Source organism: Rhizobium azibense, assembly GCF_004342325.1.
GTDB lineage: Bacteria > Pseudomonadota > Alphaproteobacteria > Rhizobiales > Rhizobiaceae > Rhizobium > Rhizobium etli_B.
On record NZ_SMBJ01000008.1, the window covers coordinates 334,633 to 378,199 of the forward strand.

The following is a 43,567-nucleotide window of genomic DNA, read 5'->3' on the forward strand; positions in this document are numbered from 1 at the left end:
GCATAGGCCGCCACTGCTGCGGCGGTCGCTTTTGCAAGCCACGGAACGCGTGGATCGCGGGCGGCAAGCCACAATGCGGAAATGTCACGCCTCAGTGACTTCGCCCATGTTTTCGCTTTTGATATCAGTTCCATGCCGCAAGTTCCTCACGTGCTTTCAAACCTGCCTTATTCCTTCATGCTTCCGCCCTCTTTCCTTTCTAACGTCCAGCGCTACAACACTTTCTCAATACGAATTCAGAAGGGAATCCGATGCAAGGCCTGTTGAAACGCGCTTCCATTTCGCTCTTTGCGCTGGTCGTCGCTTTGCCGTTCGGCGCAGATGCGCAGGACGCGAAGATTGTGCCGCAAAGCCGGGCGGAGCTGCAGCTTTCCTTCGCGCCGCTTGTCAAGCAGACATCAGGCGCCGTGGTGAACGTCTATGCAGAGAAGTTCATCCAGCGCCAATCTCCTTTCGCAGGCGACCCTTTCTTCGAGCAGTTCTTTGGCCAGCAAATGCCGAATCGCACCGAGAAGCAATCCTCGCTCGGCTCCGGCGTCATCGTTGAAGCAAACGGCACAGTGGTGACGAATAACCACGTCATCGAGGGCGCGGACGACATCAAGGTGGCGCTGTCGGACGGCCGCGAGTTCCCGTGCAAGGTCGTGCTGCGTGACGATCGGCTCGATCTTGCGGTGCTGAAGATCGACGCCAAGGCGAGTTTTTCTACGCTGACGATCGGCAACTCGGATGCCGTCGAGGTCGGCGATCTCGTGCTTGCGATCGGCAATCCCTTCGGCGTCGGCCAGACGGTGACGAGCGGGATCGTTTCAGCGCTGGCGCGCAATCAGGTAGTCAAAAACGAGTTCGGCTTCTTCATCCAGACCGACGCGTCGATCAATCCCGGCAATTCGGGTGGTGCGCTGATGAACATGAAGGGTGAACTGATCGGCATCAATACGGCGATCTTCTCGCGCGGCGGCGGCTCGAACGGAATCGGTTTCGCTATCCCCGCCAACCTGGTAAAGGTGTTTCTGGCATCGGCCGACGCTGGCGTGAAGTCGTTCGAACGCCCCTATGTCGGCGCCACCTTTGACGCGGTCACCTCCGAGGTTGCCGAGGCGCTTGGTCTCGACAAGGCACGCGGCGCACTGATCGTGAAAGTGACGGATGGCGGTCCTGCATCCAAGGCGGGTCTGAAAGCCGGCGAGATCGTCACGGCGGTGAACGGCGTTCCGGTCGAGCATCCCGACGCACTTCTCTATCGCCTGACCACGGCAGGTCTCGGCAGCTCCGTGAACCTGACCGTGGCCGAGAATGGCGGCGAGCAGCAGGTGGCGCTGAAGCTCGACCGGGCGCCGGAAACCTCGCCGCGCGACCAGCGTACCATTGGCGGGCGCACGCCCTTCACCGGAACTGTCGTCGAGAACTTGTCGCCGCGCGTTGCCGACGATCTGCGCATGCCCACGGAATCGACCGGCGTCGTCGTTGCCGATGTGCAGGATGGCTCACCTGCAGCGCGTCTCGGTTTCGAGCCGAAGGATATCATCGTTTCGATCAATGGCGTACCGGTACAAACAACTGAGGAGCTGGAACAGATGGCCGACGCCGACCCGGGGTTCTGGCGCGTCGAGATCGAGCGCGACGGCCAGCGGATAAGGCAGTTCTTCCGATGAGTGACGATCTCTTCGCACCGCGTGTTCCTGAGGAGGTCGCCAACAGGCGGCCTCTTGCCGATCGGCTCCGGCCGCAGACGATTGGCGAAGTCACCGGCCAGGAACATCTGACGGGCGAAGACGGCGTGTTGCGCCGGATGATCGCGAGCGGTTCGCTTGGGTCCATGATCTTCTGGGGGCCGCCCGGCACCGGCAAGACGACAGTTGCCCGGCTGCTTTCGGGTGAAGCAGGCCTCGCCTTCGAACAGATCTCGGCGATCTTTTCCGGCGTCGCCGACCTCAAGAAGGTTTTCGACGCCGCGCGCCTGCGCCGCATGGACGGCCGGCAGACGCTGCTTTTCGTCGACGAAATTCATCGCTTCAATCGCGCCCAGCAGGATAGTTTCCTGCCGGTCATGGAAGACGGCACGATCATCCTTGTTGGTGCCACCACAGAGAACCCGTCCTTCGAGCTCAACGCTGCTCTCTTGTCTCGCGCTCGCGTGCTGACCTTCAAATCCCATGATGAAGAAAGCCTGGAAGAACTGCTGAAGCGCGCCGAGACGGCCGAAGGCAAGGTGCTGCCGCTGACGGCGGACGCACGCGCCAGCCTCTTGCGCATGGCAGACGGCGACGGCCGTGCGGTACTCACGCTTGCCGAGGAGGTCTGGCGCGCCGTCCGCGACGGTGAGACGTTCGACACCGAAGCACTGACGCGCATCGTGCAGCGCCGTGCTCCGGTCTACGACAAGGCACAGGACGGCCACTACAACCTCATTTCCGCGCTGCATAAGTCCGTGCGCGGCTCCGATCCGGATGCAGCGCTCTACTATCTCGCTCGCATGTTCGATGCCGGCGAGGACCCGCTCTATCTCGGGCGACGGCTGGTGCGCATGGCGGTAGAGGATATCGGACTTGCCGATCCACAGGCGCTGGTCATCTGCAACGCCGCCAAGGACGCCTATGATTACCTTGGGTCACCGGAAGGTGAATTGGCGCTCGCGCAGGCCTGCGTCTATCTGGCGACCGCCCCGAAATCCAATGCCGTCTACACGGCATTCAAGGCCGCCACGCAGGCGGCAAAAGCAAACGGCTCGCTGCTGCCGCCGAAGCATATCCTGAACGCGCCGACCAAGCTGATGAAGGGCGAAGGTTACAGCGAGGGCTATCGCTACGACCACGACGAGCCCGACGCCTTTTCGGGCCAGGATTATTTTCCGCAGAAGATGGGGCGCCAGACCTTCTACGATCCGCCGGAGCGCGGCTTCGAGCGCGATATCCGCAAGCGGCTGGAATATTGGGCAAAGCTCAGAAAAGAGCGCAATCCGCGCTAATTGCCGCCGGTGACTTCTATGACGCCTGCTTCTGGCCCGCCGGCGCGGCGATCACCTTCACTGCGGATTCGGAAAGCCCGTGATGGCCTTCCATGTCCACGACCAGGTGCCAGTTTCCGCTTTCGGGAATGGCGAGCCTGATGGGTGATTTCTTGGCAACTCCGCCGATATACTTGAAATCGAGAACCTCGGTGAATCGCTGGTAGTTCGGCGCCGTCATGAGCCGCACATTGTTCACCGCTTTCAGCGTCACCTCGATGACGGTTCCGGCGCGCTGTTCGTGAAGATCATAATGGGTAAAGCGGAAGTTCGGTTTCGGCATCGGTCTTTGCGGATTGAGATGTCTCTTGCCGCTAATGTAGGGGACGCCGGTTAAGGAAGAGTTGGGCTGCGCGTGGGTGTGAAGCGCCGGACGCTCCCGCTCTGAAACAGCGGGAGGTCAGCGCTTCGGGCATCTGAGCTCAAGACAACTGCCAGAGGTCTACGATGACGATGTAGAGTTCGACCAGGCCAGCACGAGGCCGAAGATCGCCAGGATTTGCGCCCTGGGACGTTCGCGCGTCTGGCGCACTCCGGTCTTGTGGCCAAATAAAAAGGGCGGAAACATCAGACGCAGCGCTCACCTTTGCATGATGACACAAAAGGTGGCGCCGATGCGGATAGGAAGTCCATTGTCGCTCACGGGTAATGGATATTGGAACGCTCCGGCGGGAGCCGCACAGTCTATCGCTGGTTTTCGCGATCGAGCTGCGAGACCAGCGCAAGTACCGTTTCGCACACCGGTGTCGGCACCGACACAAGCCGTCCCAGCGTGACGATCACGCCGGTCAGGGGCGCGATTTCGAGCGGCTTTCCGGCCAAAAGATCCTGCAGCATGGAGGTGCGCACTGCGCCTACGTGCCGGGATTGCTCGAGCCGCTCTTCGATGGTGGTGTCAAAGCGGGCACCAAGCGCGCGGCCGACGGTACGCACTTCGGTCATCACCTTGCCGACGGTTTCGGCAAGCGGCGGATTGGCCATGATGTCGGTCATCAGGGCTCGCGTCAGGGCGCTGATCGGATTGAAGGCGGCGTTGCCGGTGAGCTTGTTCCAGATTTCGTCGCGGATGGCTTGCGTGGCCGTAATACTGAGGCCGGCGCGGGAGAGAAGCGCAGCGATCGCTTCGAGGTCGGCGGATGGTTCGCCGGAGGGCTCGCCCAGGATGAAGCGGCCATTGTTCGAGAGTTTCACCTGACCGGGATTGATCACTTCCGCGCCCTGATAGGCAACGCAGCCGATCACGCGTTGCGGACCGATCAGGCGCCAGAGCCGGCCTCCCGGGTCGAGTTCCTCCAACTGAAGCTCGGCATACGGGCTTTGCCTGTCGCGGTGAAAATACCACCACGGAATGCCGTTCAAGATCATGACGACCCGCGTGCTGTCCTTCAGCAGGTTCGCGATGCCTTCGGCTGCCGCGCCAAGCTGGTGGCCCTTAAGACCCGTAACGATCAGATCCTGTGGTGGAAGCGCCGATGGATCATCCGTTGCGGTGATGTGGGCATTGATCGGCGTTTCGGAGCCGGCTTCGAAAAGATCAAGGCCGTTCTTCTTCATAGCGTCGAGATGGGCGCCTCGCGCCACCACGGAAATCCTCGCTCTGGTGCCGAGTCCGGCTGCAAGTTTCACCGCCATGGCACCGCCAAGCGCGCCGGCGCCATAGATACAGATGGTCGTAAAAGGCATTGGGTGGGCTCCGCGATCATTGCTGTCGCGCAAGACTTAGGACGCGCTCGCGCGATGGCGAGCGAAATTATCGCTTACTGAACCGCTATTTGACGCCTCTTAATGGGAGGTGACGTCCGCAACAAGCTCATTGCGGCGGAGCTCATCGATCGCGGTTACGGCATCCTCTGCCGACCATCCGGCGCGGATAGCAGCGGCGATGATTTTCACCTCAACTTCCTGCTCCAGAGCCAGAAAGAGCGGCTCCAGCGCTTCCTGGACTGTCAGAATATGCTCGCGCGGCGAGGCGATAGTCTGGCTTGCGGCTGACAAGGGCATCTCAGCAGTTCTCCTCCCGTCGAATTATGCATGAATCAAAACAACTATGCCACCAGGAAAAAAGTTCCATGGGGTCTTTCACAACGCATACGGCTTGTTCTTTCGCCCTGCCTCTGCCTTGTTGCTCGCTTAGCCTGACACTCGATTCGGTTTGCCGCAACGAGGGCGGGACGAGAGATGGCATCAAAGGAGAATATGATGACGGACGCCAAGAGCGGGATTTCGGGATTGCGGCCGCGGATCACGGTGATCGGCGTTGGCGGCGGCGGCGGCAATGCGATCAACAATATGATTTCCGAGAATCTGGAAGGTGTCGATTTCATCGCCGCCAATACGGATGCCCAGGTGCTGGCGACCTCCAAGGCGTCGCGCCGCATCCAGCTCGGCGCACACGTGACAGAAGGGCTCGGTGCCGGATCTCTGCCGGAAGTCGGCCGTGCAGCGGCCGAAGAATCGATCGACGAGATCATGGATCACCTTGCAGGCTCGCATATGTGCTTCGTCACCGCCGGCATGGGTGGCGGCACGGGCACGGGTGCTGCGCCGGTGATCGCGCATGCGGCACGCTCCGCCGGCATCCTGACGGTCGGCGTCGTCACCAAGCCCTTCACCTTCGAAGGCAACCGGCGTCTGAGGACGGCAGATATCGGCATCGAAGCGCTGCGACAGGCAGCCGACACCGTGATCGTTATTCCGAACCAGAATCTTTTCCGCATCGCCGATGCGAAGACCACCTTCGCCGACGCCTTCATGACCGCCGACCGCGTGCTCTTTGCCGGTGTCGGCTGCATCACCGACCTGATCGTCAAGGAAGGCCTGATCAATCTCGACTTCGCCGACGTCAAATCGGTGATGCGCGGCATGGGACGGGCGATGATGGGAACGGGTGAGTCATCCGGCGACGAGCGTGCGCTGAAGGCAGCCGAAGCGGCGATCGCCAATCCCTTGCTCGACGACATCTCGATGAAGGGCGCCAAGGGAGTGCTGATCTCGATTTCCGGCGGTTCGGACATGACGCTCTTCGAAGTGGACGAGGCCGCAAGCCGCATCCGCGACGAAGTCCAGGACGACGCCGACATCGTCGTCGGCGCCATCTTTGACCGCAATCTCGACGGTAAGTTCCGCGTGTCCGTCGTCGCAACGGGCCTCGACGCTGAGCTCGCCGCATCTGCACCGGATGCCGTTGCAAAGCAGATCCATACGCGCACGCTTCAATAAGACACGATTTCGCTCCGCCTCGGCTTTTCCGCAGGCGGAGCGAATTACTGGCACAGTCCGGTCAAGCGGCCGCGTCTGCTTGAAAATCCGTCGAGACGGCGAGTTCGCGCCATTCGGCAAGTTCCTTGGAAACGCTCGCGTTCTGCTCCTCGATCTTTGCGACAGTATCGCTGCCGAAGGGCATGCGCAGCGGCGGGTTTGCCGCGTTCGCAAGAGTGATTATGCCGGCTGCCAACCTTGTCGGATCGCCCGGCTGGGCATGGTTTGCATCGGCTGCGAAATCGCGCATCTTGCCAGCCGGCGTGTCGATATAGTCCGAAATCGAGGCCGGGCTTATCGCCAGCGAGTTGTCGGCGAGGAAATCGGTGCGGAAGAAGCCGGGCTCGACGATCGTCACCTTGATACCGAAGGGTTCGAGTTCGGCGGCCAGGGACTCCGACAGGCCTTCGACGGCGAACTTGGTCGAACCATAAACGCCCCAGCCTGGATAGCCGAAATAACCGCCGATCGACGAAAAGTTCAGGATGTGTCCCGAACGCTGCCGGCGCATATAGGGCAGGACGGCGCGGGTGACCTTCAGGAGGCCGAAGACGTTGGTGGCGTAAAGTCTTTCGACTTCCTCGGCGGTTGCTTCCTCCACGGCGCCGAGCAGGCCGTAACCCGCATTGTTAGCGAGTACGTCGATGCGGCCGAAGCGTTCGACGGCTTTTGCCGCGGCCTCCTCCGCTTGTCCCTCATTGGTGACGTCAAGGGCGGCGGCGACAAGGTTCGGGTGGTCGCCGAATGTGTCGGTGACGTTCTTTGGATTTCGGGCTGTGGCGACGACCGCATCGCCGGCTGCAAGTGCTTCCTTCGTCATCAGCGCGCCGAAGCCGCGGGATGCACCAGTGATGAACCAGACTTTCATGACACGTTCCTTTCAAGCTCTCAGATCCTTCGTGCCTGCATCTTTGTGCCGACGGGAGGAGTTTGACCGAAAACGCGCTACTGTATAAGATTCGTTATTATCGAAACTATGATGAGTGACATTCAGCAATGCACGCCACCCAGCTTTCCGAACTCGCAACTTTTGCCGCCGTTGCGCGGCACCGGAGCTTCAGAAAGGCGGGCGAGGAGAGGGGCGTGACGGCCTCCGCCGTTAGCCATGCGGTTCAAAACCTCGAGGACAGGATCGGCCTGCGGCTTTTGAACCGCACGACGCGCAGCGTCTCGCTGACGGAGGCGGGCGAACTGCTCAAGTCGCATCTCGATCCGGCCTTCGGTGAGATCACCGCAGCGCTCGATGCGCTCAATCGCTTTCGCGACACGCCCTTCGGCAAGGTCAGGATCAACGTTCCGAATTCGATCGCGCCTTTCGTGATCGGCCGGGTGATAGGCCCGCTGCTCGAAAAGAACCCGAACCTGCAGCTCGAAATCAGTGCCACGGACCGCCTGGTCGATATTGTCGAGGAGGGTTTCGACGGCGGGATAAGGTTTGGGGAGCGGGTGACGGAGGGCATGATCGCCTTGCGCATCAAGGCGCGGCTGCGCTTGGTGGTCGTCGGCTCGCGCGCTTATTTCGAGCGGCGGCCGAAGCCGGTGACACCGCACGACCTGAAGCGTCATCTCTGCATCCAGAACATGTTTCCCTCCGGTGCACGTTACCCATGGGTTTTCGAGAAAGACGGGCAGGCGGTGACCTTCCACCCGGCAGGACCGCTTTCGCTCGACGACCACGAGCTGATGACCCAGGCGGCCCTTGGCGGTGTGGCGCTCGCCTATGTCTGGGAAGACCGCGTGGAGAAGATGATTGCGGCCGGCGAACTCATTCAGGTGCTCGACGACTGGTGCCAGCCGGAAGAGCCGCTCTACCTCTACTACCCCAGCCGCCGCCACATGCCGGCAGGGTTCAGGGCACTGATCGAAGCGATGAAGGCGGAATAGCCCCGGCGTTCCGGGGCACGACCTGGACCTCGTCAAGTCAGCTGGCGAGCTTCGAAAGCGCCGTGGGCCAACCCTTACCGCACCAATGCCAGCTGTCCTTTTCCTTGGGTTTCCCTGATGCCATTTTCGTCCTTCCCTTATCGGGCAAGGAAGCTGGGAAAGATCACTCGCTGGCTCCAGCCAGATGAGTGGGATAAAGCGATAGCGCGATTTAAGGTTTCGTCAGGCGAGCCCCGTGACCGGGCGGCCCACGGTGAGAGCCTTGCGCAGACTGGGGTCGAGCCGTTCTGCATAGACGTGGTCCGGTGCCGCACCCAGCGCATCCAGCATCTTCGAGAAGAAGCAGCGGGCCGCCGCCGCCGCGGTGATGTCGAAGATCTCTGCGTCGGTGAGCTGGTGCTTTTTCAATCCGTCGACATCCTGCTGCGTCACCGAGGTCGCGTCGCGCACCACTTTGGCGGCAAAGGCCATGACGGCGCGCTCGACGGCATCAATCGGCGCCTTTTCCGTGTCGTTGGCAACGGCAGCCAGCCCGTCATTGGTAAAGCCCTCGCGCAACAGCACAGAACCGTGCGCCAGCATGCAATACGAGGATTTGAGCTCCTTTGCCGCCGCCAGCGTCACCAGTTCGTAGCGCCTGGGGCTCATGTGACTGCGGATGCTCGATAGCAGGGCACCCCAGTTCTCCATCACCTCGGGCCGGTGCCCGAAGGCGCGGTACATGTTTGGCAGATAGCCGTAGTTCGATTCGGCGGACGCGTACATGGACGCGGTCTTGTCGCTGGCGGACGCATCGGGGGTGTGGATGAAGGGCATGACGTAATCCTCCTCTATGATGCATCAAGGATAGGCGGAAAAATGCGGACGGCAATCTGCGGCACGGTCTTTGTGTGGGCCGGCGTGCCTTGCCGTTCGGCCGAGCTCCAAATTGCAGGGTCCGCCGCCCGCCTCATGAGGCCGGCCACTTCCAGTTTCTGACCTCGGGCATGTCCTCGCCATACTCCCGGACGTAGGCGTGGTGTTCGGCGAGTTTTCCATGCAGCCGGTCGAGAACATCCGGCACCTTTTCCTTCAATCCGGGCACGCGCTCGATGGCCTCGATGGCGAGATGGAAGCGGTCGAGCTCGTTCAGTACCGTCATGTCGAACGGCGTCGTCGTCGTTCCTTCCTCGATGAAGCCGCGCACGTGGATGTTTTCGTGGTTCGTGCGTTTGTAGGTGAGCCGGTGGATGAGATAGGGATAGCCGTGATAGGCGAAGATTACCGGTTTGTCCCTTGTGAAGATGCGGTCGAACTCGTCGTGCCCCAGCCCGTGCGGATGCTGCTCCTTGGCCTGCAGCGCCAGAAGGTCGACGACATTGACGACGCGCATTTTCAGATCTGGGATCAAGTCGCGAAGGAGGCTGACGGCGGCAAGCGTTTCCATCGTCGGAACGTCGCCGGCGCAGGCCATGACCACGTCGGGTGCGATCGTGTTGTCCTCGTTGCTGGCCCATTTCCAGATGCCGATGCCGGCCTTGCAGTGCTCGATCGCCTCATCCATCGGCAGATATTGCGGCTCCGGCTGCTTGCCAGCGACGATGACGTTGACGCGGTCGTACGTCTTCAGGCAATGGTCGCCGACCCAGAGCAGTGTGTTGGCATCCGGCGGCAGGTAGATGCGGACAGTATCGGCCTTCTTGTTGGCGACGAGATCGACGAAGCCCGGATCTTGATGGGAAAAGCCGTTGTGATCCTGCCGCCAGACATGCGAGGTGAGCAGGTAGTTGAGGGAGGATATCGGCTTTCGCCACTCAAGTTCGCGGGTGACCTTCAGCCATTTGGCGTGCTGGTTGAACATCGAGTCGATGATGTGGATGAAAGCTTCGTAGCACGAGAACAGGCCATGCCGGCCGGTCAGGAGGTAGCCTTCCAGCCAGCCCTGGCAAAGATGCTCGCTCAAGACCTCCATGACGCGGCCGTCGCGGGAAAGATGCAGGTCATAGGGCTCGATGTTCTCCATCCAGACGCGGTCCGTCGCCTCGAAGACGCTGCCGAGGCGGTTCGATTCCGTTTCGTCGGGGCCGAAGATGCGGAAATTCGCGTTCTTGGCGTTGAGCTTCAGCACATCGCGCAGGTACTGACCGAAAATCTCGGTCGACTGCACGGCCTGGCTGCCGCGGTCCTCGATACTGATCTCGTAGTCGTGGATATCGGGGACAGAGAGCTCCTTGCGCTGCAGGCCGCCATTGGCATGCGGATTGGCCCCCATCCGGCGGTTGCCCTCGGGCGCCAGCGCCTTCAGGTCGTCCTTCAGGCGTCCGTCCGCGTCGAACAGCTTTTCCGGCTCGTAACTGCGCATCCAGTCCTCGAGGATCTTCCGGTGGCCGTCGTCGCCGCGGCAGTTTGAGACCGGCACCTGATGGGCGCGCCAGAAGCCCTCGACCTTCTTGCCGTCGACTTCCTTCGGCCCCGTCCAGCCTTTCGGGCTGCGCAGCACGATCATCGGCCAGCGCGGCAGGCCCGTGCTGCCTGCGCGCGCGGTCGCCTGGATGTCCCTGATCTGGTCGAACACGGCGTCGAAGGCGGCCGCCATCTTGCCGTGCATGTCGGCCGGCTCGTGTCCCTCGACGAAGAAGGGCTGGTAACCATATCCCCGAAAGAGATCGCGGAGGTCCTCGTTGCTGGCGCGGGCGAGAATCGCGGGATTGGCGATCTTGTAGCCGTTGAGATGCAGGATCGGCAGCACCGCGCCGTCGCGGGCAGGGTTCAGGAACTTGTTCGAATGCCAGCTGGCGGCAAGCGGGCCGGTCTCGGCTTCGCCGTCGCCAACGACACAGGCGACGATCAACTCGGGATTGTCGAATGCGGCGCCATAGGCGTGGACGAGGGCATAGCCGAGCTCGCCGCCTTCATGGATCGAGCCGGGCGTTTCTGGTGCTGCATGGCTTGGAATACCGCCGGGAAAGGAGAACTGACGGAAGAGCTTGCGCATGCCGTCCGCATCCTCGGAAACATCCGGATAGATCTCGCTATAGGTGCCTTCGAGATAGGTGTTTGCGACCATGCCCGGCCCGCCATGACCGGGTCCGCACATGTAGATGATGTCGAGGTCGCGGGCTCGGATCATCCGGTTGAGGTGCGCATAGATGAAGTTCAGTCCCGACGTCGTGCCCCAGTGGCCAAGCAGGCGCGGCTTGATATGCTCGGGCTTCAGCGGTTGGCGCAAAAGCGGGTTGTCCAGGAGGTAGATCTGGCCGACGGAGAGATAGTTGGCGGCCCGCCAGTAGCGGTCGAGCAAGTCGACGTCGGGGCCGGAAAGCGTGGAAGGGGCAGTGTTCGAGGCGTGCTGTTCCATGGATTTCACCTGTTCGAAACGTGGTCAGGTTCAACTCTATCGGCTTGGGCCGGGTCGTTTCTTGATCTGGATCAGCGCACGGAGAATAGCGAGCGCCTCCCCGGCGATAATCTGCTCCCCGTCCGTGCGGAGTGAGCGTGGCGATCCTGCTGGCCGGCGCGCTGGTGACCGTCATGTTGGCACTGTTCCTGCCGTCGTCGAGATGAAGATCCATCCAAAAGAGGTGGGAGGCGACGCAGCGCCCGGTCTCGGGCAGGTTTCACCGATGCGCAAAAAACGCTCGCGTCCAGGCCGCCGAACGCCACCGACGCGCGGCCGATCTCGCCGGCGATGCGGAAGCAAAAAAAGGTGATGGCAGTCGAGCCAGCAGGTGATCCGGCGTGCCTTTCATGACCTCGGCAAGCCGCTCGCCACCGTCGCCCGAAAAAGGGCGCTCGAAGCTGTCGTCGCCTAGCGAATGACGAAGGACGAGCGCGCTGTCTTCGAAGTCGATCGTTCCCTTGCCGATCGGCCGGGAGGCGCCTGTGCCGGCATCGAAGATCATCACTCTCGATGATCCGGCATTGAAACTCAGGTGGACTGTCCCCGCATCCATGCTCGCATCTCCCCACCGAAGAGTGGCCGCAAGAACCGCCGCCGTTTTCGTGATCTAGGGCCTTTCACGCCCGCGTAAACCATGGCGGCTGCCGGAGTGCGAGACAACTGTGAACTGCCGTTGCGAGCCGGACAGCCGAGGCAAGAAGAAGCCCGCCGGAGCGGGCCAAGGTTGGGAGGTCTTCCCGAGGGAACTGGAGTCACAGCCTGATGTTAGGCTACCGCGGGCCCAAATTGAAGTACGTTCGGCAAGTTTCAGCGAATTTGGAAAGCCACGCCTTGCCCGACTGTGGCATCGCGTTGCTGTTGCTGCTGCTTCGAAGTATCGTCTGGTGCTCATCCATGTCGAGGTTCGGCAATGAAGCGCGGATGGATCTTCAGTTTGATTGCCGGCCTCGGCCTGTCGGCCGCAGCCGCACTTTACCTCATCAGCCCGTCGACTGTTTCGCCTGATCAGATCCGGGCCTCGGTCACCCAGGCGCCGGATCTGATCAACCGCGCCTGGGGACTCCCGGTCGCCGCCGCTTTCAAGTCGACAGTCACATGGCAATCGAACGGTTCGCGTTGTGGTCCGGCAAGCGTGGCGAACGTGCTCCGATCGATCGGCGAGGAGGAGACAACGGAAGCTGAAGTCCTCGACGGCACCGGAAAATGCTGGACAGGCATCTGCATCATGGGCCTGACACTTGATGAGCTCGCCGAAGTCGCAAAGGCACAGACTACAAGAAGCGTTTCGGTCCTTCGCGACCTTACGAGCGAGGCGTTTCATGATCATATGAGGCGAGCCAACGATGCCGACCGCCGCTATATCATCAATTTCAGCCGTGAGAGGATTTTTGGCGCCGGCGTCGGCCACCATTCGCCAATCGGCGGCTATCTGGAAGCCGAGGACATGGTGTTCGTTCTCGATGTGAACGAGAACTTCAAGCCCTGGCTGATCGAGCGCGAGCGCCTTTTTTCTGCGATGGACACCATGGACGGCGACAGAAAGCGAGGTCTGTTGCTGATCGATGAATAGCGTTTTCCAAGGCGTCATCATCTCGTCATCTTTAAGAGCGAGCGTTTGGCATGGACGAGCTTGAGAGGCTTCCGTGGATCACCGTCTCAACCACTACATAGAGATCACCAGCCGCATCAGATCGGGCAGGAGGTTCTGCGAGTTCATTGCATCCGGCGGAACGGTATGGGACCAGCCGGCCGGATCTCCATGGCGCAATGTGACGAGCGAGGTGATGGAGCGGGAGCGGCGGAACGTGGCGGAGCTGGAACGCATCAGGCTCAGACTCTATCCCGATCTGGCCGCCGAAGACGCGTCGCCGCCGCTCTACAACAGCCATTGACAGGTATGGCATTTCGCCTTGGGACCGAAGGCGCAACGATCGGCCCGAGTGGCCGGGATCCAATCGAAGAGCAAAGTGAGACCGAAGCTTGGCGGAGCCTCAAGCCCCGCCTCCTGCGGATGAGCGCTATGGGCGGCCGAAGGCGACGAGCGTCAGGGCAGGGAAGCGTCGCCAATAGGAGATATCATGGACCGTCTGTGGACAGTCCATGCGCCAGGCCACAGCGAGTGGCTAGCGCTTGAAGGCAAGATGGATGGTGCCGCTAGGTGCCGCTTCTGCCTTAACTGTATAGCCGATTTCGAGGCCACGCATATCGTCCCAGAGGCGGATGCCACGTCCGAGTAAAATCGGAGTGATGGCGACGTGGAGGCGATCGACAAGTCCTGCCTTGAGGAAGTCGCGAACGACGGTAGGACCACCCCCAACCCGCACATCCTTGCCGCCCGCGACATCAACTGCTCGCTGCAACGCATCAGCAGGCGTGGTGCCAAGGAAATGAAAAGTCGTCCCACCGGCCATCACTATGGAGGGCCTTGGCTTGTGGGTGAGGACGAAGACCGGAACCCGGAACGGTGGCTCATCGCCCCACCAGCCACGCCAGTTCGGATCGTCTGGAAAGTTGTGAAGCCCGAACATGCCAGCGCCCATTATCTCGGCACCCACGTTTTCGAAGTACTCCTTGGCGTAACTGTCATCGACGCCCATGGTCCCGGCCCCGCTGGTATCCTTGAGCACACGCTCACGGAACGTTCGGGTTGCGGCATATGCACCGACGAGACGCGGCCAGTCCTCGCCGAACGGGACTTCCGGAGTCTGATCCGTGGTTGTTGCGAAACCATCGAGCGAGATCATGAGATCGACACGAACTACCACTGTTGTTCTCCTTACGAGTGGTTGCAGCCTGGCGCCCCGATCTGCCGAGCCAGACACTAAGGCACTTGCCTTTGTATCAAAGCAAAATAGTAAGGCAAGTGCCTTTCTATTATTGACCCTGGGCCCGAGGTGTCTTAACAAGCCACGATGCCCTACCACTCGACTCCTCTCGATCTCGCCTTTCACGCTCTCAGCGACCCAACCCGCCGCGCGGTGGTATCGCGGCTGGCTGCGGGCGAGGTGCCTGTCAGGGTGCTGGCTGAGCCTTTCGACATGACGCTGCCCTCCTTCGCTCAGCATCTCAAGGTGCTGGAAGACTGCGGGCTGATAGCAAGCGAGAAGCGCGGGCGCAGCCGCTGGTGCCGTTTGGTCCAGGCGCGCTTCGACGAGGCGGCGGACTGGATGGCGTCAGAGCGCCTCCGCTGGACCCAGAGGCTGGATCGCCTGGAAGTGTACCTGGACAAGACGCAAGAGGATGTTTGAGACATGGCAGATCCGTTTCAGACCTGGTCGCTCGATCGCGAAATCGTGCTGGTCAAGTTGCTGAATCACCCGCGCGACAAGGTTTTTGCAGCTTGGATGGACCCGAAAGCGCTCGTCGAATGGTACGGTCCGGCAGGCCTGAAGATCGAAAGTCACGAGGCCGATATCCGTGAGGGTGGGGTCTGGCGGTTCGACATGGTGGGAGTGTTCGAAGGCAAGGAGCAGCGCTTCCCGAACCTCATGCGCTTTCTGGAGATCGTGCCGAATGAGCGGATCGTCATGGACTATGGCACCCCTGACCCTGAGGACCCTGACCGCTTCCGAGTTACGGTGACCTTCGATGAGCAGGCCGACGGCAAGACGGTGCTGACCATGCGCCAACTCCATCCCACCCGCGAGCGGCGTCAGTTCGTCATCGGCTTCGGGGCGGTCGAATATGGCCTGCAGACTTTGGATGGCCTCGCAGCGTGGCTTGACGGTTGACCGTTGCCACTCTCCGCGCGACATTCGATTGCGCAGTACGGCAGGAGTGAAAAGATGGGCGAACCGAACCGCTGGCGGCATATGCGAAGCGCACCGAGGGACGGGAGTCGCATCCTCGTTACGATCCGTGCGTCCGAACAGGGGCCAGGTACCGTTGACCTCGCCTATTGGTCGAATGGCGATCAGTTCGGCGGAGATGCCTGGCGGTCTTCGGATTCCGCGCCCGGCCGGATTATCGAATATGCAGAGACGGAACTGAAGTGCTGGATGCCAATGCCTTCAGCCAATCTCGATCGGTTGTCATTGCCCTCCGCCTGGGAGGGCAATGACGAGCAGGAACTCGACGGGTCAGGAATTTGAACTGTCTGCGGCTATTCGCATCGCGAAGATCCGAAACCTATCGGTTCTCGGTAGACGTCATGCTGCAAGAATTGACAAGTAGCATGACCGGTCTGGGCCGGCTGCGGGCATGATGCATCTGCTACACACGCGGGGTTCGGTGGATGACCGAACACCAAGGAAACGAAATGGCGCCGGGGAGTGCCAGGCTGTGTGAAATTTCCGCATTCTTGATTTGCGTCAAAGAAGGACGCAGCTGGCGAGTTCACTGTTGAATTGTCAACGTGGCGGCACAAACAGCCAGGCGAGGATCGTTCGATGGCGAACACAATCCTGCATGCTCATTCCGAAAGATCTTCGGCGGGTCCGGCGCATGTCTCCGTTCCGGTACTAGGCGCCACGATCGCCGCCTTCGCTGCAATTTCGTTCCTGCTATGCATGCTGCTTGGCCTCGTCGCTCCCGAATGGGGCCTGCATACACCATGGCTGCAGTTCTATCTCGGTCTGACCGGCTTCGATCCTCGAAGCCTGGCCCTTGGCCTCCTTCAAAGCGTCATCTTCGGCGGCTATACAGGAGCATTGATCGCTGCGATCTTCAACTTCATCAGCCGGCGCTTCGGCTGAGCAGGGGAACGGAGCCGCGCATATGGCCGCCGCCGACAGCCGCAGGTTCGCATTAGTGAACGCAGTGCTGACCTTCCTGGTCGCATTCGCGCTTCTCTTCGCGCCCGCGGCGCAGGCGATGCAGTGCCATGAACGTCCGGCCCACGGACACTCAGGGTTCGAGCATTCCTCTGTCGTGACAAAGGACGCCCACGCTTCACTTCTAGGCGGCCTTCACACTCCTGACCACAAAGGCTGCTGCACAGTCCAGTGCGGCTTCTGCATCGTCCTGACCGGCATGGTCAGGACACAAGCCCCCGCAACCACGGCTTCGTCCCTTCGCTTCGCATGGGGCGACCAGATCGGCAGCGGTCTGGCGCTTCCGCCGACGCTCGGTCCTCCTCGTCTTCCGGTCTGAGGATGCCGGAGGCCGCCTCGTCGCGGCATCCGGTTGCTTCGACGGGCTCCCTCCGGGCGCCCACGACCAATGGTCGGGAAAGCCGACCCGGAAATCAGGACCAACTGCAATGAAACGCCGTGAATTTCTCAACGATCTGATGGTTGGCGCAGCCTTGCTCGGCACATCGACCATCCTAACCCCCATGCGCGCCTTTGCTCAGCCCGCTACCCCCAAAGCGTCTGCGCCGCGCGCCTTGTCGGTCGGCTACAGGACCATCGACGTCAAGGGCAGATCCGCCCGAGTCTTCGGCCTCGTCCAGATGGACGGCAGACCGGGTCTGGCGCTGGACGCGGGAAGCGAATTCGACGTCGCTCTGTCGAGCGCCATCGACGAGCCGACGCTGATCCACTGGCATGGTCTGACGCCGCCCTGGGCGGCCGACGGTGTGCCGGCCAATCCGGCGGCACTGCTGCGGCCGTCCGAAACCCGCCGCTACACCTTTCCGGTCGGCGCCGGCGGTACGCACTGGATGCACGCCCACACGCTTCAGGAGCAGAACCTGCTGGCCGCCCCGCTGATCGTGCGGACCGCCGACGACCTGAAGCGGGACGAGCAGGACGTCATCGTCCTGCTGCACGACTTCTCTTTCCTGTCAGCGGAGGAACTGCTGGCGAAGCTGAAGGGGAATGCCGCGCCCGGCGTCATGCCGATGGATCACGGTTCGATGAATGGCATGGCCGGCATGCAGCACATGATGCCCGGCAACGGCATGACGGGCATGGCGATGCCGGGAATGGCGGCCATGGACATCAACGATATCGACTACGACGCCTATCTCGCCAACGACCGCGCGCTCGACGATCCCGAAATCGTCAGGGTCGACAAGGGCGGCCGCGTCCGCCTGCGCATCATCAACGGCGCGACGGCGACCGCTTTCACCATCGACACCGGCCGCCTTTCCGCAGAGCTGGTCGCCGTCGACGGGCAGAACGTGGAGGCTGTCGCCGGGACGACCTTCCCCGTCGCCATGGGCCAGCGTCTTGACATCCGCCTGAACCTGCCGAAGGAAGGTGGCGCCTTTCCCGTCCTTGCCCTCCGCGAGGGGGCGTTTCAACGCACCGGAATCGTCCTGGCCACCGCTGCGGCGGACGTCCGCAGGATTCCTGTTGCAGGCGAAGCGGAAGGGCCGGTCCTGGGGCTTGACCTCGAGCAGCGGCTGCGCCCTGTCAGGCCCCTGGCCGCCAGGCCGGTCGACCAACGCTTCGAACTCTCGCTGACGGGCGACATGGCCGCCTACACCTGGGGCGTCGACGGCGCGGACGGTCTCATCGTGAAGCGTGGCCAGCGGATCGAGGTAACGATCCGGAACATGTCGATGATGGCGCATCCGATGCACCTGCACGGACATCATTTCCAGGTGGTCGGCATCAACGGAGCGCCGGTCGTCGGCGCGGTGCGAGACACCGTCATGCTGCCGCCGATGGCGAGCGTCGTCCTGGCCTTCGACGCCGACAATCCCGGCCGCTGGCCGCTGCACTGCCACCACCTCTATCACATGGCGACCGGCATGATGGCCTATGTGACCTATCACGGCATCGGCTGATGCGTTCTCGAAGCCGCAAAGCCCTTTCTCCAACTTTAAGGAACCGAGGCAACCTCATGCATCAGAACCATTCATCTCCGTCGGCCTGGAGCACGTACAGCCGAACCGTCTTCGTCGCCTTCGCCGTCGTCGCGACAGGGCTCATCGCCTACGAGCACCGCGTACACGTCCTCGGCGTCCTGCCCTGGCTTCTCATCCTGGCCTGTCCCCTCATGCATCTGTTCATGCATCACGGACACGGCGCCCACTCCGGTCATGATCATTCGGACCAAGATGCGCGCATGACGCTGCACAAGCCGACGGAGAAAGAAGATGTCTGACACCCCCGCCTATGGACTCTGGAGCCTCGTGATCATCAATTCAGTGGTGTTCATCGCCTTCGCCGCGAGCTTCACCAGGCTCAAGACCAAGCGCGACTGGCGATCGCTCGGAGCGTTTTGCGCCTTCGTCGTGGCGTTCTTCACGGAGATGTACGGCTTCCCACTGACCATCTATCTGCTGTCCGGCTGGCTCGGCCGTCGGTTTCCAGGGGTCGACTTCTGGTCCCACGACGCCGGCCACCTGCTGGAAATGATGTTCGGCTGGCGCGTCAACCCGCATTTCGGGCCGTTCCATCTCCTGAGCAACATCCTGATTGTCGCCGGCTTCTGGCTGCTCGCGTCAAGCTGGCATGTCCTCTACGCCGCCCAGCGTGACCGCCGTCTGGCAACCACGGGAGCGTACGCGCAGATCCGGCACCCGCAATACGACGCCTTCGTCATCATCATGATAGGATTCCTGCTACAGTGGCCGACCGTGGTGACACTTGTCATGTTCCCGGTTCTGGTGTGGGTCTACGTGCGCCTTGCGAAACGGGAGGAGGAGGAGGCCGCGCGGGCGGAATTCGGAGCTGCGTGGGACGCCTACGCCAGTGCGGTCCCCCGCTTCCTTCCAAGGTTCGGCCGAGGAGCGGATGCCGCTGGAAGCCATCGCGGAGGAGCTGTCCATGACTGACCACAACGTCCATGAAGGCCATGCCCATGGCGGCCATCACCATCACCAAGAGGGGCGGCCGGCCACGCAAGCGGCCCCAGGGGAGGAGGCTCGGGAGGGCGTGATCTACACCTGCCCGATGCATCCGCAGATCCGGCAGATCGGCCCCGGCACCTGTCCGATATGCGGCATGACGCTCGAGCCGGAGGTCACCACGAGGCAGACCGGACCAAGTGCCGAACTTGTCGATATGACCCGGCGGTTCTGGATAGGACTGGCCTTGTCACTGCCCGTTCTCGCGCTCGAGATGGGCGGCCATCTGACGAACCTGCACATGGTGCTCGGTGCGCAGCTCTCGAACTGGATCCAGCTCGTGCTCGCGACACCCGTGGTTCTATGGGCCGGATGGCCGTTCTTCGAGCGGGCCTGGGCCTCGCTCGCCAACCGCAGCCTCAACATGTTCACGCTGATCGCCATGGGCACGGGCGTCGCCTGGATCTATAGCGTTGCCGCCACGGCGGCGCCGGACATCTTTCCTGCCACCTTCCGCGCCGCCGACGGTTCGGTCGCAATCTATTTCGAGGCGGCCTCCGTCATCACCGTCCTGGTGCTGCTGGGGCAGGTGCTGGAGCTCAGGGCGCGGGAGCAGACCGGCGGCGCCATCCGGGCGCTGCTTGACCTTGCGCCGAAGACGGCCCGCCGCATCCGGGAAGACGGTTCGGACGAGGATGTCGGACTGGACGCGGTCGCGGTCGGCGACCGCCTGCGCGTGCGGCCGGGCGAGAAGGTTCCCGTCGACGGGGAGTTGTTGGAGGGGCGCAGCTCCGTGGACGAATCCATGATCACCGGCGAATCCATGCCGGTGACCAAGGAGGTGGGCGCGAAGGTGATCGGCGGCACGATGAACCAGGGTGGCGGCTTCGTCATGCGGGCCGGTAAGGTGGGGCGCGACACGATGCTCTCGCAAATCGTCCGCATGGTCGCCGAGGCCCAGCGTTCCCGCGCGCCGATCCAGCGGCTCGCCGACCAGGTGTCCGGCTGGTTCGTCCCTACCGTTATCCTCATCGCGGTCGCCGCTTTCTTCGCCTGGGGCATCTGGGGGCCGGAGCCGCGCTTTGCCCACGGCCTCGTCGCCTCCGTCGCCGTGCTGATCATCGCCTGCCCCTGCGCTCTCGGACTGGCGACGCCGATGTCGATCATGGTGGGCGTAGGACGCGGTGCCAGAATGGGCGTTCTTATCAAGAATGCCGAGGCGTTGGAACGCTTCGAGAAGATCGACACGCTGGTCGTCGACAAGACGGGCACGCTGACGGAAGGCAGGCCGAAGGTGACCGCATTGAAGGCCGTCCAAGGTTTTGACGAACCAGAACTCCTGAGGCTGGCCGCCACACTCGAGCGAGGCAGCGAACATCCCCTGGCCGCGGCCATTGTGGCCGCAGCGCAGGAGAGGAACCTTGCCCTGAGCGAGGCCCGCGGGTTCGACAGCCCCGTCGGCAAGGGCGTGACCGGTACTGTCGATGGGAGGAAACTGATTATCGGCAGCCATCGGATCATGGCCGAGGCAGGCGTCGACCTTGCCGCTCTCATCGCCGACGCCGAGGCGCTTCGCGGTGAGGGCGCGACGGTGATCTTTGTCGCCGTCGACGGCAAAGTGGGTGGACTATTCGCCATCGCCGATCCGATCAAGGCGACGACGCCGGAGGCGCTGCGCTTGCTCAAGAAGGAGAATATCCGCGTGGTCATGCTGACCGGCGACAACAGGACGACGGCGGAGACGGTGGCACGGAGGCTCGGCATCGACGAGGTCGAGGCGGAGATCCTGCCGGAGGACAAGGGAAAGGTGGTCGCCAGGCTTCGAAGCGAAGGACGCATCGTCGCGATGGCCGGCGACGGGGTCAATGACGCCCCGGCGCTTGCCGCCGCCGACGTCGGCATCGCCATGGGCACAGGAACGGACGTCGCGATCGAGAGCGCCGGCGTGACGCTGCTCAAGGGCGACTTGCAGGGCATTGCCAGGGCGCGCAAGCTCAGCCACGCGACGATGAGCAACATCCGCCAGAACCTGTTTTTCGCCTTCATCTACAATGCAGCCGGGGTGCCGGTGGCGGCCGGCGTACTCTATCCGGCACTTGGGCTGCTGCTCTCGCCGATCATCGCGGCGGCCGCCATGGCGCTGTCCTCCGTCAGCGTCATCGGCAATTCCCTGCGCCTGCGCCGTTCGTCGTTGGACTAGGCGCCGACGCCGGTTGGAGCACGATGTGCGAATGCCTGTCCTGCGCAGGATGGAGGAGGCAGGTGAAAAGTGGATCACGCAAAAGGAGAATGGACATGACGACGACAAGATTTCTACAAGCGGCCACGCTGGCCGCGCTGACTGCTGTCGGCGGAGCTGGTCTGGCGCACGCGCAGACAAACGGTGGTGACCCGCATCATCCTGGCACATCAGCCCAGGCAGCTCCCCCGTCCGATGCGGACGACGGAATGACGGAAGAGGGCCAGAAAACCATGCCCGGCGGATCCGGCATGATGCCTGGCGGGATGGGGCGGAACATGATGATGCCGTCCGGCATGATGGGCGGCATGCCGATGATGGCCATGCGCGGGCATGTGATGAAGATCATGTTCGCGGTCGCCGACGCCGACGGAGACGGCGCGCTTTCCTTCGAGGAGGTGACGGCGATCCACAAGCGGATCTTCGACAGCGTGGACGCGAACAACGATGGCAAGGTCACGACCGAGGAGATGCAGGCGTTCATGCGGCCGTAGCGGGGGCAAGGTGAAAGCCTCCGAGACACCGCAAATAGTCGCGGAGTCTCCGAGGATATGATAAGCTCGAGGTGCATTGACCACGGGAGGGGGAGATGCGCCGAATCCTTCTGTCTCTGATCCTTTGCGCGCAGTCCGCATCGATCTCAGCGTCCGGACCTGCCGTCTTCCACACCGCTTCGTTCGGCGGCAGCCGGTCGGTCAGCCTCAGTCTTGCCGAGGGCAGGCCCGCCCGCGACCGGGCCTTCGATTTCGACGTCGTCATCACGCTGTCCGAATTCGACAGTGGCGGGACGGTGCTTTATCGGGACGGAGGAAGACACGAGGCGAGCGTTCGCTGCGTTTCTCCCGCCATGGTGCGGATCAATTCCGCCGACTATGCGATCGACGTATCGGCGCGGCCGGGAGCAGACTGGAAGCACGATCTGTGGGCTGCGCTCTGCTCTGCTCCGGTTTCGTGAGCGGCAGCTTGGCTGGGTTGATCGAGGCGCCAGTTCTTTCGGGGCAGTCTCGTTCACGATCCTGGCGTTCGTCGCCAAGACTGACCGCCACGTCGTTCTGACATCGGCCGCCTTACAGATTTTCAGCTGAGCTTTTCCGGCGCGGGAACACCATCCGGTCGACTGTGTCGTCGCGAAGGATGAGCGTGTGCCAGGCCGCCGCGGCGAGATGTAGCGCGGCCATCGCAAGGATGATCCTCGACCCGACGACGTGGTACGGCGCGATCGCGAACCAGAAGTAGCTTGCGACGAATCCCATGCAGGCCTGTCCGATGATCGCGGCGTAGAAAGCGCCATGAAGAGCAGTGGCGGCCCGCTTGGACCATGTTGCGCGCGCGGTGATCTCGGGAGGCTGGAGGAGACGAAGAACCAGCCGCGTGCCCATCAGCGCGCCGATGGCCATTCCCGCGTAGTTGTGAAGGTGGTGCTGGACGACGTCCCAGTACGACGGCGTCAGGCCCATATGGGCGGCGTGATGGGTTCTCTCGATGCTGCCGCCCGTCAGGTACTGGACCGGCACCAGGAGGGCCACCAGCCAGTGAAGTCCTATCTGGGCCAGCGAATAGCCACCGTTCATCGATCCTCTCCAAGCAAGAGGCGCAGACTAGCCGGTCGCAGTTAACGCTTCCTCATCGACCGTTGCCAAAACGCCGGGCTGCCACAGATCAATCGGGGACCTGGAACATTTTTGCTGCCGTACGCTTCTTCGGTGGAAGGGAAAATCAGCCAAATGAGGTCTGGGAGCATATACCGCTGTGCACAGGTGTTCGTCACCGCCTTACTGTTGGCGGTGAATTCCTTTGGCCTGGCCCAGGCGACCAGCTTTCAGAGCCAGTACTGCACCGTCGCTGCAGAGCATAGTCACCAAGGCGGGCATGCGTGCGGGCCGCAGACTGCGTGCTGTTCGGCGATGCACTGTTGTCCGATCCTCACGGAGCTCACCGCGGTTGCGGCTCCGCGCTTCCGATCGGAGCGGCATGAACGAATGTCGTGCGCATATCGGCCGCTGCTGCTGATCCGCGCGATCGATCCACCGCCCCGATCACCGGCAGGCTGAACCGAGCAACCACAACCTGATTTCGGAGATAGAAACATGAAGACGTTCACAAGCCTTTCCCTGTGCGCCGCGGCAGCCGCGGCTTCTCTAGCTTTCTCCGCCACGGCCCGGGCCCAGAGCACGATGGCCTACCCGGAAAAATGCAGGTCCCACAGCATGGACATGTCGAAGACGGACATGTCGTCGGGCGGCACGCAGATGGGCGAGATGACCGATTACCGGAAGGCGTCCATGGACGGGATGAAGGACATGAACATGAACATGATGCAGGGGATGATGAAGAAGGACGCCGACGTCTCCTTCGTGTGCGGCATGATCGCCCATCACATGGGCGCGATCAGCATGTCGGAGGTTGAGCTCAAGTACGGCGACAACGAAGAGGCCAAGCAGATGGCCCAGAAGATCATCGAAGCCCAGAAAAAGGAGATCGAAGAGATGTCCAAGTGGGTGGACAAGGAAGCCAAGTAGGAGATTGCGCCATGCATCACATGTCGACTGAAATGAAGGCCTGCATCGACAACTGCCTGGCCTGCTACGGCGAATGCCTGTCGATGGCCATGGGCCATTGCCTGGAACTGGGCGGGGAGCACACGAAACCCGCGCACTTCAAGTTGATGATGGCTTGTGCTGAGATCTGCCGGACCTCTGCGCATTTCATGCTGATCGGCTCGGAGCACCACAAGCACGTGTGCCCGGAATGCGCCGAAATCTGCGCCCAGTGCGCCGACGACTGCGAGCGGATTGGCGACATGCAGGGCTGCGTCGACGCCTGCCGCCGCTGTGCAGAGAGCTGCCGCAAGATGGCTGCGTGATCGAGGAGGGCGTTCGCCCTCTTCCTGCCCAGATGAGAAGGGATATCGGTTTCCAACGGATATCCGTTGCAAGCAACGTGGCATTTGATACTGACGGCGGGTCGATGAGGCAGCCTAAGTCCTGGAACAAGTTCGGACTGCCCTCCGTCGTGGGAGCCGTCCTGATGACGGCAATCCCGTCACCGGCCGCGGAAGATGTCGTGGGCCGCCGGCAGGCGGACATGAAAGCCATGGCCGCAGCGGCAAAGACCATCTCCGGCATGTTCAAGGATCCCGAAAGCTACAAGGCCGTCGAGTTCAGGTTGGCGGCCGACACCATCCGCGACAGGTCCGGGGGCATCCTTTCCGGACACTTCGCGTCCGAGGACGCCGACCCGCAGTCGAAGGCAAGGCCGAACATCCCCGAGGAGCGCGACCGGTTCGACCGCATCGCGAACGACCTGCGCGGCTACGCGGCCGCACTGGACGTCGCGGCGGAGCAAAACCCCGGACCGATGCCGGCCAGCATGCGCATGAAGCCTGGAGAGGCAATGGGCGGCGGGCCGCTCGGCACCCACATCCGTAACGAGCAGGAGCTGTCGGCGATGCCTGCGGAACACGTCTTCCACCTCATGATCCAGACCTGCACGACCTGCCACGCCAGGTTCAGGATGGAATGAGGACCGCTCGGCCGGCGATTGCTCGCCCTGTTCAAGCATTCGCGTAAACCTTCAACAAGGACGGCCCGGGCCGGGACATGTGAATGGTTGGTGGGCTATCGTCCGCCGAGGTCCGTCTTTAGCCCGTGGAGGCCGAAGCGGGCGTTGATCGCGGGCGGCGGCGCATCATCGTCCGGATTGGCAAACTCCTCGATGATCGGGCAGTCGGGCCGGTCGTTGCCCTGGCAGTGCTTGACCAGGTGCTTGAGCGTGGCCGTCATAGCGTGGATCGCCGCCGCCTTCCGCTCGAGTTCCTCGATGTGTTCTCGGGCAATGCTCTTCACGTCGGCGCTCGCTCTCGACCTGTCGCGCCACAAAGCCAGCAGCGTTTTCATCTGTTCTACCGAAAAGCCGAGGTCGCGCGCCCTGCGTATGAACCGCAAGGTGTGGATGTCGTTGTCGCCGTAGGTGCGATAGCTGGATTCCGTGCGATGTGCCGGCGAGATCAGCTTTATCTGCTCGTAGTACCGGATCATCTTGGCCGATACGCCACTGGCTTTGGCTGCATCTCCAATGTTCATTCTGTGCTCCTGTCGATACGGAAGTCGCGCCGATGGCATCGACGCCCACATCTGGTTTCAAGGTTGGGTTCGGCGAAGGCGAAGGGCGTTGGCGAGGACGAACACGCTCGACATGGCCATCGCGCCAGCGGCGAAGACCGGCGAAAGCAGCGTGCCGTTGACCGGGTAGAGAAGGCCGGCCGCGACCGGCACGAGGCCGGCGTTGTAGACGAACGCCCAGAACAGGTTCTGCTTGATGTTTCGGATTGTTGCGCGGCTGAGCCCGATTGCCGTGACGACCGCGGTAAGGTCTCCCGACATCAGGACGACGTCGGCGCTCTCGACGGCGACGTCGGTGCCGGTGCCGACGGCAAGCCCAACGTCGGCTTCCGTGAGGGCCGGGGCGTCGTTGATGCCGTCGCCGACAAAGGCGACCTTGCCATGCTCGCGGAGGCGTTTGACGGCCTCCACCTTGCCTTCCGGGCGCACCTGCGCGACCACGCGGTCAATGCCGAGCTCAGCGGCGACGGCCTCCGCGGTGCGACGGTTGTCTCCAGTGATCATCGCCACTTCGAGCCCGAAGGCGTGCAGGGCCCTAATCGCTCCGGGCGTCGTTTCCTTGATGGGATCCGAAACGGCGACGATCGCCGCGAGCCGACCGTCCACAGCAACATAGAGCGGCGATCTGCCCTTGCGGGAAAGTTCCTCGTCGACGAGGGCAAAGCCTTCTACGGAAATGCCCTCGCGCACCAGCGCCCGATCCGCACCCACGAGCAATGATCGACCTGCGACGGATCCTTTCACACCGTAGCCTGGGGACGCCTCGAAACCCTTCACATCGGCGAGCGCCAGCCCTTCGCTGTCGGCGGCCTTGACGATGGCTTCGGCGATCGGATGTTCTGACAGCGCCTCGATGCTTGCCACCCAGCCGAGGACGTCCTCGCGCAGGAAGCCATCAGCAACCTGGAAATCGGTGAGTTCCGGCTTGCCCTTCGTCAGCGTCCCGGTCTTGTCCAGAGCGACGATGCGGACCTCACGCAGGCTCTGCAGCGCTTCGCCCTTGCGGAACAGGATCCCTAGTTCGGCCCCGCGGCCCGTACCGACCATGATCGACGTCGGCGTGGCGAGGCCCATCGCGCACGGGCAGGCGATGATCAGGACGGCGACGGCGTTGACGAGGGCAAAGCTCAGCGCCGGTGAGGGGCCAAGGATCATCCACGCGCCGAAGGTCAGCAGCGCGACAACAATGACGGCGGGGACGAACCACCTGGTCACCCTGTCCACCAGAGCCTGGATCGGCAGCTTCGAACCCTGCGCTGCCTCGACCATGCGGACGATCTGGGCGAGAACGGTGTCGGCGCCGACTTTCGTCGCGCGGAATGTGAACGAACCCGTCTTGTTGATCGTGCCGCCCACTACCTCGCTTCCAATCGATTTCGAGCGAGGAAGGGGCTCGCCGGTGATCATGGCCTCGTCGACGTAGGACTCCCCGGAAACAACAGTGCCGTCGACCGGCACCTTTTCGCCGGGACGGATGCGGATCACGTCTCCAACCACGACGTCGTCGATCTCGGTCTCCACGAACCTCCCGGATCGCTCCACGAAGGCGGTCTTGGCCTGCAGGCCGAGGAGGCGCTTGATGGCCTGGCTCGTCTTGCCCTTCGCGCGGGCTTCCAGGTACCGGCCAAGCAGTATCAGGGTCACGATGACGGCCGCTGCCTCGTAATATACGTTGACGGTTCCGGCAGGCAGCGCGGCGGGGGCGAATGTCGCCACGACGGAGTATGTCCAGGCCGCCGAGGTTCCGAGCACCACGAGCGAGTTCATGTCGGGAGCCAGCCGCAGGAGATTGGGTAGGCCCTTCTGGAAGAAGACCAACCCAGGCCCGAACAGGACGACGGTCGCCATCATGAACTGCAGGTAGAGGCTCCCCCCCATCCCGAAAGTCTCCATCACGAACGCGTGGACGCCCGGTATGAAGTGGGAGCCCATTTCGATCAGGAACAGCGGCAGGGTGAGAATGACGGAGACGCCAAGGCGAAGCGCGAGCTTGTGTATTTCTACGTCGCGGCGGTCGTCCCCGTTGGCGTTCTCGGCTCGGCTTTCGGTTTTCGGCTGGTATCCAGCCGCGCGGATGGCGTCCTTCAATGCGCGTATGGACGCCGCACCAGCAGCGTAGCGGACGGTCGCCTTCTCGGTCGCGAGATTGACGGATGCGTCGACCACCCCTGGTAACGCCTTCAAAGCACGCTCGACGCGGGAGACGCACGAGGCGCACGTCATGCCGTCGACAAGCACCTCCAGCGTCTCGGTCCTGGCATGGTAGCCTGCGCCTTCGATGGCTTGCAGAACGGCAGCGGCGTCCGTTCTGTCCTTGAACGTCACGCTCGCACGTTCGGTCGCGAGGTTCACAGACGCCCCGACGACACCCGGAACGGCCTTGATCGCCCGTTCCACTCTGGCGCCGCATGAAACGCACGTCATGCCCTCGATCATGAACTCGGTCGGAATCGGCAATGCTGTCGACTTTTCAATCTTGGATATGGCAGTCATGGGAGGGGACCCTTGTTGAACTGCACACATAGGTAATCCTTCCGATGATGGGAAGGTCAAGTCCTTTTTCCAGCATGTCTTTCCGCATCCATCGACGACGTCGGACGAGGAGACCGCTAGGCTGCTGTACGGATCGGATCGAAGGCTATGTCGAGGATCGCATCGAGCTGCCGGTCCATGAAGTGCTGCGGGATGTTACTCACAAAGAAGTTGCGCAGTGGGACGACGAGCGGATTGTGCCATTGCGCCACACGCGCGTAGAGACGGGATTTGATCGTTATCAGGCGCGCACGGCCGACGCGGCGGGCATCGTATTCACGCAACGCCTTTTCAATTGGAAGACGCGCCATCAAAGCGCAAAGGACGGCGGCATCCTCGATGGCGAGACCGGCTCCCTGGCCGAGGTCCGGGGTCACCGCGTGGGCCGCATCCCCAAGCAGCACGATCTTGCCTCGTGTGAACGAACGCATCGGATCGAGGTCGAGGATGTCTGTCCGGATCAGCGAGGTCGGAGGTGTGCGCCCGAGCACTTCCGGGATCGGCTCGTGAAAATCTGCAAAGATGGCTTTCAAATCGTCAAGTTCGATCCCGGCCAATGCGGGATCATCTGTAATCTCGGCGCCGCGGCAGGCAAACCAGTAGATTCTGTCGCCTGGGATGGCGGCGAGGCCAAACCGCTTCCCCGCTCCCCAAGTCTCGGTAAGCTGGGCGCGATCCACTCCGCGAGGCAGGCCCGGCGAGATCGCCCGCCAGCACGTGTAGCGGGCAAAACTTTCATGTGACTGCGCAAACAGCGCCTTGCGCACCACAGAGTGGATGCCGTCACAGGCGAGGACGAAATCAGCCTCGACCGCATCGCCATTTGCAAAGTCGAGCACCACCCGATCGCCAGCCTCGCGCGCACCGACACACTTCATGCCCGTCCGGATCGTCCCCTCAGGAAGCTTCGAAAGAAGCGCCTGATGGAGATCGCCACGATGGAGCACCGCCATCGCGAGATGTCCGTAGCGGCGGCTGACCTGCTGCAAGTCGGTGGTTTGCAGCACCTTCCCCCACTGGTCCAGGAGGTCGAGCCTCCGCATCGGCTTAGCCTTGGCAACCACCCCATCGTAGAGTTGAAGCGCACGAAGGGCACGAAGCGCGTTCGCGCTGAGGCTGAGGCCGGCTCCGAGCGGCTCGAGCCTCACCGACTGTTCATAGACGTCGACATCCGAGCCGATGAGACGCAGGCCCTGCGCCGCCGCCAGTCCGGCAATGCCTGCGCCAACAATTACCGCGTGCATGCGTGACCGTCCCTTTTTTAAGTCTGGCCAACGTCCTGCATGAGCGAATGTTCCCGGCCGGCAACGCATGCCTGTCGACGGCTGGTAAAGGTCGGTGGAGCTTCGCACGAAGGTTTTCAGGCGCCACGCTCTTCTATCGGGAGCTTGAAATTGGTTGGAAAGCGCCGTTCCGGCGGCCTCAACAATCAGATCCGCGTGAAGCTGGAAGGGTAGCCGGCTGTTTCGATGGCGGCGTTGATAGCCGATGGATCCAGCCTTGTCGCGACCTTCGCGGTCTTCGAAGCAAGGTCGATGACGGTCGAGGCTTCCGGATCGGCAGTCTTGATCGCCTTTTCCACGGTGCTTGCACAATGGCCGCAGGTCATATTCTGAATTTCGAATTCGTACATCATGGTCTCCAAATCTTCTGACCGCTTCGATATGGAGCTTCCAATCATGGGAAGGTCAAGATCCTGCACAAAAGAACTGCGCCGGTGCGACAGCTCCCGTTAGAGGCGCTTGCGGTGACACGACGAAATAACCCGCCAGTGCGTTCCATTCTCCTTCGACGGCACCTCGCCGTCTTGCCATGCGGGGCAAAGAAACCTTTTGCAGGCTCGAGGGCGTGAACCTTCGATGTCTCGCGCGATAGCCGGCGAGTTTGACCAGAGGCGCCGGTGTGTAGGCCCCACGCATTCCACTGCTGTCGTTTAAACTGTGCGGATTTGAAGTGCTTTCGTTGATCACGAGAAAGGACTTCTTCGGCAGCCGCGCTCAGCCTGCGACTTCATCGGGCGGTGACGGCAAGCATTTGAGTTCAAGCCGCATATCGTCTCGCAGCTTGGCATCGCGAGGCGATGAATTCAGCCAAGCTCGGGCAAGAGACTTTTGATGGCTAGAAGTCGATAATTCGCGTCTCCTGTCGGGGCACAAGGGAATATCGCAAACGTAGTCGAATGGCCCCGGTCTCATCCGCAACTCTGCCGAACGTTCCGTCTGGATGATTTCACCAGAAGAAGAAACGCTGTGAAGTTTTGGCCGTCCCTTGGCGAGACGAGTGCGTTTTTTCGTGCTTTTCTCAATTGCGGATCCCAACGGCATAAGTCGCACAACTCGTTGATTTATAAAGATTTGTTTTCTTTCTAGATTTGGATGTTTCAATCTGCTCGCTAGAGCGGCGCGGGAGGTTCTGATGTACTGCAAGAACTATTTTACTTTACAAAAGGATATTTATTTGTGATGTTGTGGCAGACGAAGTTCAAATAGGGCCGAGATATTGTCCACCTTACGCTTTGCCACACGTCTCAATTCCTTTGCGTCAAATCCTCAGGCGGAATGGCCGGAATTGAACCGGAAGCCGTCGGTTTTGCAGATGGCCGCGCGTGCCGCCAAGGTCGACGGCCTGACCGACCTCGATCTCAATTATCCCGACCACGTCGGCGAGAAGCCGTCCGGACTCGCTGCCAAACTTCAGGATATGGGATTGGCTATCAACGGGTTCGCTATGCGCTACTACACGAACCCCGCCTTCAAGATCGGAGCATTCACAAATCCCGACGAAAAGGTTCGCCGCGAGGCGATCGACCTGACGAAGGCGGGGATTGACGCGGCTCGTGACGCGGGCTCCAACCTGATGACAATCTGGCTTGGTCAGGACGGGTTCGACTACGCCTTCCAGGCGGACTACGACCGCCTGTGGCAACACGAAATCGATGGAATCCGTGAAGTCTGCGAGCATGACCCGGAATGCCTTGTCAGCATCGAATACAAGCCAAACGAACCTCGCTCTTACAGCCTTCTGCCAGATTGTGCGACGACACTGCTCGCCATAAAGGAAGCGGGCTGCGCCAACCTTGGCGTCACGCTTGACTTCGCCCACGTCCTTTATGCCGACGAGCAGCCGGCCTTTGCCGCCGCAATGATCGCCCGCCACAGCCGCGTGCTCGGTGTTCATCTCAACGACGGGTATGCAAAGCGTGACGATGGCCTGATGGTCGGTGCGGTCCACTCGATCCAGACGATCGAACTTCTCCGCCAAATCCGCCGCGACGGATACGATGGCGCAATCTATTTCGACACGTTCCCAGACATGACCGGCCTTGATCCGGTTCACGAATGCGAGGTCAACATCAAGACGGTCAAGCGGATGCTCGACGTCGTCGATCGCCTCGAGCAGGACAACCGCCTTGCAGGCGCGATTGACCGACAAGACGCCGTTTCTGCCCAGGCAATTCTTCAGGAAACCATGCTGGGCGCCTCGGCGCACTAATCCGGCCTTTGGCCATTTTTCCAACGACCCATTCGGGAGGAACCGATGAAGAGACTTTTGACGTCAGCTATCGCCGCAGGCTTTGCAGCTGCTCTTTGGGCTCATGCCGGCTTTGCGCAGGAGCTCGCTCCACTGGACTCCGACACCGAAAAGAACCGCATCGACTGGTCGCAGCTCGAAATGAAGTTCGGTGCGCTTCCCAAGCCATCGGAAGGCACCAAGGCGGGCGGCGTTTCAAAGACGCTGACCAACGAATACTGGCGTTCTCTCGGCGAGGGTTACAAGAAGTTCGCCGACAAGGCTGGCGTTACCGTCGCCTATCAGGCGGCACAGAGCGAGGGCGATCAGTTGGGTCAGCTCACGATCGCGGAAGGCATGGTGACACAGGGCTTCAAAGTGCTCCTCCTCTCGCCTCAGACCGATGCGAACCTCCAGCCAGTGATGGAGCAGGCCAAGGCCGCCAATATTCCGGTGGTCAACGTTAACGATGCGGTCATTCCCCAGGCCGAACATTATGTCGGCAACGTGCAGCGCGACAACGGAGTTCGCGTCGCCAAATGGTTCAAAAAGAACCGCCAGGAAGGCGGAAAGGTCGCTGTTATCGAGGGCCAGGCCGGCGTCTATGCCGCTGTGCAAAGGACAGACGGCTTCAAATCGACGATTGGCGAGAACGGCAAGTTTCAGGTCGTGGCAAGCGTTCCCGGAAACTGGGATCGCCAGCAGTCCTACGATGCGGCTACGAACATCCTGCAGCAGCACCCCGATCTGATCGGCTTCTACTGCAACAACGACGGCATGGCGCTCGGCGTGGTGGAAGCAGTCAAGGCGGCAAACCTGCTTGGCAAGGTCGCAGTGTTCGGTACCGACGGGATTTCCGACGCCTATGCGTCGATCAAGGCAGGCGAACTCACCGGGACGGTCGATAGCTTCCCGGTTCTGACCGGCGAGGTTGCGATGGAAACCGCTCTGCGCCTGGTTGCCGGCCAGCAGCTGCCACGTGTCATCGCCACACCACAGGCACTGATCACGAAGGACAACTTCGCCAACTATCAGGGTGATGAAGCCAAGGTGCGCGAAGTCCTGCTGAAGGACGCCGCAAGCGCGCAGTGACCGAAACACGAGCCGGTCGAAATGGCCGGCTCGCTTTCATCGAGTGTAGTGAGATGGCATCGACAGCACGATTGAAATTCGAAGGCATCACGAAGGAATTCCCGAGCGTCAAGGCGCTGTCGCACGTCTCCTTCGAGATCATGCCGGGCGAGATCCACGCATTGCTCGGAGAAAACGGCGCAGGTAAGTCGACACTTCTGCGCATCCTTTCAGGAGTTTTTCGACCGACGAGTGGCGAGATCCACGTGGACGGTCGGATGACCCAATTCAAGCGTCCAGAGAGCGCACGGGCGGCCGGCATCGCAATGATCCACCAGGAACTCCAGCAGGTTCCGCACCTCACGGTCGCCCAGAACATGTTTCTCGGGCACCCGATCAAGAGGGCGGGCGGTTTGCTTGTAAACCAGCGGGAACAGGAGCGGCGGGCGGGCGAAGCGCTTGCCATGATTGATCCGTCTATCGATCCATCGCAGCCCATCAAGAATCTCAAGGTCGCCCAGCGTCAGATCGTAGAGATCGCGCGCGCACTTCTCGACAATTCGAAGATCGTCGCAATGGACGAACCGACGTCCAGCTTGACGCCGGCTGAGTTCGCCAGCCTGGCGGCGGTCATCGAAAAGCTCGCCGCCTCAGGCGTCTCGATCATCTATGTCTCGCACAAGATGGACGAAGTGTTCCGGATCTGCCATCGCGGCACGGTCATGCGCGACGGTGCGGTCGTCGGCGTCGTGGATCTCAAGAGGACGCCCGAAAAGGACGTCATCGCGATGATGGTCGGTCGCGAACTGATGCACGAGGCACATCACTCGCACGCGGCAAGCAATATCCGCCTCGAAGTCCGCGGTCTGTCTTCGGCAACCACCCACGTAAAGGACATCTCCTTTGACGTGCGCAGGGGCGAGGTTCTCGGCATTGCCGGCCTTGTGGGGTCGGGGCGTACGGAGTTGCTTCGTCTTCTCGCAGGCGTCGACCCGATCGCGTCCGGTACCGTAAAATTCGACGGCAACATCCTCAAGCTCACCAATCCGCGCTCGGCGATCGCCGCCGGCATCGGCCTTCTTCCCGAAGAGCGCAAAAGGGAGGGTATCATCCCAGTTCGACCGGTCGCCACCAACATGGCATTGCCGTCGCTTGGAAAATTCTCCCGCGCAGGAGTGATCCAGCACTCCCAGGTCAACAGGACCGCCAACGACCTCCTCAAGCAGGTCAACCTGCGGCCTTTCCAGATCGATCGCCCAATCAAGCTCTTTTCGGGCGGCAATCAGCAGAAGGCGATCATTGCGCGCTGGCTTGCTGCCGGCTCCGAAATCCTCCTCTTCGACGAGCCGACGCGCGGTATCGACGTCGGCGCTAAGGCGGAAATCTATCATCTCATCGAGCAGCTCGCTTCCGAAGGAAGGTCGATCATCGTCGTCTCCTCGGAGCTTCCGGAAGTCATGCGTGTATCTGACCGCGTCGTCGTGATGCGCAACGGAAAGATCGCGGCTCAACTCGACCGCGACCAACTCTCAGAGCAGAGCATCGTCGCTCACGCTATCGGTGAGGCCGGCCCCGACGCCCATTCCTGCGAGCAGGAGCATTCCCATGTCTGATATCACCACCGGGGCGCCTGCGCGTTCCTCCAGGCTCTTGTCTTCGTTCTCCGTCCGAGACGCAGGCACGCTGATCGGCCTGATTCTCATCATGGCGGTTTTCGCGGTCCTTGTCCCCGGCTTCATCTCCGAGCGAAACCTGATCAACATTTTGCAGCAGTCGAGCATCAACGCCTGCCTTGCACTGGGTATGACACTCGTCATCATCTCAGGCGGCATCGATCTCTCGGTCGGACCGACCGCTGCGATCGCCGCCGTCATCAGCGCGTCACTGATGGTTGCAGGCTTTCCCATCCCCATCGCCATTGCAGCGGGTCTCGCAATCGGTGTTGTGTGTGGTCTCGTGAACGGTTTCCTTGTCGCCTATGTCGGACTGCAGCCCTTCATCGTCACTCTTGGGACGCTCAGCACGTATCGGGCGATCGCCCTCATCTATACCGGCGGCAATCCCGTACTCGGCATCCCGCAAGGCTTCCGCAGCATCTTCAACGGCTCGGTCGCGGGTATTCCGAACTCGGTGGCCATCGTTGCGGTGGTCGCGGTACTTGCATGGGTGCTGCTCAAGAAGACGCCGATTGGCGAATACCTTCTTGCCGTCGGTGGGAACGAGGAGGCCTCCTACGTTGCGGGCGTTCCAATCGCGCTTACCAAAGTGACCGCCTACGTCATCTCGGGCACGCTTGCAGCGCTTGCGTCGCTGATCCTTATCGGACGCCTCGGTGCAGCCGAACCGATCCTCGGCAATCTCTGGGAGCTTGACGCAATTGCGGCAGCGGCGATCGGCGGAGCTTCTCTCATGGGAGGCAAGGGCAGCGTTATAGGCACGATCCTCGGTGCGATCATACTCGGCGCCATGCGCAACGGTTTGACCTTGATGAACGTCCAGGCTTTCTATCAACTGCTGGCAACTGGCCTTATAATTCTGGTTGCGATGATGATCGATCGCCTGACGAGGGGACGTGGATGAACCTGGAAACTGATCTGAAGGCCGTCGGCCCACGCATACGCATGATGATGCCGCTTCTGACACCGTTGGAAGCGCGCGTCGTCGAGACCGTCTTCGCATTGCGGACCTTCGACGACGAGACGTCGCTCAAGGAAATCGCAGCCGAGGCCGGCGTCTCCGAGGCAATGGTCGTCAAGATCACCAAGAAGCTTGGGTTTGCGGGCTATCGCGAATTCCGCAGCGCGGTCACCCAGTACAATCGGCTGCCGACGGCGGAGATGCATCAGGAACTGTCAATCGAAGATACATCGCAGGAGATCATCCAGAAGGTCTTCCGGACTTCGATCCACGCACTGGAGGAGACGCTCTCCATTATGAACGTGGAGGCCTTCGACAGAGCCGCAGATCTGATCCACGGCGCGCGCAACCGAGATTTCTATGGAGTGGGGGGATCGGCACAGATCGCCCGGGACACGTCGCACAAGTTCCTGAGGATCGGCGTCCGGTCGCAGGTCTACGACGATTCCCATATGATGCTGATGTCGGCTTCCCTTCTAGGCGAAGGCGACGTCGCAATCGGCTTTTCGCATTCCGGCAACACCGTCGCAGTCATCGAAGCGATCCAGCTTGCCCGCAAGAACGGCGCGCGCACGATCGCCATTACCAACTACAACGCTTCACCGCTGGCCCAGCAGTCCGACGTGGTGCTCTGTTCGACGGCGCAGGGGTCGCCGCTGATGGGCGAAAACGCCGCGGCCCGGATTGCCCAGCTCAATATTCTGGACGCCGTATTCGTCGCGGTCGCCCAGCGCGACTATCGAGCCGCGGAAAAGAACCTTTCGAAGACGATGGCCGCGGTCACGTCCAAACGGAAAGACAAGTTTCTATGACATTGAATTCTCCCGCCGTCGTCGTGTTCGGCAGTCTCCACTACGATATCATCGTGAAGGGGCCGCACCGTCCGCGAAAGGGTGAAACGGTCGCGGGTTCGGCCTGGTACACCAAGTGCGGCGGCAAAGGCGGCAATCAGGCGGTGTCGGCGGCAAAGCACGGGGTTTCGACGGTCATGATCGGAGCGGTTGCCGACGACGAGTTTGGCCGGGCCTTGACGAAAAACCTGGACGATCACAAGGTCGATCGCCGTTTCGTGAGAGCTCTTCCCGGCGCTGCATCCGGCATGAGCGTTGCGATTTTCGACTCCGAAGGCGACTACGGGGCGGTGTTCGTCTCCGGAACCAATCTTCAATTGGGCGCCGAAGACGTCGAGGGCGCATCGGCGGTTTTTCAGGCCGGGTCGGTGCTCGTGCTTCAGAACGAGGTGCCTGACGAGGCCAACCTGGCGGCTGCGGCGGCAATGAAGAGGGCGGGTGGAACCGTGGTTCTGAACGCAGCTCCCGCCCGCGCCCCGTCGAGTGAGTTGACCGCCCTTGTTGACGTCGTTGTCGTCAATGCCGGCGAGGCAGAAGCGCTCGCTTCAGTCCCAAGCGTCGAATCTCTCGACAATGCGCTCGCGGCCGCGCGGATTCTAGCGGAACGGTATCCCGTGGCCGTCGTGACAGCCGGCGGGGACGGGGTCGCGTTCGTCGAACGCGACGGAGACGAAAAGGCAATACCGGCCGTCAAGGTCAAGCTTGTGAGCACGCATGGCGCCGGCGACGAGTTCATCGGAGTCTTCGCCGCGCAGATCGCCGGGAGGTCGTCGATCGAGGCGGCGGTTGCAAAAGCGAACGAAGCGGCGGCCATCCTGGTAAGCACGCCTCACGGTTGACACGGGACCATTTGGCGCCGGGCGTATTTTCCGGCGACCGATCGCCTTCGAAAAGACACATGCGGGATCGCGCCGAAGGCCATTGGCGAGGTAGGTCTCTACTTGTCGAGTTATGAATGCCATCGCGATAACTGTCGCCATAAAATTAGATCGTTCCAAAAATTCCAAGCGGAATCCCGCGCAATCGAAGCGGCTCAATCAAAAAAATTTAACTTTCAATACAATCGCTTATCGATGAAAGTCGGATTGACGTCGTCTTTCGGCGACAATCTCCCTTGCTCAATTGGAACGTTCCAATTAGAAACACTCTCATGGCGCATGCCATAGGAGGATCTCATGACAAAAGGGCGGGTTACCGTCATCGACATCGCCAAGGCCGCCGGCGTTTCGAAGTCGACCGTTTCCCTGGTGTTGCAGGGGTCTTCGCTGGTCAACGACGCAACGCGCGCCAAGGTCAATTCGGTGATGCGAGATCTCGGCTACGTCTACAATCGCGGCGCAGCCAATCTCAGGCAGTCGGGTTCAAACTCGAAGATCATTGGCGTCGTCGTCAACGACCTCACCAACAGCTTCTTTGCCGAACTGGCCGTCGGTGTCGACATGGTCGTTCAGTCCGCCGGCTTCGTCCAATTCCTCTCCAACACGAGCGAGAACCTCGACCGTCAGCGGGAAGTCATCGCATCCATGCGCGAGCACGGCATCTCCGGTCTGATCCTGTCGCCGGCGCGCGGCACGGAAGCCTCGGACCTGAAGCCGCTCGTAGCTTCTGGCATCCCCGTCGTGGTCGCGGTCCGAAACGTGCCGGGAGCGAAGGTTTCTTCCATCGCATCAGACAACCGTCAGGGCGTCTTCGCAGCCGTGCAGCATCTGGTGTCGCTTGGCCACAGCCGGATCGCGTTCCTCGGCGGCTTCCGCGACACCGCCGTTTTCCACGAGCGCCTCGAAGGGTATCGCGCCGCCGCTCGCTCGTGCCTGCTTGGACATGACGAGGATCTGGTCGTCGATTCCGCTCCCTCGCGGGCAGGCGGCGCCGAGGCGATCGGGCGGGCCCTGTCAATCGGCAGCAAGCCTACCGCCGCCGTTTGCTTCAACGACGCCGTTGCGTTCGGCGCCTGCGACGGCCTTCGGGCCAAGGGTATCGAGCCGGGCAAAGAATTCGCGGTCGTCGGCTTTGACGACGTCATCGAGGCAAAGACCGCCGTTCCGGCTCTCACGACGATTTCCGTCGACCCGCAGGGAATGGGACGTCGGGCGGCGCAACTGCTGCTCAAACAGATCAGCGCCGGCAAGGCCGAGGCGGAGACGATCGTATCGTCCGTCCGACTGGTGGTCCGCGAAAGCTGCGGTACTGGCAACGGCTCCACCCTCGGGAGGAAGCAGGCATGACTGTAGGTTGGGGACTGATCGGGGCGAGTACGATCGCGCGAGAGTGGGTCATCGATGCGATCCGCGCGGCAGATGGCAAGATATTGTCGGTCATGAGTTCGCACTTCGAGCGCGCACGCAAGTACGCCGCGGAGAATGGCATCGAAAACTCCACGACCGACCTGAACGATCTCCTTTCCAACGCCGACATAGACGCCGTCTACATCTCCACGACCAACGAGCTACATCGCGATCAGGCGGTCGCGGCGGCGCGGGCGGGCAAGCATATATTGTGCGAAAAGCCGCTGGCGATGTCCGTCCAGGATGCGAAAGCGATGGCCGATGCAGCCGCAAGCGCCGGCGTGGTCCTCGCGACCAACCATCATCTGCGCAATTCGGCCGCGCACACGGCTATTCGCGAGGCAGTCGCTGCCGGCAAGATCGGACGCCCCCTTTCGGCACGTGTCTTCCACGCCGGCTATCTGCCGATGCACCTGCACGGCTGGCGTCTTGACAATCCCTCCGCAGGTGGAGGTGCGATCCTCGACCTCACTGTCCACGACGTGGACGCGTTGCGTTACGTGCTCGGGCGCAATCCGACGGAAGTCGTCGCCTTCGCGCAATCGGGCGGAATGACGCGCGAAGGTCTGGAGGACGCCGTGATGGGCGTGATCCGCTTCGAGGACGGCGTCATCGCGCAGTTCCACGACGGATTTACCACCAAGTTCGTCGAGACCGGCCTGGAAGTGCATGGCACCGAAGGCTCGCTCGTCGGACGCAACGTCATGACCCAGCGCCCGGTCGGAACCGTCGTGCTGCGCACAGCCGACGGAGACAAGAACCTGCCGGTGGATGGTTCCAACATTTACGAGGGCGTCGTCCGGACGTTCCATGCCGCAATGAATGAGGGCTCGCCTTCGGCCACGGCCGAGGACGGGATCTGGTCGCTGGCGACCGCACTTGCCGTCAAGAGGGCGGTTGCGACGGGTGCGGCCGTGAAAGTTGAAACAGGACTCAAAAGAACATGAGCAAGCACGTCACCCCGGCGCAAGCCGCAGCTCTCATCCCGGACGGCGCCATCGTCACCGTATCGTCGTCGAGCGGCCTCGGCTGCCCCGACCTGATGTTGAAGGCGATCGGCGAACGCTTCGATAAGACCGGCCATCCGCGTGACCTGACGACGCTACATCCGATCGCCGCCGGCGACATGAGCGGCATCAAGGGCGTCGACTACATCGCGAAGAACGGGCTTCTCAAGAAGATCATCGGCGGGTCCTATCCGTCGGGCCCGTCGAGCTCCGAACCACCTCTCATCTGGCAGATGATCACGAACAACGAGATTCCGGCCTACAACATTCCGTCGGGCATCATGTTCGACATCCACCGCGAGGCGGCGGCCAAGCGTCCGGGCGTGCTCACAAAGGTGGGCCTGGAGACGTTCGTCGATCCAAGCCGGCAGGGCTGCGCCATGAACGAACTGGGGGCCGGGGAGCCGGTGGTCAAGCGCGTGTCCTTCGAAGGCGACGACTATCTGTTCTTCCCGTCGATCGTTCCGCAGGTCGCCATTATCCGGGCGACGACCGCTGACGAGCGCGGCAACCTTACCTATGAGCACGAGGGCGCCTATCTCGGTGGTCTCGACCAGGCGCTCGCGGCCCGCAACAACGGTGGCATCGTCATCGCGCAGGTGAAGCGCCTCACGAAGGAAGGCTCGATGAAGCCCCATGACGTCCGCGTCCCCGGCATGCTCGTGGACTACGTCGTCGTCGATCCCGACCAGAAGCAGACGACCCAGACCGTTTATGACCCGGCGATCTCGGGGGAGATCTTCCGCCCGCTCGACACCTTCCGGGTGCCGGAATTCAACATCCAGAAGGTCATCGCCCGCCGCGTCGCGCAGGAGCTGCAGGCCGGCAGCTGCGTCAACCTTGGCTTCGGCATCTCGGCGAACGTGCCCCGCATTCTGATGGAGGAGGGGCTTCACGGCGCAGTAACCTGGGTCATCGAGCAGGGTGCGGTCGGAGGCGTTCCGCTGCTCGACTTCGCGTTTGGCTGCGCATCGAACGCCGATGCCTACATGCCGTCGCCGTACCAGTTCACCTATTTTCAGGGGGCAGGTTTCGACGCCTCGCTCCTGTCCTTCCTCGAGATTGGCCGGGACGGCTCGGTCAACGTGTCGAAGCTGTCCTTCCGTCCGCACGTTACAGCGGGCGTGGGCGGCTTCGTCGACATTACGGCACGTGCCAGGAAGATCGTCTTCTCAGGAATGTTCAATGCCGGCGCAAAACTCGCCATCGCCGACGGCAGGCTCGTGATCGAAAAGGAAGGCAAGCTCAAGAAGCTCGTCAACGAGGTCGAGCACGTGACCTTTTCGGGCAAGCGCGCGGTCGAGCAGGGTCAGGACATCACCTATGTCACCGAGCGGTGCATCATGAAACTGACGCCGAAGGGTATGGTGCTGACCGAAATCGCGCCGGGCGTCGATCTTCAGGAACACATCCTTGGCCAGTCCGAGTTCCCGCTGATCTTATCCGACGATCTCAAGGTCATGGACGCAAATCTCTTTGCCGAAGCCAACATTGGGCTCTCGCTTCCCAAGAAGAGCGCCCGCGTTTTGGAGGGCACCTACAATGGCTAGCGGAACGGTGAAGGTCGAAATCGAAGGTCATGTCGCGACGATGACGGTATCGCGGCCGGAGAAGCTGAACGCTCTCGACCTCGACATGCTCAAGGCGCTGTCTGAGGCTGCTGACGAGGCTGAAGCCAACGCCCAGGTCCGTGTCGCCATCCTGACCGGCGAAGGCAAGGGGTTCTCCGCGGGCGGCGACATCAAGGCCTGGGGCGGCATGCGACCGGAAGAGTTTGGTCATGCATGGGTCCGCCACGGCCACCGCATCTTCGAACGGCTTGCAACGCTGCGCGTGCCGCTTGTCGCCGCTCTCAACGGTCATTCGCTTGGCGGTGGTCTTGAACTTGCAGGCGTCGCGGATATTCGCATCGCCGAACAGCAGATCAAGATCGGACTTCCCGAGACCGGCCTGGGCATGGTTCCGGGCTGGTCTGGCACCCAGCGTCTGGTCAAGCGCTTCGGCGCCCAGGTCGTGCGCCGCATGGCCCTTGGCGGCGAGATCTTCACCGCCGATGAAGCGCGCGCTCTCGGCATCGTCGATGCGGTCACCACCACGGGCAACGCCGTCGAGGCAGCCAAGGTCTACGCGGCTCGCATCGCTGCACGCGGCCCGGTGGCGCTCGAAGTCGTCAAACTCATGATCGCCTCGGCCAATGGCGAGGACAACGGAACCGCCGTCGAGGCGCTCGGCTCGATCCTCGTCGCGAAAACCGGCGATCTCAAGGAGGGTGTCGCGGCCTTCACGGAGAAGCGTCCCGTACAGTTCAAAGGAGAATGGTAATGACTGTTCTGGTTACCCCCAAGGCACTCGCCGACCACAACGCCCGCGACTTCATGATGCTGATCGACGGCAAGTGGGAGGCCGGCGGCTGCCAGCCGTTGGAACGCCTCGCACCGAGCCACGGCGTCGTCGTCAGCCGCTACCCGAGGGGAACGAAGGCTGATGCCGAACGCGCGATCGCCGCTGCGCGCAGGGCCTTCGATCATGGCCCCTGGCCGCACATGACTGCATCCGAGCGCTCGGCTGTTCTTCTCAAGGCTGCCGATCTGATCGCCGCACGCTCGGAGGAGCTCGCCTATCTCGACGCCATCGAAGCTGGAAAGCCGATCTCGCAGGTCCGCGGCGAGATCGGCGGTGCCGTCGACATCTGGCGCTACGCCGCCGCGCTCGCCCGTGACCTGCATGGCGAGAGCTACAACACGCTCGGAGACGGCACTCTTGGCGTCGTCCTTCGCGAAGCGATCGGCGTCGTCTCGATCATCACGCCGTGGAATTTCCCGTTCCTGATCGTCGGCCAGAAGCTGCCGTTTGCTCTGGCCGCCGGCTGCACGACGGTGGTCAAGCCTTCCGAGCTGACCTCGGGATCGACGCTCGTGCTGGGCGAAATCCTGCAGGCAGCCGGTCTTCCGGACGGCGTGGTCAACATCGTCACCGGCACAGGCCCGGAGGTCGGCGCGATCATGACGACGCATCCGCAAGTCGACATGGTTTCCTTCACCGGTTCGACCGGTGTTGGAAAGCTGACGATGTCGAACGCGGCGCAGACGCTGAAGAAAGTCTCGCTCGAGCTAGGCGGCAAGAACCCGCAGATCGTATTTCCCGATGCCGATCTCGACGCCTTCATCGACGCCGCTGTCTTCGGCGCGTACTTCAACGCCGGCGAATGCTGCAACGCAGGCTCCCGACTGATCCTGCACAAGAGCATCGCCTCCGACGTGGTGAAGCGCGTCGCCGAACTGGCCAAGGACGTCAAGGTGGGCGACCCGCTCGATTCAAGCACGCAGGTCGGCGCGATCATCACGCAGCAGCACCTCGAAAAGATCAACGCCTACGTGGCCGGTGCAAAGAGCAGCGGAGCGAAGGTAGTTCATGGCGGCGAAGCTGTCGATTTCGGAATGGGCCAGTTCATGGCCCCGACCATCCTCGAGGCGGTTACGCCTGATATGACTGTCGCGCGTGAGGAAGTCTTTGGTCCCGTCCTTTCCGTGCTGGCCTTCGAAACGACGGCCGAGGCAATCGAGATCGCAAACTCCATCGACTACGGTCTTTCCGCCGGCGTATGGAGCCGCGATTTCGACACCTGCCTGACGATCGGCCGCAAGGTGCGGGCAGGGACGGTGTGGATGAACACCTTCATGGATGGCGCTTCGGAGCTTCCCTTTGGAGGTTACAAGCAGTCGGGCCTCGGCCGTGAACTGGGCCGCCACGCGGTGGAAGACTACACCGAGACGAAGACGCTCAATATGCACATCGGCGCCCGCACGAGCTGGTGGATGCCGAAACGGGAAACGCTGGCCTAGGCCAGCAACGAGACTACGCCCGAGGAGGGCGGGTGATCGGTGCGGGAATGGGTCCTGCACCTTCCAAACATGCACTGGGAGGTTTTAATGCGCAGGTTTTTGACATCTACCGCTGTGATCGCGCTGGCATTTGCTGGTGGGACCGCAGTTGCGCGGGCCGACGACGCAAAGGAAGTGCAGATGCTGCACTGGTGGACGTCGGGCGGTGAGGCTGCGGCGCTCAACGTGCTCAAGGAGGACCTTTCCAAGGAAGGCTTTGCCTG

Annotated in this window: 45 protein-coding genes and 1 pseudogene (1 of these 46 cut by a window edge); 32 read left to right on the top strand and 14 right to left on the bottom strand. The window is 61.9% G+C overall.

Features of this window, described 5'->3' with window-relative positions; translation table 11 throughout:
• A protein-coding gene (locus EV130_RS21675) for a YkvA family protein (RefSeq protein WP_074060965.1) crosses the window boundary here: on the bottom strand, nucleotides 1–134 show its start. Its footprint begins 241 nt before the window's first position; only the first 134 of its 375 coding nucleotides appear in the window; the start codon lies at nucleotides 132–134; its stop codon lies off the left edge, out of view.
• Between the two features lie 117 nt (nucleotides 135–251).
• Between EV130_RS21675 and EV130_RS21680 the strand changes: the two genes are divergently transcribed.
• On the top strand, nucleotides 252–1,655 hold the full coding sequence (locus tag EV130_RS21680) for a DegQ family serine endoprotease (protein ID WP_074060966.1): 1,404 nt from the start codon (nucleotides 252–254) through the stop codon (nucleotides 1,653–1,655).
• Nucleotides 1,652–2,968, top strand: a complete 1,317-nt coding sequence (locus EV130_RS21685; RefSeq protein ID WP_132552199.1) for a replication-associated recombination protein A — start codon at nucleotides 1,652–1,654, stop codon at nucleotides 2,966–2,968. Before EV130_RS21680 ends, EV130_RS21685 begins: the two co-directional genes overlap by 4 nt.
• Before the next feature lie 16 nt (nucleotides 2,969–2,984).
• Here EV130_RS21685 and EV130_RS21690 read toward each other — a convergent pair whose 3' ends face one another.
• The 3 genes from EV130_RS21690 to EV130_RS21700 form a co-directional block, all read right to left on the bottom strand.
• Nucleotides 2,985–3,290, bottom strand: coding sequence for a DUF1883 domain-containing protein (locus EV130_RS21690; RefSeq protein WP_132661296.1), 306 nt, complete (start codon nucleotides 3,288–3,290; stop codon nucleotides 2,985–2,987).
• A gap of 401 nt (nucleotides 3,291–3,691) precedes the next feature.
• Nucleotides 3,692–4,690 carry a ketopantoate reductase family protein gene (locus tag EV130_RS21695; protein ID WP_074060969.1) on the bottom strand — a complete coding sequence of 333 codons (999 nt, stop codon included), beginning with the start codon at nucleotides 4,688–4,690 and terminating at the stop codon, nucleotides 3,692–3,694.
• Between the two features lie 99 nt (nucleotides 4,691–4,789).
• Entirely contained in the window at nucleotides 4,790–5,008 is a 219-nt protein-coding gene (locus EV130_RS21700; RefSeq protein ID WP_132552200.1) for a hypothetical protein, read from the bottom strand.
• A gap of 198 nt (nucleotides 5,009–5,206) precedes the next feature.
• On the opposite strand from EV130_RS21700, the gene ftsZ reads away from it, so the two are divergent.
• A complete protein-coding gene (ftsZ, locus tag EV130_RS21705) occupies nucleotides 5,207–6,226 on the top strand; it encodes a cell division protein FtsZ (RefSeq protein ID WP_132552201.1) in 1,020 nt (339 codons plus the stop codon).
• A gap of 61 nt (nucleotides 6,227–6,287) precedes the next feature.
• Here ftsZ and EV130_RS21710 read toward each other — a convergent pair whose 3' ends face one another.
• Complete coding sequence (locus EV130_RS21710; RefSeq protein ID WP_132552202.1) at nucleotides 6,288–7,133, bottom strand: oxidoreductase; 846 nt, start codon at nucleotides 7,131–7,133, stop codon at nucleotides 6,288–6,290.
• 128 nt (nucleotides 7,134–7,261) lie between these two features.
• On the opposite strand from EV130_RS21710, the gene EV130_RS21715 reads away from it, so the two are divergent.
• Complete coding sequence (locus EV130_RS21715; protein ID WP_132552203.1) at nucleotides 7,262–8,149, top strand: LysR family transcriptional regulator; 888 nt, start codon at nucleotides 7,262–7,264, stop codon at nucleotides 8,147–8,149.
• A gap of 222 nt (nucleotides 8,150–8,371) precedes the next feature.
• Here EV130_RS21715 and EV130_RS21720 read toward each other — a convergent pair whose 3' ends face one another.
• The 3 genes from EV130_RS21720 to EV130_RS21730 all read right to left on the bottom strand — a co-directional run bounded on the left by EV130_RS21720 (nucleotide 8,372) and on the right by EV130_RS21730 (nucleotide 12,081).
• A complete protein-coding gene (locus EV130_RS21720; protein WP_074060974.1) occupies nucleotides 8,372–8,965 on the bottom strand; it encodes a carboxymuconolactone decarboxylase family protein in 594 nt (197 codons plus the stop codon).
• Between the two features lie 133 nt (nucleotides 8,966–9,098).
• The gene (locus EV130_RS21725) at nucleotides 9,099–11,486 is read right to left on the bottom strand and encodes a phosphoketolase family protein (RefSeq protein WP_132661299.1); all 2,388 of its coding nucleotides are present in this window, start codon (nucleotides 11,484–11,486) and stop codon (nucleotides 9,099–9,101) included.
• Between the two features lie 259 nt (nucleotides 11,487–11,745).
• A complete protein-coding gene (locus tag EV130_RS21730; protein WP_132661302.1) occupies nucleotides 11,746–12,081 on the bottom strand; it encodes a hypothetical protein in 336 nt (111 codons plus the stop codon).
• Nucleotides 12,082–12,438: 357 nt separating this feature from the next.
• Between EV130_RS21730 and EV130_RS21735 the strand changes: the two genes are divergently transcribed.
• Together EV130_RS21735 and EV130_RS21740 are read left to right on the top strand one after the other, a co-directional pair.
• Nucleotides 12,439–13,098, top strand: coding sequence for a phytochelatin synthase family protein (locus EV130_RS21735; protein ID WP_074060977.1), 660 nt, complete (start codon nucleotides 12,439–12,441; stop codon nucleotides 13,096–13,098).
• 73 nt (nucleotides 13,099–13,171) lie between these two features.
• Nucleotides 13,172–13,420, top strand: coding sequence for a hypothetical protein (locus EV130_RS21740; protein WP_074060978.1), 249 nt, complete (start codon nucleotides 13,172–13,174; stop codon nucleotides 13,418–13,420).
• Nucleotides 13,421–13,651: 231 nt separating this feature from the next.
• Here the strand turns inward: EV130_RS21740 and EV130_RS21745 are convergent, their stop codons facing one another.
• Complete coding sequence (locus tag EV130_RS21745) at nucleotides 13,652–14,293, bottom strand: dihydrofolate reductase family protein (RefSeq protein ID WP_074060979.1); 642 nt, start codon at nucleotides 14,291–14,293, stop codon at nucleotides 13,652–13,654.
• Between the two features lie 147 nt (nucleotides 14,294–14,440).
• Between EV130_RS21745 and EV130_RS21750 the strand changes: the two genes are divergently transcribed.
• The 11 genes from EV130_RS21750 to EV130_RS21800 all read left to right on the top strand — a co-directional run bounded on the left by EV130_RS21750 (nucleotide 14,441) and on the right by EV130_RS21800 (nucleotide 22,403).
• Entirely contained in the window at nucleotides 14,441–14,776 is a 336-nt protein-coding gene (locus tag EV130_RS21750; protein ID WP_074060980.1) for an ArsR/SmtB family transcription factor, read from the top strand.
• A gap of 3 nt (nucleotides 14,777–14,779) precedes the next feature.
• Nucleotides 14,780–15,259 carry an SRPBCC family protein gene (locus EV130_RS21755; protein WP_074060981.1) on the top strand — a complete coding sequence of 160 codons (480 nt, stop codon included), beginning with the start codon at nucleotides 14,780–14,782 and terminating at the stop codon, nucleotides 15,257–15,259.
• Nucleotides 15,260–15,313: 54 nt separating this feature from the next.
• Nucleotides 15,314–15,619: a hypothetical protein gene (locus tag EV130_RS21760; protein WP_074060982.1), complete on the top strand. Its 306-nt coding sequence runs from the start codon at nucleotides 15,314–15,316 to the stop codon at nucleotides 15,617–15,619.
• A 297-nt stretch (nucleotides 15,620–15,916) separates the two neighbouring features.
• Entirely contained in the window at nucleotides 15,917–16,222 is a 306-nt protein-coding gene (locus EV130_RS21765) for a DUF5676 family membrane protein (RefSeq protein WP_132552207.1), read from the top strand.
• 22 nt (nucleotides 16,223–16,244) lie between these two features.
• The gene (locus EV130_RS21770; protein WP_074060984.1) at nucleotides 16,245–16,619 is read left to right on the top strand and encodes a hypothetical protein; all 375 of its coding nucleotides are present in this window, start codon (nucleotides 16,245–16,247) and stop codon (nucleotides 16,617–16,619) included.
• Between the two features lie 109 nt (nucleotides 16,620–16,728).
• Nucleotides 16,729–18,204 (top strand): multicopper oxidase family protein, encoded by a 1,476-nt coding sequence (locus EV130_RS21775; RefSeq protein WP_074060985.1) that lies wholly within the window; start codon nucleotides 16,729–16,731, stop codon nucleotides 18,202–18,204.
• 56 nt (nucleotides 18,205–18,260) lie between these two features.
• On the top strand, nucleotides 18,261–18,524 hold the full coding sequence (locus EV130_RS21780) for a DUF2933 domain-containing protein (RefSeq protein WP_132552209.1): 264 nt from the start codon (nucleotides 18,261–18,263) through the stop codon (nucleotides 18,522–18,524).
• Entirely contained in the window at nucleotides 18,517–19,197 is a 681-nt protein-coding gene (locus tag EV130_RS21785; protein WP_074060987.1) for a methyltransferase family protein, read from the top strand. The genes EV130_RS21780 and EV130_RS21785 overlap by 8 nt, the downstream gene beginning before the upstream one ends.
• Nucleotides 19,190–21,409: a copper-transporting P-type ATPase gene (locus EV130_RS21790; RefSeq protein WP_074060988.1), complete on the top strand. Its 2,220-nt coding sequence runs from the start codon at nucleotides 19,190–19,192 to the stop codon at nucleotides 21,407–21,409. The genes EV130_RS21785 and EV130_RS21790 overlap by 8 nt, the downstream gene beginning before the upstream one ends.
• 95 nt (nucleotides 21,410–21,504) lie before the next feature.
• The gene (locus EV130_RS21795) at nucleotides 21,505–21,942 is read left to right on the top strand and encodes an EF-hand domain-containing protein (RefSeq protein WP_132661345.1); all 438 of its coding nucleotides are present in this window, start codon (nucleotides 21,505–21,507) and stop codon (nucleotides 21,940–21,942) included.
• Between the two features lie 95 nt (nucleotides 21,943–22,037).
• Nucleotides 22,038–22,403 (top strand): hypothetical protein, encoded by a 366-nt coding sequence (locus EV130_RS21800; RefSeq protein WP_132552211.1) that lies wholly within the window; start codon nucleotides 22,038–22,040, stop codon nucleotides 22,401–22,403.
• A 112-nt stretch (nucleotides 22,404–22,515) separates the two neighbouring features.
• Here EV130_RS21800 and EV130_RS21805 read toward each other — a convergent pair whose 3' ends face one another.
• The gene (locus EV130_RS21805; protein ID WP_132552212.1) at nucleotides 22,516–23,019 is read right to left on the bottom strand and encodes a cytochrome b; all 504 of its coding nucleotides are present in this window, start codon (nucleotides 23,017–23,019) and stop codon (nucleotides 22,516–22,518) included.
• A gap of 516 nt (nucleotides 23,020–23,535) precedes the next feature.
• On the opposite strand from EV130_RS21805, the gene copM reads away from it, so the two are divergent.
• From copM to EV130_RS21825, 3 genes are all read left to right on the top strand, one after another.
• Nucleotides 23,536–23,967, top strand: a complete 432-nt coding sequence (gene copM, locus EV130_RS21815) for a CopM family metallochaperone (RefSeq protein ID WP_074060993.1) — start codon at nucleotides 23,536–23,538, stop codon at nucleotides 23,965–23,967.
• Between the two features lie 11 nt (nucleotides 23,968–23,978).
• Nucleotides 23,979–24,311, top strand: coding sequence for a four-helix bundle copper-binding protein (locus EV130_RS21820; RefSeq protein WP_132661307.1), 333 nt, complete (start codon nucleotides 23,979–23,981; stop codon nucleotides 24,309–24,311).
• Between the two features lie 104 nt (nucleotides 24,312–24,415).
• Nucleotides 24,416–24,970, top strand: a complete 555-nt coding sequence (locus tag EV130_RS21825) for a cytochrome c (protein WP_132661310.1) — start codon at nucleotides 24,416–24,418, stop codon at nucleotides 24,968–24,970.
• 95 nt (nucleotides 24,971–25,065) lie between these two features.
• Here the strand turns inward: EV130_RS21825 and cueR are convergent, their stop codons facing one another.
• The 4 genes from cueR to EV130_RS21845 form a co-directional block, all read right to left on the bottom strand.
• Complete coding sequence (cueR, locus tag EV130_RS21830) at nucleotides 25,066–25,530, bottom strand: Cu(I)-responsive transcriptional regulator (RefSeq protein ID WP_074060995.1); 465 nt, start codon at nucleotides 25,528–25,530, stop codon at nucleotides 25,066–25,068.
• Between the two features lie 57 nt (nucleotides 25,531–25,587).
• The gene (locus EV130_RS21835; protein WP_245520082.1) at nucleotides 25,588–28,062 is read right to left on the bottom strand and encodes a heavy metal translocating P-type ATPase; all 2,475 of its coding nucleotides are present in this window, start codon (nucleotides 28,060–28,062) and stop codon (nucleotides 25,588–25,590) included.
• 116 nt (nucleotides 28,063–28,178) lie between these two features.
• Nucleotides 28,179–29,345: an FAD-dependent monooxygenase gene (locus EV130_RS21840; RefSeq protein ID WP_132661313.1), complete on the bottom strand. Its 1,167-nt coding sequence runs from the start codon at nucleotides 29,343–29,345 to the stop codon at nucleotides 28,179–28,181.
• A 185-nt stretch (nucleotides 29,346–29,530) separates the two neighbouring features.
• On the bottom strand, nucleotides 29,531–29,737 hold the full coding sequence (locus EV130_RS21845; protein ID WP_342635856.1) for a heavy-metal-associated domain-containing protein: 207 nt from the start codon (nucleotides 29,735–29,737) through the stop codon (nucleotides 29,531–29,533).
• A gap of 863 nt (nucleotides 29,738–30,600) precedes the next feature.
• Between EV130_RS21845 and EV130_RS21850 the strand changes: the two genes are divergently transcribed.
• From EV130_RS21850 to EV130_RS21905, 12 genes and pseudogenes are all read left to right on the top strand, one after another.
• The gene (locus EV130_RS21850) at nucleotides 30,601–31,593 is read left to right on the top strand and encodes a sugar phosphate isomerase/epimerase family protein (RefSeq protein WP_132661316.1); all 993 of its coding nucleotides are present in this window, start codon (nucleotides 30,601–30,603) and stop codon (nucleotides 31,591–31,593) included.
• A gap of 45 nt (nucleotides 31,594–31,638) precedes the next feature.
• Nucleotides 31,639–32,703: a sugar ABC transporter substrate-binding protein gene (locus EV130_RS21855; protein ID WP_132552217.1), complete on the top strand. Its 1,065-nt coding sequence runs from the start codon at nucleotides 31,639–31,641 to the stop codon at nucleotides 32,701–32,703.
• Nucleotides 32,704–32,756: 53 nt separating this feature from the next.
• Entirely contained in the window at nucleotides 32,757–34,295 is a 1,539-nt protein-coding gene (locus EV130_RS21860; RefSeq protein ID WP_132661318.1) for a sugar ABC transporter ATP-binding protein, read from the top strand.
• Nucleotides 34,288–35,262, top strand: a complete 975-nt coding sequence (locus EV130_RS21865; protein ID WP_074061003.1) for an ABC transporter permease — start codon at nucleotides 34,288–34,290, stop codon at nucleotides 35,260–35,262. Before EV130_RS21860 ends, EV130_RS21865 begins: the two co-directional genes overlap by 8 nt.
• Entirely contained in the window at nucleotides 35,259–36,131 is an 873-nt protein-coding gene (locus EV130_RS21870) for a MurR/RpiR family transcriptional regulator (RefSeq protein WP_074061004.1), read from the top strand. The genes EV130_RS21865 and EV130_RS21870 overlap by 4 nt, the downstream gene beginning before the upstream one ends.
• Nucleotides 36,128–37,009 (top strand): ribokinase, encoded by an 882-nt coding sequence (locus tag EV130_RS21875; RefSeq protein ID WP_132661321.1) that lies wholly within the window; start codon nucleotides 36,128–36,130, stop codon nucleotides 37,007–37,009. The genes EV130_RS21870 and EV130_RS21875 overlap by 4 nt, the downstream gene beginning before the upstream one ends.
• Before the next feature lie 336 nt (nucleotides 37,010–37,345).
• Nucleotides 37,346–38,395 carry a LacI family DNA-binding transcriptional regulator gene (locus EV130_RS21880; protein WP_074061006.1) on the top strand — a complete coding sequence of 350 codons (1,050 nt, stop codon included), beginning with the start codon at nucleotides 37,346–37,348 and terminating at the stop codon, nucleotides 38,393–38,395.
• Complete coding sequence (locus EV130_RS21885; protein ID WP_132661323.1) at nucleotides 38,392–39,402, top strand: Gfo/Idh/MocA family protein; 1,011 nt, start codon at nucleotides 38,392–38,394, stop codon at nucleotides 39,400–39,402. Before EV130_RS21880 ends, EV130_RS21885 begins: the two co-directional genes overlap by 4 nt.
• Nucleotides 39,399–41,012, top strand: coding sequence for an acyl CoA:acetate/3-ketoacid CoA transferase (locus tag EV130_RS21890; protein ID WP_132661325.1), 1,614 nt, complete (start codon nucleotides 39,399–39,401; stop codon nucleotides 41,010–41,012). Before EV130_RS21885 ends, EV130_RS21890 begins: the two co-directional genes overlap by 4 nt.
• Nucleotides 41,005–41,784 (top strand): enoyl-CoA hydratase/isomerase family protein, encoded by a 780-nt coding sequence (locus EV130_RS21895; RefSeq protein WP_132661328.1) that lies wholly within the window; start codon nucleotides 41,005–41,007, stop codon nucleotides 41,782–41,784. Before EV130_RS21890 ends, EV130_RS21895 begins: the two co-directional genes overlap by 8 nt.
• Complete coding sequence (locus EV130_RS21900) at nucleotides 41,778–43,304, top strand: aldehyde dehydrogenase family protein (RefSeq protein ID WP_207900892.1); 1,527 nt, start codon at nucleotides 41,778–41,780, stop codon at nucleotides 43,302–43,304. Before EV130_RS21895 ends, EV130_RS21900 begins: the two co-directional genes overlap by 7 nt.
• 87 nt (nucleotides 43,305–43,391) lie before the next feature.
• Nucleotides 43,392–43,567: pseudogene (locus tag EV130_RS21905) on the top strand (sugar ABC transporter substrate-binding protein); the annotation flags it as partial.

Bases quoted from the DNA above. Each gene is read 5' to 3' on its own strand.
- EV130_RS21680 (WP_074060966.1), top strand. From the start codon at position 252: ATGCAAGGCCTGTTGAAACGCGCTTCCATTTCGCTCTTTGCGCTGGTC.
- EV130_RS21685 (WP_132552199.1), top strand. From the start codon at position 1,652: ATGAGTGACGATCTCTTCGCACCGCGTGTTCCTGAGGAGGTCGCCAAC.
- EV130_RS21690 (WP_132661296.1), bottom strand. From the start codon at position 3,290: ATGCCGAAACCGAACTTCCGCTTTACCCATTATGATCTTCACGAACAG.
- EV130_RS21695 (WP_074060969.1), bottom strand. From the start codon at position 4,690: ATGCCTTTTACGACCATCTGTATCTATGGCGCCGGCGCGCTTGGCGGT.
- EV130_RS21700 (WP_132552200.1), bottom strand. From the start codon at position 5,008: ATGCCCTTGTCAGCCGCAAGCCAGACTATCGCCTCGCCGCGCGAGCAT.
- ftsZ (WP_132552201.1), top strand. From the start codon at position 5,207: ATGACGGACGCCAAGAGCGGGATTTCGGGATTGCGGCCGCGGATCACG.
- EV130_RS21710 (WP_132552202.1), bottom strand. From the start codon at position 7,133: ATGAAAGTCTGGTTCATCACTGGTGCATCCCGCGGCTTCGGCGCGCTG.
- EV130_RS21715 (WP_132552203.1), top strand. From the start codon at position 7,262: ATGCACGCCACCCAGCTTTCCGAACTCGCAACTTTTGCCGCCGTTGCG.
- EV130_RS21720 (WP_074060974.1), bottom strand. From the start codon at position 8,965: ATGCCCTTCATCCACACCCCCGATGCGTCCGCCAGCGACAAGACCGCG.
- EV130_RS21725 (WP_132661299.1), bottom strand. From the start codon at position 11,486: ATGGAACAGCACGCCTCGAACACTGCCCCTTCCACGCTTTCCGGCCCC.
- EV130_RS21730 (WP_132661302.1), bottom strand. From the start codon at position 12,081: ATGGATGCGGGGACAGTCCACCTGAGTTTCAATGCCGGATCATCGAGA.
- EV130_RS21735 (WP_074060977.1), top strand. From the start codon at position 12,439: ATGAAGCGCGGATGGATCTTCAGTTTGATTGCCGGCCTCGGCCTGTCG.
- EV130_RS21750 (WP_074060980.1), top strand. From the start codon at position 14,441: ATGCCCTACCACTCGACTCCTCTCGATCTCGCCTTTCACGCTCTCAGC.
- EV130_RS21755 (WP_074060981.1), top strand. From the start codon at position 14,780: ATGGCAGATCCGTTTCAGACCTGGTCGCTCGATCGCGAAATCGTGCTG.
- EV130_RS21760 (WP_074060982.1), top strand. From the start codon at position 15,314: ATGGGCGAACCGAACCGCTGGCGGCATATGCGAAGCGCACCGAGGGAC.
- EV130_RS21765 (WP_132552207.1), top strand. From the start codon at position 15,917: ATGGCGAACACAATCCTGCATGCTCATTCCGAAAGATCTTCGGCGGGT.
- EV130_RS21770 (WP_074060984.1), top strand. From the start codon at position 16,245: ATGGCCGCCGCCGACAGCCGCAGGTTCGCATTAGTGAACGCAGTGCTG.
- EV130_RS21775 (WP_074060985.1), top strand. From the start codon at position 16,729: ATGAAACGCCGTGAATTTCTCAACGATCTGATGGTTGGCGCAGCCTTG.
- EV130_RS21780 (WP_132552209.1), top strand. From the start codon at position 18,261: ATGCATCAGAACCATTCATCTCCGTCGGCCTGGAGCACGTACAGCCGA.
- EV130_RS21785 (WP_074060987.1), top strand. From the start codon at position 18,517: ATGTCTGACACCCCCGCCTATGGACTCTGGAGCCTCGTGATCATCAAT.
- EV130_RS21790 (WP_074060988.1), top strand. From the start codon at position 19,190: ATGACTGACCACAACGTCCATGAAGGCCATGCCCATGGCGGCCATCAC.
- EV130_RS21795 (WP_132661345.1), top strand. From the start codon at position 21,505: ATGACGACGACAAGATTTCTACAAGCGGCCACGCTGGCCGCGCTGACT.
- EV130_RS21800 (WP_132552211.1), top strand. From the start codon at position 22,038: ATGCGCCGAATCCTTCTGTCTCTGATCCTTTGCGCGCAGTCCGCATCG.
- EV130_RS21805 (WP_132552212.1), bottom strand. From the start codon at position 23,019: ATGAACGGTGGCTATTCGCTGGCCCAGATAGGACTTCACTGGCTGGTG.
- copM (WP_074060993.1), top strand. From the start codon at position 23,536: ATGAAGACGTTCACAAGCCTTTCCCTGTGCGCCGCGGCAGCCGCGGCT.
- EV130_RS21820 (WP_132661307.1), top strand. From the start codon at position 23,979: ATGCATCACATGTCGACTGAAATGAAGGCCTGCATCGACAACTGCCTG.
- EV130_RS21825 (WP_132661310.1), top strand. From the start codon at position 24,416: ATGAGGCAGCCTAAGTCCTGGAACAAGTTCGGACTGCCCTCCGTCGTG.
- cueR (WP_074060995.1), bottom strand. From the start codon at position 25,530: ATGAACATTGGAGATGCAGCCAAAGCCAGTGGCGTATCGGCCAAGATG.
- EV130_RS21835 (WP_245520082.1), bottom strand. From the start codon at position 28,062: ATGACTGCCATATCCAAGATTGAAAAGTCGACAGCATTGCCGATTCCG.
- EV130_RS21840 (WP_132661313.1), bottom strand. From the start codon at position 29,345: ATGCACGCGGTAATTGTTGGCGCAGGCATTGCCGGACTGGCGGCGGCG.
- EV130_RS21845 (WP_342635856.1), bottom strand. From the start codon at position 29,737: ATGATGTACGAATTCGAAATTCAGAATATGACCTGCGGCCATTGTGCA.
- EV130_RS21855 (WP_132552217.1), top strand. From the start codon at position 31,639: ATGAAGAGACTTTTGACGTCAGCTATCGCCGCAGGCTTTGCAGCTGCT.
- EV130_RS21860 (WP_132661318.1), top strand. From the start codon at position 32,757: ATGGCATCGACAGCACGATTGAAATTCGAAGGCATCACGAAGGAATTC.
- EV130_RS21865 (WP_074061003.1), top strand. From the start codon at position 34,288: ATGTCTGATATCACCACCGGGGCGCCTGCGCGTTCCTCCAGGCTCTTG.
- EV130_RS21870 (WP_074061004.1), top strand. From the start codon at position 35,259: ATGAACCTGGAAACTGATCTGAAGGCCGTCGGCCCACGCATACGCATG.
- EV130_RS21875 (WP_132661321.1), top strand. From the start codon at position 36,128: ATGACATTGAATTCTCCCGCCGTCGTCGTGTTCGGCAGTCTCCACTAC.
- EV130_RS21880 (WP_074061006.1), top strand. From the start codon at position 37,346: ATGACAAAAGGGCGGGTTACCGTCATCGACATCGCCAAGGCCGCCGGC.
- EV130_RS21885 (WP_132661323.1), top strand. From the start codon at position 38,392: ATGACTGTAGGTTGGGGACTGATCGGGGCGAGTACGATCGCGCGAGAG.
- EV130_RS21890 (WP_132661325.1), top strand. From the start codon at position 39,399: ATGAGCAAGCACGTCACCCCGGCGCAAGCCGCAGCTCTCATCCCGGAC.
- EV130_RS21895 (WP_132661328.1), top strand. From the start codon at position 41,005: ATGGCTAGCGGAACGGTGAAGGTCGAAATCGAAGGTCATGTCGCGACG.
- EV130_RS21900 (WP_207900892.1), top strand. From the start codon at position 41,778: ATGGTAATGACTGTTCTGGTTACCCCCAAGGCACTCGCCGACCACAAC.